The sequence below is a fragment of the Succiniclasticum ruminis DSM 9236 genome, assembly GCF_900112895.1.
GTDB lineage: Bacteria > Bacillota > Negativicutes > Acidaminococcales > Acidaminococcaceae > Succiniclasticum > Succiniclasticum ruminis.
Genome location: NZ_FONL01000008.1, coordinates 1 through 57671, shown reverse-complemented (window position 1 = coordinate 57671; position 57671 = coordinate 1). Strand labels below are relative to the sequence as shown.

The 57671-nt window shown below is 50.3% G+C and carries 59 protein-coding genes and 1 tRNA gene (1 of these 60 running past the window's edge); 7 read left to right on the top strand and 53 right to left on the bottom strand.

The features are described 5' to 3' along the window. The 10 genes from BM159_RS06985 to BM159_RS06940 all read right to left on the bottom strand — a co-directional run. Window positions 1-318: the 5' portion of a hypothetical protein gene (locus BM159_RS06985; protein WP_177205951.1), read on the bottom strand. 210 nt of this gene lie to the left of the window's left edge; only the first 318 of its 528 coding nucleotides appear in the window; its start codon is at window positions 316-318; its stop codon lies off the left edge, out of view. After that, the gene (locus BM159_RS06980; RefSeq protein WP_093913533.1) at window positions 296-517 is read right to left on the bottom strand and encodes a hypothetical protein; all 222 of its coding nucleotides are present in this window, start codon (window positions 515-517) and stop codon (window positions 296-298) included. The genes BM159_RS06985 and BM159_RS06980 overlap by 23 nt, the downstream gene beginning before the upstream one ends. A 54-nt stretch (window positions 518-571) precedes the next feature. Continuing rightward, window positions 572-790, bottom strand: a complete 219-nt coding sequence (locus BM159_RS06975) for a hypothetical protein (RefSeq protein ID WP_093913532.1) — start codon at window positions 788-790, stop codon at window positions 572-574. 132 nt (window positions 791-922) lie between these two features. Next, a complete protein-coding gene (locus tag BM159_RS06970) occupies window positions 923-1498 on the bottom strand; it encodes a hypothetical protein (protein ID WP_093913531.1) in 576 nt (191 codons plus the stop codon). Between the two features lies 1 nt (window position 1499). Beyond that, a complete protein-coding gene (locus BM159_RS06965; protein WP_093913530.1) occupies window positions 1500-1835 on the bottom strand; it encodes a hypothetical protein in 336 nt (111 codons plus the stop codon). A gap of 224 nt (window positions 1836-2059) precedes the next feature. Next, window positions 2060-2212: a hypothetical protein gene (locus BM159_RS11965; protein WP_177205950.1), complete on the bottom strand. Its 153-nt coding sequence runs from the start codon at window positions 2210-2212 to the stop codon at window positions 2060-2062. A 35-nt stretch (window positions 2213-2247) separates the two neighbouring features. Next, on the bottom strand, window positions 2248-2535 hold the full coding sequence (locus BM159_RS06960; RefSeq protein WP_093913529.1) for a hypothetical protein: 288 nt from the start codon (window positions 2533-2535) through the stop codon (window positions 2248-2250). Between the two features lie 923 nt (window positions 2536-3458). Beyond that, window positions 3459-3716 (bottom strand): hypothetical protein, encoded by a 258-nt coding sequence (locus BM159_RS06950; RefSeq protein WP_093913527.1) that lies wholly within the window; start codon window positions 3714-3716, stop codon window positions 3459-3461. Then, the gene (locus BM159_RS06945) at window positions 3713-3961 is read right to left on the bottom strand and encodes a hypothetical protein (protein WP_093913526.1); all 249 of its coding nucleotides are present in this window, start codon (window positions 3959-3961) and stop codon (window positions 3713-3715) included. Before BM159_RS06945 ends, BM159_RS06950 begins: the two co-directional genes overlap by 4 nt. Window positions 3962-3979: 18 nt before the next feature. Then, complete coding sequence (locus BM159_RS06940) at window positions 3980-4174, bottom strand: hypothetical protein (protein WP_093913525.1); 195 nt, start codon at window positions 4172-4174, stop codon at window positions 3980-3982. Between the two features lie 151 nt (window positions 4175-4325). Here BM159_RS06940 and BM159_RS06935 point away from each other — a divergent pair, with 151 nt between their 5' ends. After that, window positions 4326-4859, top strand: coding sequence for a helix-turn-helix domain-containing protein (locus tag BM159_RS06935; protein ID WP_093913524.1), 534 nt, complete (start codon window positions 4326-4328; stop codon window positions 4857-4859). A gap of 382 nt (window positions 4860-5241) precedes the next feature. On the opposite strand, the gene BM159_RS06930 is transcribed toward BM159_RS06935, so the two are convergent. From BM159_RS06930 to BM159_RS06910, 5 genes are all read right to left on the bottom strand, one after another. After that, entirely contained in the window at window positions 5242-5520 is a 279-nt protein-coding gene (locus BM159_RS06930; RefSeq protein ID WP_093913523.1) for a hypothetical protein, read from the bottom strand. Between the two features lie 24 nt (window positions 5521-5544). After that, window positions 5545-6108: a hypothetical protein gene (locus tag BM159_RS06925; protein WP_093913522.1), complete on the bottom strand. Its 564-nt coding sequence runs from the start codon at window positions 6106-6108 to the stop codon at window positions 5545-5547. Window positions 6109-6348: 240 nt separating this feature from the next. Further along, the gene (locus tag BM159_RS06920) at window positions 6349-9180 is read right to left on the bottom strand and encodes a DUF927 domain-containing protein (RefSeq protein ID WP_093913521.1); all 2832 of its coding nucleotides are present in this window, start codon (window positions 9178-9180) and stop codon (window positions 6349-6351) included. Between the two features lie 107 nt (window positions 9181-9287). Then, complete coding sequence (locus tag BM159_RS06915) at window positions 9288-9536, bottom strand: hypothetical protein (RefSeq protein WP_093913520.1); 249 nt, start codon at window positions 9534-9536, stop codon at window positions 9288-9290. 21 nt (window positions 9537-9557) lie between these two features. Continuing rightward, on the bottom strand, window positions 9558-9752 hold the full coding sequence (locus BM159_RS06910) for a helix-turn-helix domain-containing protein (RefSeq protein ID WP_093913519.1): 195 nt from the start codon (window positions 9750-9752) through the stop codon (window positions 9558-9560). A gap of 189 nt (window positions 9753-9941) precedes the next feature. Here BM159_RS06910 and BM159_RS06905 point away from each other — a divergent pair, with 189 nt between their 5' ends. Continuing rightward, window positions 9942-10703, top strand: a complete 762-nt coding sequence (locus tag BM159_RS06905; protein WP_093913518.1) for a helix-turn-helix domain-containing protein — start codon at window positions 9942-9944, stop codon at window positions 10701-10703. Between the two features lie 23 nt (window positions 10704-10726). Continuing rightward, window positions 10727-11920 carry a tyrosine-type recombinase/integrase gene (locus BM159_RS06900; RefSeq protein ID WP_177205949.1) on the top strand — a complete coding sequence of 398 codons (1194 nt, stop codon included), beginning with the start codon at window positions 10727-10729 and terminating at the stop codon, window positions 11918-11920. Between the two features lie 204 nt (window positions 11921-12124). Here the strand turns inward: BM159_RS06900 and BM159_RS06895 are convergent. Further along, window positions 12125-12199 (bottom strand) — tRNA-Arg (locus BM159_RS06895). Window positions 12200-12427: 228 nt separating this feature from the next. Between BM159_RS06895 and hydG the strand changes: the two genes are divergently transcribed. The 3 genes from hydG (at window position 12428) to BM159_RS06880 (ending at window position 17600) form a co-directional block, all read left to right on the top strand. Further along, complete coding sequence (hydG, locus tag BM159_RS06890) at window positions 12428-13867, top strand: [FeFe] hydrogenase H-cluster radical SAM maturase HydG (protein ID WP_177205948.1); 1440 nt, start codon at window positions 12428-12430, stop codon at window positions 13865-13867. 75 nt (window positions 13868-13942) lie between these two features. After that, window positions 13943-15793, top strand: a complete 1851-nt coding sequence (locus tag BM159_RS06885) for an ABC transporter ATP-binding protein (RefSeq protein WP_093913516.1) — start codon at window positions 13943-13945, stop codon at window positions 15791-15793. Beyond that, window positions 15786-17600 (top strand): ABC transporter ATP-binding protein, encoded by a 1815-nt coding sequence (locus BM159_RS06880; protein ID WP_093913515.1) that lies wholly within the window; start codon window positions 15786-15788, stop codon window positions 17598-17600. The genes BM159_RS06885 and BM159_RS06880 overlap by 8 nt, the downstream gene beginning before the upstream one ends. 160 nt (window positions 17601-17760) lie before the next feature. On the opposite strand, the gene BM159_RS06875 is transcribed toward BM159_RS06880, so the two are convergent. The 12 genes from BM159_RS06875 to BM159_RS06820 all read right to left on the bottom strand — a co-directional run bounded on the left by BM159_RS06875 (window position 17761) and on the right by BM159_RS06820 (window position 35903). Continuing rightward, window positions 17761-20091, bottom strand: a complete 2331-nt coding sequence (locus BM159_RS06875; RefSeq protein ID WP_093913514.1) for a DNA topoisomerase 3 — start codon at window positions 20089-20091, stop codon at window positions 17761-17763. A 150-nt stretch (window positions 20092-20241) separates the two neighbouring features. Then, on the bottom strand, window positions 20242-21066 hold the full coding sequence (gene mutM / locus BM159_RS06870; RefSeq protein ID WP_093913513.1) for a bifunctional DNA-formamidopyrimidine glycosylase/DNA-(apurinic or apyrimidinic site) lyase: 825 nt from the start codon (window positions 21064-21066) through the stop codon (window positions 20242-20244). Window positions 21067-21159: 93 nt separating this feature from the next. Next, window positions 21160-21627: a DUF805 domain-containing protein gene (locus BM159_RS06865; RefSeq protein WP_093913512.1), complete on the bottom strand. Its 468-nt coding sequence runs from the start codon at window positions 21625-21627 to the stop codon at window positions 21160-21162. Window positions 21628-21661: 34 nt separating this feature from the next. Beyond that, window positions 21662-23503, bottom strand: a complete 1842-nt coding sequence (locus tag BM159_RS06860) for an SPASM domain-containing protein (protein ID WP_093913511.1) — start codon at window positions 23501-23503, stop codon at window positions 21662-21664. A 25-nt stretch (window positions 23504-23528) separates the two neighbouring features. Beyond that, entirely contained in the window at window positions 23529-26249 is a 2721-nt protein-coding gene (locus BM159_RS06855) for an NHLP bacteriocin export ABC transporter permease/ATPase subunit (protein ID WP_093913510.1), read from the bottom strand. Window positions 26250-26288: 39 nt separating this feature from the next. Then, window positions 26289-28508: an NHLP family bacteriocin export ABC transporter peptidase/permease/ATPase subunit gene (locus tag BM159_RS06850; RefSeq protein WP_093913509.1), complete on the bottom strand. Its 2220-nt coding sequence runs from the start codon at window positions 28506-28508 to the stop codon at window positions 26289-26291. Window positions 28509-28512: 4 nt separating this feature from the next. After that, complete coding sequence (locus BM159_RS06845; RefSeq protein ID WP_093913508.1) at window positions 28513-29469, bottom strand: NHLP bacteriocin system secretion protein; 957 nt, start codon at window positions 29467-29469, stop codon at window positions 28513-28515. After that, complete coding sequence (locus BM159_RS06840) at window positions 29466-30635, bottom strand: efflux RND transporter periplasmic adaptor subunit (RefSeq protein WP_093913507.1); 1170 nt, start codon at window positions 30633-30635, stop codon at window positions 29466-29468. Before BM159_RS06840 ends, BM159_RS06845 begins: the two co-directional genes overlap by 4 nt. 293 nt (window positions 30636-30928) lie before the next feature. Next, window positions 30929-32866 (bottom strand): RiPP maturation radical SAM C-methyltransferase, encoded by a 1938-nt coding sequence (locus tag BM159_RS06835; RefSeq protein ID WP_093913506.1) that lies wholly within the window; start codon window positions 32864-32866, stop codon window positions 30929-30931. A gap of 67 nt (window positions 32867-32933) precedes the next feature. Continuing rightward, window positions 32934-33188, bottom strand: coding sequence for a DUF2624 family protein (locus tag BM159_RS06830; RefSeq protein ID WP_093913505.1), 255 nt, complete (start codon window positions 33186-33188; stop codon window positions 32934-32936). Between the two features lie 106 nt (window positions 33189-33294). Continuing rightward, window positions 33295-34905 carry a radical SAM/SPASM domain-containing protein gene (locus tag BM159_RS06825; protein ID WP_093913504.1) on the bottom strand — a complete coding sequence of 537 codons (1611 nt, stop codon included), beginning with the start codon at window positions 34903-34905 and terminating at the stop codon, window positions 33295-33297. Between the two features lie 107 nt (window positions 34906-35012). Beyond that, on the bottom strand, window positions 35013-35903 hold the full coding sequence (locus tag BM159_RS06820; protein WP_093913503.1) for a DUF7005 family protein: 891 nt from the start codon (window positions 35901-35903) through the stop codon (window positions 35013-35015). Window positions 35904-36085: 182 nt separating this feature from the next. On the opposite strand from BM159_RS06820, the gene BM159_RS06815 reads away from it, so the two are divergent. Continuing rightward, the gene (locus BM159_RS06815; RefSeq protein ID WP_093913502.1) at window positions 36086-36352 is read left to right on the top strand and encodes a hypothetical protein; all 267 of its coding nucleotides are present in this window, start codon (window positions 36086-36088) and stop codon (window positions 36350-36352) included. A gap of 69 nt (window positions 36353-36421) precedes the next feature. Here BM159_RS06815 and BM159_RS06810 read toward each other — a convergent pair whose 3' ends face one another. The 25 genes from BM159_RS06810 to BM159_RS06690 all read right to left on the bottom strand — a co-directional run. Further along, window positions 36422-36640, bottom strand: coding sequence for an RNA-binding S4 domain-containing protein (locus tag BM159_RS06810; RefSeq protein ID WP_093913501.1), 219 nt, complete (start codon window positions 36638-36640; stop codon window positions 36422-36424). A gap of 22 nt (window positions 36641-36662) precedes the next feature. Next, entirely contained in the window at window positions 36663-37562 is a 900-nt protein-coding gene (locus BM159_RS06805; RefSeq protein ID WP_245763669.1) for an amidohydrolase family protein, read from the bottom strand. A 31-nt stretch (window positions 37563-37593) separates the two neighbouring features. Next, entirely contained in the window at window positions 37594-37995 is a 402-nt protein-coding gene (locus BM159_RS06800) for a hypothetical protein (protein WP_093913500.1), read from the bottom strand. Window positions 37996-38098: 103 nt separating this feature from the next. After that, window positions 38099-38539: a hypothetical protein gene (locus BM159_RS06795; RefSeq protein ID WP_093913499.1), complete on the bottom strand. Its 441-nt coding sequence runs from the start codon at window positions 38537-38539 to the stop codon at window positions 38099-38101. Between the two features lie 30 nt (window positions 38540-38569). Next, window positions 38570-39082 (bottom strand): nitroreductase family protein, encoded by a 513-nt coding sequence (locus tag BM159_RS06790; RefSeq protein ID WP_093913498.1) that lies wholly within the window; start codon window positions 39080-39082, stop codon window positions 38570-38572. Window positions 39083-39234: 152 nt separating this feature from the next. Beyond that, window positions 39235-40752 carry a YifB family Mg chelatase-like AAA ATPase gene (locus BM159_RS06785; protein WP_093913497.1) on the bottom strand — a complete coding sequence of 506 codons (1518 nt, stop codon included), beginning with the start codon at window positions 40750-40752 and terminating at the stop codon, window positions 39235-39237. Window positions 40753-40770: 18 nt separating this feature from the next. Continuing rightward, entirely contained in the window at window positions 40771-41127 is a 357-nt protein-coding gene (locus BM159_RS06780; protein WP_245763668.1) for a YraN family protein, read from the bottom strand. A gap of 81 nt (window positions 41128-41208) precedes the next feature. Then, the gene (locus tag BM159_RS06775) at window positions 41209-42063 is read right to left on the bottom strand and encodes a ribonuclease HII (RefSeq protein ID WP_093913495.1); all 855 of its coding nucleotides are present in this window, start codon (window positions 42061-42063) and stop codon (window positions 41209-41211) included. 195 nt (window positions 42064-42258) lie between these two features. Continuing rightward, on the bottom strand, window positions 42259-43122 hold the full coding sequence (ylqF, locus tag BM159_RS06770; RefSeq protein ID WP_093913494.1) for a ribosome biogenesis GTPase YlqF: 864 nt from the start codon (window positions 43120-43122) through the stop codon (window positions 42259-42261). A gap of 7 nt (window positions 43123-43129) precedes the next feature. Then, window positions 43130-43681, bottom strand: coding sequence for a signal peptidase I (lepB, locus tag BM159_RS06765; RefSeq protein WP_093913493.1), 552 nt, complete (start codon window positions 43679-43681; stop codon window positions 43130-43132). An 86-nt stretch (window positions 43682-43767) separates the two neighbouring features. Further along, the gene (gene rplS, locus BM159_RS06760) at window positions 43768-44109 is read right to left on the bottom strand and encodes a 50S ribosomal protein L19 (protein WP_093730005.1); all 342 of its coding nucleotides are present in this window, start codon (window positions 44107-44109) and stop codon (window positions 43768-43770) included. A gap of 145 nt (window positions 44110-44254) precedes the next feature. After that, window positions 44255-44983, bottom strand: coding sequence for a tRNA (guanosine(37)-N1)-methyltransferase TrmD (gene trmD / locus BM159_RS06755; protein ID WP_093913492.1), 729 nt, complete (start codon window positions 44981-44983; stop codon window positions 44255-44257). A gap of 52 nt (window positions 44984-45035) precedes the next feature. Further along, a complete protein-coding gene (gene rimM / locus BM159_RS06750; protein WP_245763667.1) occupies window positions 45036-45554 on the bottom strand; it encodes a ribosome maturation factor RimM in 519 nt (172 codons plus the stop codon). Then, the gene (locus BM159_RS06745; RefSeq protein ID WP_093913490.1) at window positions 45551-45961 is read right to left on the bottom strand and encodes a YlqD family protein; all 411 of its coding nucleotides are present in this window, start codon (window positions 45959-45961) and stop codon (window positions 45551-45553) included. The genes rimM and BM159_RS06745 overlap by 4 nt, the downstream gene beginning before the upstream one ends. Before the next feature lie 33 nt (window positions 45962-45994). Beyond that, window positions 45995-46225 (bottom strand): KH domain-containing protein, encoded by a 231-nt coding sequence (locus BM159_RS06740; protein ID WP_093913489.1) that lies wholly within the window; start codon window positions 46223-46225, stop codon window positions 45995-45997. Between the two features lie 19 nt (window positions 46226-46244). After that, the gene (gene rpsP, locus BM159_RS06735) at window positions 46245-46517 is read right to left on the bottom strand and encodes a 30S ribosomal protein S16 (protein WP_093913488.1); all 273 of its coding nucleotides are present in this window, start codon (window positions 46515-46517) and stop codon (window positions 46245-46247) included. Window positions 46518-46631: 114 nt separating this feature from the next. After that, a complete protein-coding gene (ffh, locus tag BM159_RS06730) occupies window positions 46632-47981 on the bottom strand; it encodes a signal recognition particle protein (RefSeq protein ID WP_093913487.1) in 1350 nt (449 codons plus the stop codon). Between the two features lie 4 nt (window positions 47982-47985). Then, a complete protein-coding gene (ylxM, locus tag BM159_RS06725; protein WP_093913486.1) occupies window positions 47986-48348 on the bottom strand; it encodes a YlxM family DNA-binding protein in 363 nt (120 codons plus the stop codon). A 164-nt stretch (window positions 48349-48512) separates the two neighbouring features. After that, on the bottom strand, window positions 48513-48986 hold the full coding sequence (locus tag BM159_RS06720) for a hypothetical protein (protein ID WP_093913485.1): 474 nt from the start codon (window positions 48984-48986) through the stop codon (window positions 48513-48515). A gap of 133 nt (window positions 48987-49119) precedes the next feature. After that, window positions 49120-49815: a DUF554 domain-containing protein gene (locus BM159_RS06715; protein WP_093913484.1), complete on the bottom strand. Its 696-nt coding sequence runs from the start codon at window positions 49813-49815 to the stop codon at window positions 49120-49122. Between the two features lie 31 nt (window positions 49816-49846). Beyond that, entirely contained in the window at window positions 49847-50773 is a 927-nt protein-coding gene (ftsY, locus tag BM159_RS06710; RefSeq protein ID WP_093913483.1) for a signal recognition particle-docking protein FtsY, read from the bottom strand. A gap of 48 nt (window positions 50774-50821) precedes the next feature. Further along, a complete protein-coding gene (gene smc, locus BM159_RS06705) occupies window positions 50822-54409 on the bottom strand; it encodes a chromosome segregation protein SMC (RefSeq protein ID WP_093913482.1) in 3588 nt (1195 codons plus the stop codon). 23 nt (window positions 54410-54432) lie between these two features. Then, the gene (locus tag BM159_RS06700; RefSeq protein ID WP_093913481.1) at window positions 54433-55761 is read right to left on the bottom strand and encodes a DEAD/DEAH box helicase; all 1329 of its coding nucleotides are present in this window, start codon (window positions 55759-55761) and stop codon (window positions 54433-54435) included. 46 nt (window positions 55762-55807) lie between these two features. After that, window positions 55808-56434 (bottom strand): DNA-3-methyladenine glycosylase family protein, encoded by a 627-nt coding sequence (locus tag BM159_RS06695; protein WP_093913480.1) that lies wholly within the window; start codon window positions 56432-56434, stop codon window positions 55808-55810. Between the two features lie 346 nt (window positions 56435-56780). Continuing rightward, window positions 56781-57671, bottom strand: an 891-nt coding sequence (locus BM159_RS06690) for an autotransporter outer membrane beta-barrel domain-containing protein (protein ID WP_143089407.1), incomplete at its 5' end; no start/stop codon positions are given.

Below are 57671 nucleotides of genomic sequence, written 5' to 3'. Positions count from 1 at the left end.
GCATACTGTGATCAGGTTATCAATATTCCAGAAATAGTCGGGCATATCGTCTCTTTCCGCGATATGGTGAACGATGACTTCCTCGTTGCTCATGACGTACGTCTGGCCTACACCCAGGAGCCAGATATCGTAGTTCATATACCGCAGCATGACGTTCCGTCTGCACTTCTGCCATAAATACAGATGATAGTTCTGTTTGTGGCTCTCCTGCTCCTTCAGCCTCTTCCTATACTTTGCATCGCGCTTCCTGCTGCACTCCGGGCATTTCTTCCCGGTATAAAGCTGATGGCAAGTGTTACAACGTCTGTATATTGGCATCCTGATTCTCCTCTCTTTTCTGTTCCGGTTCAAAGGGATACTGTTCCACCAGGCGCTTCAGCGCTTTGTCATGAACCTTAAACACACCGGCCCACGAATAATGAGTTTTTTCGGCAACCTCTTCCCATTTATACAGATGCACATATCTGTATTCCATGACGATCCGCTGATTGTAATCTTCCAGACAATTTGTGATCACAGCCTGGATGCGCTCTTTCCTATCAAGCAGCTCCTTTATCTCTTTCTGAATCTTCTACTCATATTCAACCATCCGGATCGCAGCGCTGCCCATCCGGTCATACGGCCCACCGGAGACATGGGCATGAGAATAGCTTGCCGTACATTTTTCTGCCAGAGAACGCAGCTCCTGCGTTTCGTTAATATAAGCATCGATTTTCCGCTGACAATACTCTGCAGCCGTCAACCAATACTTTACCTTTGTGAGCTTCTGTTTATAACTTAGTTCCACCATTCGCCTTCATCCGTCATAAAGCCGATAGTAAAAAATGGCAGAAAAACATATCACTCTTTCTGCCATCGTAACAATGCGCTGCATCCGCGCTGCGCCTGCTAAGGATTAAATTAATGTCCAGGTATCGTCTTATTATTCCGGATAATCAATGTGATCGCGCAGGCCAAGCTGCAGCTCCATGCTCTGCACCCGGAAGGCTTCCGTCTTTTCAAACTCTTTGCGCTTCCGGTCATCCTCTTTTTTGAATGCCAGGTAACGCTGGAATGCGCGCTTGCCTGCTCTTTCTTTAGCGAGACCGAAACCGGCAGCCAGCCGTTCAATGAAATTAGATTTCAATGCCAGCATCAGTACAGCAGCATAAATAACCATTCTGTCCGGTGAATTAGGATTGATATATCTCCTAATGAAAGCTTCTGCTCTATCCGGATAATAGCTAAAGCCGTTTCCATCTTTTTCGGGAAGATGCTTCAGAACATCATTCAGCAACGGCAGCAGCGGTTCGGCAGCTTCCCTGATTTTAGCAGCCATTTCCCGGAATTCTTCATCGGAATAGAATTGCTTCATCTCAGGATCACCGCCCAGAGCGCCTTCAATATACGGTCTCATTCTTTTGTTTGTATAATCGGCATCCAATACGGAATAGAGCTGTTCTTTGGTTTGCAGCTTATCCCAATCTTCTTTGGTATAGCTTGATTTATATTCGTACATTTCACTCTTCCTTTCTGTTCACCCAATAATTAATTATGCTGTCCGTGATCGTCTTTACTTCCGTATCCGGAATACTAATACAATCGGTCTTTCCGTTCTTCAGCATAACCTTGATGCATTTCTTTCCGTTATCGTCCGAAGCTAATTTTATCATTCGGATGTTCTTCCCGGATTTCGTTGCCTGCAGCGTTTTTGTCATAAATTGGCAAGCTTTGATACCGGTTCTGTTCTCTATCGCGGAATTCAGCAGAAACTTATCCGCGCTATGCTTCACGGCCCAATATTGGTCTTTGTTCCTCAGCATTCCCATAATAATCTTTTCTTTGTTAGGTGCCATACAACTTTACTCCTTCAGATCTTGCTCAGCACTTCTTTAATCATGGTAATCTCATTACCACCTTTTATCCGTATCGGTTTGATATGTCCGCTTGTGTAAGTAATGAAAACGTACTGACTCCCGGATGTAATGGATGCGATCTGCTTCCCTTCATCCGTTGCCTGGATCGCCTTACACAGATAATAACAGACTTCCTGCCTGCTGCTAATGCTCTCACTCCTCTCTCACTTCTTTCTTCCGGTCTTATGCTTCTGGCGCTCCCTGGCTGGGTTCGGGCCAGAATATTTCTGCCGGGTTTTATACATATCCTCTTTAAACTTTTGCATATTGCCAACCTTGTAAGTCAGCTTCCTATTCCGTTCTTTAACAAATGGCATGATGCTTCACGTCTCCTCTTCTCTGCCTGATCCGTTTATCTGAACCGGTACCGTCTGCTCCACGTTTCACCCGGTGCCAGGTTCTCCCGATCGGGTGCCTGGGCGCTGCCATCTATCTGCGTATGTATCACCGGAACCGAGTCAGATGAAGCTGCTGCCTGATGTTTCCCTATGTTCTGCCAACTATATGCACCATCTCCCAGGCTCAGAAAAGCTTCCAGCTCCTCTTCCTGCAGCCGTCTCCGTTCCTGGTCACGCTTCCACCGGATAACGCAAATAACCGCGGTCAGCAGCACCGTTGTGGCAATTACCTTGGCAAGCATTCCTTCACCTTCTTCCGTACATTTTCCCTTTGATATATATTATACACTATATGCTTATGATGTACAATATAGTATATACTATATTTCGTATATAATTGACATATTGCACCGCATGGAATATAATTAATTAGAGGCACCTTCCATGCTTTTGATGCTCTCTCCTTCTTACCGTCCTGCAACGGCTTTCACTCCTTTAGCTGCTGCAGGGCGCTCTCTCCTACAATCACACATAATAACAGTGTTACCCAACCTGCAGCGCCTGATCTGGACTCAGTTCCACCGGGCGCTTTTGTTATTATCCGCAGAGACGGCTCCAGCGCCTTCGCTGGCGCATCCTAATTATTAGCGCGACAAATTACTCGCGTGGGCATTCAAACCGCGTTCTACGGTCATTTTACGCGGTCGGTTTTTCGGGAAGCTCTCCAAGATCCAGCGAATGAGCGGTTTCTGCAGCGGTTACCGCGTAAAAATGAAAAATACCCCCATACCCCTGTTTAGGAATTTCCGAACACCCCCGGTCAAAATCGAGGGTAGCCTTTGCGTTTTTTCTTAACTCAATTTTTGACCAGCTAATAAAAATAACAAAAACCCCATTGTTATGGGATTTCATATTAAAAAGCACTATAAAAAAACCAGAAAAAATATAGAAAAACCGAAGAAAACTCACTATAATTTTAGTAAAAAGTTAAAATTATCAGAAAATGATAAAAATCCGACTCTTTTTTTAAAGGATAGGCCCCCTTCGGTTTCGGCCCGGGTACCTCCAAAATTCCTAAACAGTCCCCCCCCCTATTCTGGCGCTCATCCGGATCAGGTTCAACGTTGCCGGGAAGGAAAATAAAAACAAGGCCCACCGGAATGGTGAACCTTTTCTGCCGTGATAAATGAATAAAGCTGCCAGCGCGGAACCGGCAGCCTTATTGTTACTTCTTCGCTTTTCTCTTTCTGGACTCTCTCTCCTGCCGAATTCCATGCATCCTTCCAAGCTCGTACATAGAGAACAGCAAGTCATTCGCAAAATGAACAGCCACTTTATAAGGCTGGCAATACGGTTCGGGAATGTTCAGGAACGTTTCCCTTACGGTCATAACATCATTGTCGAAAAAATAATCAAGCTTCTGTTCGCCTATCTTCCGCATTATGCTGTTTGCGTTCCATACAAAGGTGCTGTCTGGTTTCATGCTGTCACCGCCTTTGCTCCGGGAACCGGATGTCTGGCTGCGATCAGGCGCAAGGCCTCAGCCATTTTCTTGCCACCTTCTAAGGTTTCAGTAAATTTAATTACCTCTTCCTTACCGTCTGGAGACAGTTCCTCAAAGATATGCAGCAGCTCCAGGCACTGTTTTACGTTCTCTCTCTCCGCAGGATCACTTGCCAGCCTCTGCTCTATTTCTTCCATCGTCATGTCCACATAATTTTTAGTCATGATGCTCTCCCTTTCAATTCACTCCTTAATCAATTTTACAACATCAACACCCACAGCCTGGGCCAACTTGCCAGCCGTCTTGATCCTGACCGGTTTCCCGATCTTGATCCGCTGCAACGTTACTGTCGATATGTGCGCCTGCTTCAATACCTCGGTCATACTGTAACACCGTCTGGCGCACTCCGTCTGCAGCTTATTGTAATCAATCAGCATTGTTCCGCATCACTCCTTTCATAATGTTGTCTTTTCATCACATAAAGCGGTCTTTATGTTCTATACAAACTATTTTATACTTTGCTTTGCGTAATGTCAATTACTCTTTACAAAAATAGCTGTTTGCTTTATATTTATCATGGGTGATACTATGATAATTAATAAGCTTTCGGAGATTCTGGGAAGGAAAAAATTAAAGATCGTCGATGTTATCAATGAGACCGGAGTCACGCGTCCTACGCTTACCAGCTTATATTACGGTAATGGTAAGGGTATCAGCTTTGATGTACTGAATAAGCTCTGCGGTTATCTGTCAGTTACTCCCGGAGAACTGTTCGCATATTATGACATTGACGTTGTGGAGACCGTGATTGATTTTGAAAGTATAGATGCTGTGAGTATGAAGGAATATTCACCCTTTACCGGAAGGATCGCATTCGCACAAAGCAAATACCCTTCATTCACCTTTGAAGGCCACCTGGATGACGATCGCCATAAGCACGAATACGATTTAGCGCTGTATATTGATTTGCCCAGAGACAAATATCTGCATATGTTCCCGGACGACGTTATCGAGGATCATATCGAAAATCTATTATTTGAAAGAATTATAAACGAGCTTTCCAAATATGATGATCAGGCCGAGCTGGGTTCCGTCACCTTCTTTTATTCAGATGACAAATAGCAACTACGGCCCGGACCGAAGGTTCCGCTGCAGGTCATCGACTGCATGAGAGAGTAGTTAAAAGATGCGGAACCGTACTCTTATATATAATATATATTAGCATTTCACCTATTTAGCTCTCAAAAAGAGTCTTTAAACGCAGGCGGGATGCGGGATAGAATGGTCTGCAGGAGACTGTACAAAAATGTCGAAAATTCCTCCAAAAATGGCAGTTCCACCCCCCACCCCACTCCTGAAAAACACCCCGGTATGGTTCATGATACCGGCCCCGACAACTGTATGTAATTTTTCTTAACTTTGGGCGCGGCTGCCTGGTTACCGTTACAAAAAAAAAGATTCACCCAGACAATGATCTGCCTGGGTGATTTTTTGTTTCCAGATTCTATTTCAGTATAGCTTCACAGTAATCTTTGATGGAGTGGCCTTCAGAGTAAATCTTCATCAGTTCCCGGCCTTCCTTAGTGTTCATCTGAATGAAAATCCCTTCGCTAAAGGCCATCACTTCAACTTCAGGTTCGTTGCCAACCGGATTAATTTCGTTATTATCAAACACATCCATAATTTCTTCGATTATCTCCGACACATATACGCGGATGCCTCTTTTAAAATTGTTTTCGGTTCTTTTGCGCTGATCCATCATTTCTTTAATATCTCTTAACATGACCTTATCTCCTTCCGTAGTTCACTAATTAACGAATTGCCCACCGGCCCATTGTCTCCAGGAACCGTTCAGAACAAATTGCTGGCCTACTTCTATGCGGTACCGTTTTCCGTCCAGCGCGAATGTGTCCCATTCACCGGTATAGTCGAATTTACCGTTCAGCTCCGGACATTCACCTTCAACCGGGATATCGCTGCTCCTGGTCTCTTCCAGCAGCAGCTTCTCCCAATCTATAACTTTAAAATAGAACTTGTTCCTGCGAATAAAGTCATGCGGATCGACTTGGCTGTAATGTTTTCTACACCACTCTACAACCAGCTCCCCGGAAGGCCCAGCACCGCGATTACAAAAGATTCTCAACAGCCTTCTGTTTGCAATACCGTTCATCCGGAACATCAGGCCGTCGGGAGTAACGTCCACATTGATGTCGTCCGTATCAAAACCGGCTGCTTCCAGGGCACTCTGCATTTTTTGCAGCGCCTCATACAAGGCTTCCTGCATAGTTTCCTTGATTCTTTCATCAATCTCTCTGCGCTGATCCATCAGATCAGTTACTTTCATTACGTTGCTGCTCAACTGAATACTCATAATTTCATCTCTCCTTTTTCTTAAAAAACTTAGAAACATAGTTTATTTACCGCGATAATCCCATATATATAAATCATGTGTATTACCATCCGTCATTATGCCTGATTCTGAATAACAACTTCTCCATACATAGGGTATCTTGGTAAATATATGTTTCTATGTAAAAACGTCTCAAATCCGCGCCTGCTGTGGATTTCAGCTTACCCATATTTTTAAAACGAATCTAAGCTACCTATGTTTTTACTCTGGCATATTAACCATATAAACATACTCCACACGCGTTCCATGCTCATTACGCTGGTGAAAATATAGGCCCTGGCTGTTTTTCTGCAGATATCCTTTATCGGCCCAGGCCTTCTTTACCGCGTTAAATTGGAATCCGATGTCCTGCAGCTCACGTTCCAGGATTCCTTTGTTTACCGCATATATGCTGCTCTGCCCATATTTTTCATCAATGAATTTTCCCCAGATTTCGCCTATCGGCTCATGATGGTATTCCGCATCCTGGGTTTCCGTCTTTGACATGAACCGGTTCCGATTGGCAGCGAATCTGTTCATCAGCGCGGTATACGCGCGTTCCGCTGGATCAACCGTCAGCTCCGTTTTCAGGTATGGGATAATATCACCCGGATGCAGCGGTTCCACCTTGTCGCAGAAAATCAATGTGCTGATAACCTGGCTCGCGGTCAGTATTGCTGCAGCAGACAGCGCCTGCTTAGCGCTGAGTTTCTCTGCTGTCAGTGTTTTACAGTGTTCGTTATACATGGCCCGGATCGTATCGGGTTCCAGCGCCTTAATGTGGTTTACCAATTCTGGCCCGGCAGCACCGTAGTGATCCCGGCAGAAATTCGCGACTTCGTTTCCCAGGCTTCCGGGAAACAACGGTTCCGCTGCATCCAGCTCCACTTCGATAACACGGTTCACAGCACCGGCTCCGGATCGGATGCTGACAATCGGTTCCTCTCCGGAACAAATAAAGATACAGTTCCACTCCTGCAACGGCCTCAGGCTGCTGTCAGAATTGAGACGGCTCCGTTCCACACCTTCCGAAACTCGCATAATGAATTTATCATAATTGCCTTCTTTGTCGCGTACCGTCTGCATCTCATCAGCTATAACCGGAAGATTACGCAGGAAGCCTGCTATCCTCATTATCGCATTCGTTGTGGCATCCATGCTGCGGAGATAAGCGCCTGGCGCTGGGTTTCCCCAGACGGATGCTGCTGCCATCAAGCCGACCGTTTTGCCGGTTCCGGTCTTTCCCCAGAAATGAAGAATGAATGGCAGCGCACCCACGAGCCGAAGGATTACGCTTCCGAAGCTGGCAGCCATGACAATGTGAAAACGTTTGTCTGCCATATGCGGAGCCATGAAGGTCACCCACTCTTCCAGGGTTCCTTTGCTTTTAATGCTCTGAAATACGGTATTGTTTTCGGTTATGTTGTCGATAATAAGTTCCGGATCATATGGAGAAAATTTGTTGTTGTTATGCCAGCCCAGAGATGAGACTGATTCATCATGCGGAATGAGATCATCGTTCTTTGCAGCGATCACCGACAAATATTCCACCACATCCAAGGCATTTGTGCTGTCAACCGGAAGGCCTCTGCTCGCCAGCATCAGAATTTTACTTCTATCTGCCAGAATCCGGTTCTCAACGATCTCCTCATGCGCTGGTCTGTTTTCATGTTTCCACCATAACCGCGTTCTTACGGTACCGGTTTCAACGTTGGTCAGTATCGACACCGGCAGCACCGGAACCGAAATAACATCAATGATAATAATTTCTTCCTTTTTTTCAACTTCTTTAATGATTCCTTTTGCGCTTATAGTATATGCACCGGTTCTGAGGCTTCCTGCTTCTACCAAAGGAATCAACTTGCTTTTCTTCTTTGCTATTTCGGAAGCATTGATCTGTTTATCTCTGGCCTTCTCGTATTCTGTCCAAAGCTTAGCCATTCCGACAACCTTCAGCTCTCTGGCGCGGTCTTTGAAAACTTCCAGAAGGAAAGAATCTTTATTTAGGTAAATGTGATCAAAAAGCGCATTGAGTTTTTCACGGTTCCGGAAGTCCTCTCGCTGCCACTCGCCCGGATCCAGCTCCTCTTCCATCTCCGGAGTCGGCAGCGAAACCGTCAGGGCCACCTCTTTACCGGATGACTCACCGCCTTCCAGATCAATGGGATTATCGAAGGAATACACCTTATTCCACTCTTCTGCATACGGATTTGCCTTTGACTCATAAGGAACCGGTTCCATCTGCATCAGTTCAGCAACGTTGCCACCGTCCGCGATCCAATCGGCAATATCGTACTTTGCCGGTGCTTCCGGTTTTAAGCGCTTCACGTCTATCACCTGGAGCTTCGGAACATATTTGCTCCATGCTTCCGCATAATACCAGCCAGGTTCATCATTGTCCGGTATGATAATTATCCTGGTATGACGGTTTACAAGTTCCTGCTCTCTCGCGGTCAGCTTCACCGTATCGGCTCCGACTTTAGCTCCAGCCTTTGTGGTTATAGCCAGCACTCCGTTCTTCATCAGGGCATCCGCGCACTTTTCACCTTCTACGATATAAAGCATTCCTGGCTCGGCTTGTGCAGCTTCGTACAGATTATAAATGTGCAACGTATCTTTACACGTTTTCGGCTGGCCCTTCTTTAGCTTATCAGCATGATAATACGGAGTCATCTTTCCGCGTTTCCGCGTACCATCCGGATAATTGTCATAGTATTCCATGCGTTTTTTATAGAAGCCAATGTCACCTGACTCGGTTTTATATGGGTACCATACTGCGCCAGGCGACCATTCCCTTATGGGATCGTCAGATGTAAAAACCAGCGCAGGCTTATGACCGTCTCTGGCCCAGGCAGCAAAGATATCCTTCCCTTTGGCATTACACTTTTGACAGTAGGCTACAACGTCTACATCATCACCTTGTTTTATAAAAAGATGATGATCATCACCGCATACCGGACAGTAGCCAACCAGCTGCTCGCCACGTTTTTCTATTTTTCCGTAACTTTTTAGGATGCTAACTGCATCCGGATATAAATATTTAATATTACTCATAGACTTACACCCAACTTCTGAATATAATATGAGTGAGGAATATGCACTTCGCCAGAATCTGCATTTTCTCTCCTGCAGCGCTCAGACGGCCATCTGGGTGCTGCTTTTTATTTTTGCTTCCGGTAATCATAGTGTTTCACCCCCGGAACAACCGCGCTGCCAGCTCTGGATGACTTCACCGGCATTTTTATCCTGGTATCACGCAGCGCTGCCAGCACCTTCATGGCCTCTTCTTCATCCAGAAGATACTGTGAGCCGGTGTTCCAATTCGGGATCAGGTTCTGCCGGCAGAGTCTCCGGATGTACTTCAGCGGAAAATTTGTTTTTTCGCAAAATTCCCTTGCGTTTAAAATCATATGATACTCTCTCCTCTCTTCTTACTCTTTGAAAAAATCTGCTGGGTTCCGGTTCAAAGCTTTTGCCAACTTTCCTACCGTTGCCAATGACGGATTCCTCTTTCCGCTTAAGATCAGGCATATTGTAGTCAGCGTTACGTTTGACTTCTCAGCCAGCGCCTTCATTGACAAACATTCTGCTACCATCGCGTTCCGCAGGAATTGCTTATCGAACATTTTCTCACCACCTTTTATAAGAATCCGCGCCTGACGTACTGTCTTTCGCTAATTAAAGTTTATACAAACAACGTAAATAAGTAAAGATATGGTTAAATTTTTTGTTGACTTATATACCAAAATTTGGTAAACTATAAAAAATAAATATTTTACCTCTGGCAACCAAGTCATTTTAAAGGAGTGAACACCATGGAAAATGCCGTCGATATGAAAAAAGTATTTTCAAACAATCTGAAAAAAGCTCGTCGGGAAGCAGGCTATCGTTCCGCGAAAGAATTCCAGATGCTGTTCTCGGACAAAATCAAATTAACCACTTATGTGGGTTATGAAAACAAAGGAGTCTGGCCCCCACCGGAAAACCTGATGCTAATAGCAGACATCCTGGATGTGACAATCGACTCTCTCCTCGGCAGGAAGAGAACGTCGAAAATTGAAAAAGCAATTTACACTTTAAAAGCAAATGGCTTTTATGTTACCGACATACCGGAGCAACAAATGGTTTGTATCGGCAAACCCTTCCTTTTCCGCAAGACGAACAAAAGAACCGGTAAGAGAATCACGAAAGAGGAAAAAGAAGAAGTTTTAAAATATTATGAAGAATGGCCCGATCTTTCTGAACTTTTTGTTCCTTATGATGAAATTATCAGCGCTGTCACCGAAGCAAACAAAGAAACCGAAAGAGCTAAATTTAACAGCGACAGATTTGCTAAGAACAAGGAAAATGAAAAGCGCTGCTTCCAGGGATTTGTGGCCCATATCATAGTTAAACCGCGGTTAGAGCAGCTTGAAAAAGAACGCAACGAATTTCTTCTTTACCACAAACCGTTAAGTGAAGAATATCGTACCGGAATTCGAACAACCTATTTCTGGGCAACCTTCGTTGCAAACGATATTGCACTTCATAAAATACCGATTCCAAACCCTGAATTTTATGATAACTATCTGGAATAAGCGCAGCAGAAAGGAGAATGAAAATGGAAAAAGGTAAAAAGATGAAAGGCCTGAAAGGTGACGGTTCCGTATTCAAAGACAAGCGCTTTGGCGGTTATATTTACCAATACATTGACAATGCCGGTAAGAAGCATCAGAAAAAATTTGCTGATACTCCGGAAGGCAAGCGTGAAATGAATGAGTTCATTAAAAACACCCGGAGCCAGATCAGTGATGGATACATGGTCGAATGCATCACCCTGGGAGAATGGATCAGTCAGTTCATAGAGATTTATAAGAAACCGAAGCTGCGCGAATCAAGCTATATCCGGATGAAACAATCTGCAGATAAGATTCCCGACTCGCTCTGGAATACTCCGCTGGATCAGGTTCAGCCGGTTATGATCCAAAACACTTATAACGCGCTCCTGGAAGAATTATCCAGCAGCAGCGTAAGCAAAATTCATAAGCTCATGGGCAGCGCCTTCGCCAAGGCAGCAGCTTCAAAGATGATAAAATATAATCCCATGTCCGCTGTGGAAAGTGTTAAGGTAAAAACGAAAGATATTGAAATCTTCACTTTCGCAGAAATACTGAATCTGTTCCGGGCCATCAAACGGATTGAAAATGATCCCAGATGTGCCAAGCTGCAGCGCGATTATCACACCTTATTCATGCTGCTGCTGACAACCGGAATGCGCGCTGGTGAGCTTCTGGCGCTGAGATGGGAAGATGTGGACTTCACCAAGCGCGAAATTCATGTTCATGCAAGCAACGGTCACTCCGGAAGAACATCCGTGATCACAGAAACAAAGACCGCAGCCGGGAACCGTCTTATCCCTATCCTCTCGGATGCCTGCTACAACAGACTAAACCGGCTCCGGAAGGCAGATGGAGTGCTTCATATCAAAGGGTACATATTCGCCACCAGCACCGGCAAGGCCCTGAGCTACGGAAACCTCTTCAGGGTATATCAGCACATTCAGGCAGAAGCCGGTATCACAAAGACGATCCATTGTTTCCGTCACACCTTCGCGACAACGTTGCTGGCTAAAGGAGTTCCAATTCTGGAAACATCTCGCATCCTGGGCCATACAGAAGCCAGCACCACGCTGAATCTGTACGGACACAGCATCCCATCGTACAATACGAAGCTGATTGAACAGTTCTCCAGATCGCAGAAAAAGACCGTTGCAGAAAGCAAAAAAATCATTAAGGTAGTAAAACAAGCAAAATAAAAATAACTAACCCGGTTCGGAACCACTCCAAACCGGGTATTTTTCTGGCTTAGAACCACAAGCTTATCACAAGCATTCAACAAGCATTCGTAGTAAAAACAAGTCGATTTTAGTCGATTTTCCTTTCACAAACTAAAGTCAAAATCTGGCATTAAAAAACCTCTGAAACCAGCGTGGTTGCTGACTTCAGAGGCTATTTTTTATTGGTGCGCCTGAGAGGAATCGAACCTCCGCACCCGGTTCCGGAGACCGGTGCTCTATCCACTGAGCTACAGGCGCAATTCATAAATTGTACGAGAAATATTGTAGCACAGTTTACGTTTTTTCGCAAATTTTTTTCAAATTTATCAGGAAACCCGATTTAATCCTTGTTTCCTTTACATTCAGGTTTTTTAAGAGTAAAATGTAATATAAGCTTTTTAAATATGGTTTAAAAGGCATATGTTATGTTTTTCAAATATATTAATTATAGAATATTACCGACTGCAAGAAAGAAGGAATCCTATCATGTACAATCCCAAGTCATTACTGGCCGACGAGTTTATCGACCACCAGGAAATCCTGGATACGCTGGCCTATGCCGACGCTAACAAAGATAACAAAGAATTGATTGAAAGCCTTTTGGAAAAGGCCCGCCCCCGCTGGATTAACGGACAGTTGAACTGTACCGGCCTTACCCATCGGGAAGCTTCCGTCCTGCTGGCCTGTGAAGACCCCGCATTAAACGAAAAGATGTTCAAACTGGCGGAAGAAATCAAGAAGGCGTTTTACGGCAACCGCATCGTTCTTTTCGCCCCGCTGTACCTTTCCAATTACTGCATTAACGGCTGCGTATACTGCCCGTACCACAGCATCAACAAGAACATTCCCCGTAAAAAGCTGAACCAGGAAGAAGTAAAACGGCAGGTAATCGCATTGCAGGATATGGGACACAAGCGCCTTGCACTGGAAGCCGGTGAAGATCCGTTCCATAACCCCATCGAATACATTCTGGAATGTATCAAAACGATATATTCCATCAAACACAAAAACGGGGCTATCCGCCGCGTCAATGTGAATATTGCGGCCACCACCGTGGAGAATTACCGCAAACTGAAGGAAGCCGGCATCGGTACGTACATCCTGTTCCAGGAAACATATCACAAGGAAAGCTACCTGAAGCTCCATCCCTTCGGCCCCAAGCATGATTACAACTACCATACGGAAGCCATGGATCGGGCCATGGAGGGCGGCATCGACGACGTCGGGCTGGGTGTATTGTTCGGACTGGAACTGTACCGTTATGAATTTGCAGGTCTGCTGATGCACGCGGAACATCTGGAAGCAGTGCACGGCGTAGGTCCCCACACCATCAGCGTGCCGCGCATCAAAAAGGCGGACGACATTGACCCCTCCGTATTTGACAACGGCATTTCCGACGATATTTTTGCCAAGCTCATCGCCCTGATCCGCATCAGCGTCCCCTATACCGGCATGATCATTTCCACCCGGGAAAGCCAGGAAGTCCGCGCCAGGGCATTGCATCTGGGCATTTCCCAGATTTCCGGTGCGTCCCGGACTTCCGTAGGCGGTTACGACGAGCCGGAGCGTCCCCACGATACGGAACAGTTCGACGTATCCGACCAGCGCACGCTGGATGAAGTCATCGCCTGGCTCATGGACATGGGCTTTATTCCTTCCTTCTGCACCGCCTGTTACCGGGCGGGCCGTACCGGCGACCGTTTCATGAGCCTGTGCAAGACGGGGCAGATCCAGAATTGTTGCCATCCCAATGCGCTGATGACACTGAAAGAGTTTTTGGTGGACTACGCTTCGGAACAAACACGCAAAAAAGGCGACGCTATGATTGCCAGGGAAATCCCTACCATCCCTAATGAAAAAGTCCGTTCCGCCCTGGTAAAATATCTGGAACGCATCGAAGGCGGCGAACGGGATTTCAGGTTCTGACTCTGTTCTATATTATTTTATACCCGGTCACGTACTTCTTCGCGACCGGGTTATTTGTAACTTAAAGGAATTGTCATGTGGCAGTACATTAAGCGCTATGCGCACTTCGCGATTATCGCCGCGCTGTTCATGGGCGGCGAGGTACTGATGGATTTAATACAGCCGGGTCTGATGCGCCGCATCGTGGACGACGGTGTGCTGGGCCTGAACAATAACGGCGTGGGTAACATGGAACTGGTCTGGCATCTGGGCGTCCGGATGATCGGCATGGTACTCATCGGCTGCTGTTTCGGTTCCCTGAACAATGTGTTCGTCAACATGGTCAGCCAGAACATGGGCAACGACCTGCGCAAGGATACGTTCCGGAAGATCATGACCTTTTCCTTTCCCCAGATTGAAAGCTTTGGCGCCGGTTCCCTCATCACCCGCATCACCAACGACGTGACCCAGGTGGAACGCCTCATCGCCCAGTTTGTACGGGGCATGGTCCGCACGGTGCTGATGACCATCGGCAGCCTGTACTTTATGTACACCCTCAGTCCGGATTTTGCCTTTATCGTGCTGTGCGCCCTGCCTTTCATCATCGGCACCATGGCGTTCTGCCTGCGCAAGGTGAACCCGTTATTTGCCCTGCAGCAGGAAAAGCTGGACGGTGTGAATGATGTGCTGCAGGAAGACATTTCCGCTATCCGCATCATCAAGGCCTGTGTGCGGGAAACCTACGAAAAACTCCGTTTCGGCAAGGCCAATGGCGATCTGATCAAGACCCAGCTGAAGGTCCTGCTGACCCTTGCCTTTATGGGCCCAGTGGTCAACATGCTGATGAACCTGACTATCGCGGCCATCCTCTGGTATGGCGCCAGGGATGTTTTGGAAGGAACCGCTTCCCCCGGCAGCATCATGGCGGCTATCACCTACACGACACAGCTGTTAATGGGCATTATGATGCTGATGATGCTGTTCCAGAATATCTCCCGGGGTTTCATTTCCTGGAAACGGCTGGCGTCGGTACTGCATCTGAAGCCGGAAATTCAGGACGGGGAATATGCAGACAGCACAGCCGGAAACGGCCTTATCGAATTCCGAGATGTTTCCTTTGCCTATCCCGGCAGCAACAAAAATGTTCTGGAACATATTAACCTCACCATTAAACCCGGTGAGACCGTCGCCATCATGGGTTCCACCGGCAGCGGCAAGACCACGCTGATCAATCTCATCCCCCGTTTTTATGATGTAACGGAAGGCAGCGTCTGCATCGACGGCATGGACGTGCGGGATTACAAAGTGAGCGCTCTCAGGAACAAGGTCGCTGTTGCGCTGCAGAAAAGCGAACTGTTCAGTACTTCAATCAAAGAAAACATTGCCTGGGGTAACCCGGACGCTGCAGATGAGAAAATCGAAAACGCAGCCCGTATCGCCCAGGCCCATGAGTTTATCGCGCCGCTGGAACAGGGTTATGATACTGTCGTGGCCGAACGGGGCATGAGCCTTTCCGGCGGGCAGAAGCAGCGTGTTGCCCTTGCCCGGGCCGTGCTGAAAGAATCTCCCATTATGATCTTCGACGACGCTACCAGCGCGCTGGATTTGAAAACAGAAGCCAGCTTTTACAACGACCTGGCAAAAACAAGCCCCCACAGCACAAAAATCATCGTGGCGCAACGGATTGCTTCCGTACGCCGCGCCAACCGAATTTTAATTCTGGAAAACGGAACAGTCATTGCGGAAGGAACGCATAAGGATCTGTTAAAGAACTGCGCTATTTATCAGGACATTTATCAATCACAGGTCGGCGATATCGCCCCGGATGAAAACAAAAGCGAAAATGAACTATTGACGCAGATAACACGCAATAATGCAGCACAGGAAAAAGAGAATACTGTAACGCAATCTTCCCGGACCGGAGAGGGGGTGAGCACGCATGAGTAAAGACGTAAAAGCCCAGGCCCCGCAGCAAGGCATCGGTCCCCGCCGCGGCAACCGCTTTGCGGAAACGGAATACGCCAAAGACATAGGCTGGACCTTAAAGCGCATCGCTTCCTACTTCGTGAAAGAAAAGAAACTGGTTTTCGGTATGCTGGCAGCAGTACTGGGCGGCACCCTTGCGGGTATCTATGCTCCCATGCTGCAAAGCAACGCGGTGGATATCATCGCCGGGCAACGTACCGGTGATTTGAGAACGACGCTGGTCTTCATGCTGGCGACCTACCTGGCGGTGAGCCTCATGCGGCTTGCCCAGGGTGTCTGCAGCGCGAATCTTAGCCTGCGCATCGTAAAACAGTTCCGGGAGGAACTGTTCGGCAAAGTCATTGATCTGCCTGTCAAATACACAGACACCCATTCACACGGCGATGTAATGAGCCGCATGACCAACGACGTGGAAAACATCTCCACCACCGTTTCCCAGGCCCTGCCCTCTTTGTTCAGCGGTGTGCTGACCATCATCGGCACGGCAGCCATCATGCTGTGGTACTGCTGGCAGCTGGCACTGTTAAGCTGCGGCACCATCTTCCTGACGGTCATCGTTACCCGTCTGTTATCTTCCTTTGTCCGTAAATACTCCAAAGAACGGCAGACCCTGCTGGGCAGTATGAACGGCACTGTGGAAGAAATCGTCAACGGTTACCGTACGGTCGTAGCCTATAACCGGCAGGACCAGTCCGCGGAAAAATTCTGCGACGTTTCCGACAGACTCACAAAAGCAGGCATCCGCACCGAAGTTTGCAGTGGGGTCATGGGGCCGGTTATGAACTGCATCGGCAACATCGGTTTTGTCATTATCGCTGCTTTCGGCGGCTACTTTGCCATCCACGGCATGATTTCCGTGGGTGTTATCTCCGCCTTCATCGTGTATGCCAAACAGTTCAGCCGTCCTATCAATGAAATTGCCCAGATCTACGGTCAGCTGCAGTCCGCCATCGCAGGCGCGGAGCGCGTCTTCCAGGTGCTGGATGAGACAAGCGAAGATCTGTACGGCCTGATTTGGGAAGATCAGGAGCATGTCTCCGTCCGTTTCGAAGATGTGGAATTCGGTTACGTGCAGGGCAAACCGGTGCTGAAGGATTTCAGTCTCACCATCCCCGCAGGCAAAAAGGTGGCGCTGGTGGGTTCTACCGGCAGCGGCAAGTCCACCGTAGTCAACCTTCTGATGCGCTACTACGATGCTGATAAGGGCGCTATCTGGATCAACGACCAGAACGTGGAAGAAATCACCCGGGACAGCCTGCGCAAGCATGTGGCCATCGTGCTGCAGGACACGGTCCTGTTCTCCGATACCATCCACCATAACCTGCAGTACGCCAACGAAAAAGCTACGGCAGAAGAAATCAAAAAGGCAGCGGAGATGAGCCGCTGCCACGAAATGATCGAACTGCTGCCACAGGGCTATGAAACCCTGCTGACTGGCGCCGGGGAAAACATCAGCCAGGGCCAGAGACAGCTGCTGGCAATCGCCCGGGCTTTTGTGGCCAATCCCCGCATCCTGATCCTGGACGAAGCCACATCCAACGTAGATACCCGTACGGAAAAGGCCATTCAGGACGCCATGCTGGAAGTCATGAAAGGACGCACCAGCATCGTCATTGCCCACCGCCTTTCCACCATTCGGGACGCAGACCTGATTGTGGTACTCGACCAGGGGCGTATTGTGGAACAGGGTAGCCACGACGAACTGCTGGCACGAAAGCAGAAATATTACGATTTGTACATGACGCAGTATGCAGGGTTTGCGACGTAACAGACGTTAATCTTTTCTTAATCCTGAATACTAAAAAATCCGGGTGTTTTTACACCCGGATTTTCTTTTTTAGAGAGATTTCCTGCGCCTAAATGAAAGACGTACCAGACGCGTTGACCGAAACTCCGATTGCCGTCCATGTCAGTCGTCGCATTCCTCATCAAATTTTCGGCCGTCCTTTGTTATCTTTATAAATTGTCTTACATTGGGGGCAGGCCCAGAAAAAGCCGTACCGGCTTTTCTTTTTTTCTAAGATAACATTGTCTTTCGGGCAGTATTCAATAACAGGATTCCCTGTTTTGTCCACTGCATAGAAGACGATTTTCTTCGTAACCGGCGATACACACTTTTTGTCGTCACAGACATAAAAATGCTGTTTTGTTTTGGCAGAATAATGGCAATTCAGCGTCTCTTTACCACACACGGGGCAGGTATACGTTTTCGCCGGAGCCGCCTCCTGCTGTTTCATCACTGGCTGCCCGTTTTTATCTACGTTATAGTAGACCGGCTTTCCGGTCACCGGGGACACGCAGGCCGGGTTGTCGCAGACAAAGAATGCTTTTTTCGTTTTCCTTGAAAAATGTTTTACAAGGCTGCCCGTTTTGCAGAGAGGACACTTAACCAACTCATAACCGGGAAACTGATGTCCTTCCGCGTATGTGATATTCCTGTCGATAGTATTGTAAATATCCTGTCTGAACTGTTCAACAGAGCCTCCCCCTGCCGCAATCTCCGCCAGGGCAAATTCCATTTCCGCCGTGGTGTCCGGTTTCGTCAGGGACAAGTCCACGTTATCAATGAGCTGGAAGCCCAGTTCCGTCGGTACCAGCTCTTTTTTTACCTTTTCCATGAAAGGCATCTGGGTCTGTTTGCTGCCGCGGATACCCTGCAGTTCGGAAATGATGGTATCGCGTGTAGCTGGCGTGCCGATTCCTTTTACTTCTTTTAGTTTTTCCCGGTTAGGATTTTTCGGATCCATGAACCGGTAAATGTTAGCCATGGCCGCCAGCAACGTACCTTCCGTAAACCGTTTGGGAGGTTTTGTTTCTTTTTCCAGCAGGTCCACTGCATCCGGTTTCCCCAGGTTTTCGCCTTTTACCAGGTTAGGCAGAGACAGGTTTTCCTCTTCCGAATCAGTGTCAGCAGTATCTTTCTTTTTACCCTGGGTCATAAACACCGCTTTGAAGCCCGGCTTCAGGATTACTTTGCCGCTGCCCTTGAACAATTCATCCGCCAGCAGAATTTCAAAGGTAATCGTTTCAAACTCGCAGGGCGGATAGAACTGCATCACATACCGTTCCGCAATCATAGTATAGATTTTCTCTTCTGTGGCGCTTAACTGTTGCGGGATTTCCCCTGTGGGGATAATGGCGTGGTGAGCCGTCACTTTTTTGTCGTTCCATGCCCTGGAATACAATTTTGGATCAGCCTGCTCCGCACCTCTCACATTACGCCCCGCCAGCTTTTTCAGAATGCGGAACGCCTCCTTATGCTGAGCTTTGGGAATGTAGTTGCAGTCCGAGCGCGGATAGGATACGAACTTTTTCTCATAAAGAGACTGCACCGTGGACAGCGCCAGCTTTGGAGAAATGCCAAAGCGGGCATTGGCTTCCACCTGCAGCGTGTCCAAGGAGTACGGCAGGGGCGGCGCTTCCGTCCCTTTTTTCCGCGTCACCTTCTGCACGATACCGTCGGCAGGCAACACCTTTTGCTGCACGGCTTCCGCAACCAGTTTGTCCAACAGACGGCCGTCTTCGTCTAACGCAATCTTCTTTTCATCAGGGTGCCATAACGCTGTGAACCGGATTCCTTCTTTTGTGAAAGCCGCTTTCAACTCATAATACTTATGGACCACGAAATTCCGTATTTCCTTTTCCCGGTTGACAACCAGCGCAAGCGTAGGAACCTTAACCCGTCCGATATTCCATACAGCCCCCGGCGAAAATTTCGACGCGTTCGTGGTATAACAACGGGTCAGGTTTATCCCTACCAGCCAGTCTGCCTGTTCCCGTGCCAGACCCGCCGCATACAGGTTTTCATATTTTGTGTTGTCCTCGATGTTTTCAAACGCCCGCTTCATGCTCACGTCATCCTTGGCGTTGATCAGAAGCCTCCGTACCCTGCCACAGTAATTACAGTAGTGCAAAATTTCCTCAATCAACAACTGCCCTTCCCGGTCCGGGTCACCGGCATGGATGACCTCGTCCGCAGTCCTTAAAAGGCCAGCCACCACCTTGAACTGGGCACTGGAACGGGCAATCACCTCATGCTGCCATACTGCCGGGAAAATGCGGTAATTGGTCCACCTGGCGTACCGTTTGTCGTAGGCTTCCGGCGTCGCCAGTTCCAGCAGATGCCCTACCGCCCAGGAAACAATGGTATCATCTTTCCGGTAAAAGCCCGTGCCTTTTTTATATCCTCCGGACGGCCAGAGGTAGTCTGCAATGGCTTTGGCAATGTCCGGTTTTTCTGCAATATAGAGTGTTTGCATAGGTTCTGGAACCTCTCTTAATATCCCATATTTTCATTAATCAAAACTACTTTCATCTCCATGTGATTCATCTTGCGCCAGTAACTGCTTTTGAATCATAATCCGGTTTATATCGTACCGGCGGTCAAACTTACAGCCGCATCATACTGATCATTTCTGACAGTGGGGACAGTACACGCTGCCCCGCCCGCCAACTTTAATTTGTTTTAACTCTGTGCCGCACTTTTGACAGGGCATCCCTTTCCTTCCGTACACCTGAAGAAACTCTTTGTTGTTTCCCATCTGCCCGTCCGCGTCCTGATAATTGCGGAAAGTGGTTCCGCGATGGCGCAGGCCCTGGGCAATTACCCGGTTGACCGCTTCATACAGCGCATGGATTTGTTGTAACGTCAGTTTATCCGTATATCGAGTCGGCCGGATTCCTGCTGCTGCCAGCGCTTCATCCGCATAAATATTGCCCATGCCGGCTATTTTATGCTGGTCCAGAAGGAAACACTTCACCATCTGATGGCTCTTTTTCAGTTTTTCTTTCAGATAGTCTTCCGTGAATTCCGGAGATAGTGGTTCCGGCCCTAAGCCGGCATAGCCCCTGTCTTTCCAGGAGTCGCTGCCGCCACACAGGCATACCGTTCCAAATGTCCGGATATCGGTAAACCATAAGTCCATCCCACCCGAAAGGAAAAATCGTAATTTTGCATAAGACGGCTCCGGTGCATCACCACGTAAGACCAGCAGGGCCCCGGTCATCCGCAAATGAGCCAGGATATAATGTCCGTCGTCCAGTAACAGCGTCAGGTATTTGCCTCTGCGCCGCACGTCTGTAATTGTCCGCCCCTCCACGCCCATAATAAAATCCGGCACTGCCGGATGGTGTATCATACGGGGCAGCCGGACTTCTGTTTTTAAAATTGTTTTGCCTTTTATATGGGGAAGCAGCGATACCCTCACCTGCTCCACTTCCGGCAGTTCCGGCATGACCTCGCCTCCTTATATCACAATATGCGGAACAGTCAATGTTTCTAATTATGAAACGCGTACATATCCATATAACATGTCTTCACCGCATCATTATTTCAGAGTCCCGTGTTTCTCCCGCAGGCTTTCCGCAATATCTTCCATCCTTTCATAATCATCACGGATGGGATCGTCGCCATACCGATTCGGTCCGACAGTCCCCCGCTTGCATGCCAGGTACAGCCCCCAGGCAATGTTGATGTAGGGAACGGCGCCTAACAGAAGCCACCAACCGCTTTTATCAAGGTCATGACACCGGCGTACCCCCAGCGAAAAGCCCATGAAAATAGCAAGTATAATCAACAGCGAATGCACAGTCACATGAAGCCAGAGCAGGTCTTTATGCAGATATTCCTGCCCCGGCTTTAACCCGCCCGCGAACAGATAAAACAATACGAAGGCAAGTATCACAGGCAGGAAAATCGCCACCAGGGAACGCATAATATACGGTTTACGGTTCAGCCTTCCGCTAAAGGTAAAAAAGGTTCTGTAGAGATAACTGAAAAAACCGGATTGACTCATATAATCGCTCCTTCTTCACCTGAAGGAATCATCATCACAGTGCATGGTACACCGGGCACGAGATATCCTTCCCCAAGGCCTGGCAATGCAGGCAACGGCGTTGGAAACAACAATTTGCGCATTCACTGATTCCTTCTCCGGAACAGCGCAATGTCCCGAGAACAGAAGATTTTTCCCAAAAGTCAACGATGTTTTCTGTATTACAGTAACCGGTCGACGGCGTTTCGGCATTCTTCTCCATGTACAGGCAGGGTGTAAAACTCCCGTCCGCTGCCACTGCAAAGAAAGACCGGCCAGCCTCACAGCCGCGCCCGATACCCTGATTGTCATTATACCTGGCATCTGTGCCGCCCATAAAGGCCCGAAACTGTGAGAAACAGGATTCCACCGTGAGATGCATCTTCTTATCCTGCAACAGTATGTCCTCTACCCCATTACTCCCTTCGTATTCCCTGATAAACGCAGCTGCCGCTTCCATCTGTGCCCAATCCGGAAGTTGCGCTTTCATTTTGTTTCCGTCCTGCGGTTTCGCCCCGGTAATGAGAAGTTCCTGTACTCCCAGCCCGGCTGCTGTTTCAACAACTGCCTTCAGCTCTTCTGTGTTGTCCCGATGCATATACCAGCGTGCCCGCACGTTACTGAATCGCAGTTTCTGCAACAATTGCAGCGTGGTCCGCGCTGCCACGTCCGCAGCACCTTCCATATCCACAAGGAAAGCGTCCGCTCCCGCGGCACCCGTGGCAGCAAGCCAGGATTCCTGCACGTGCCCCCTGATTACGATTTCTGTTGCCACGCCCTGTTTTTTGCTCTCCTGCAGCAAAATGGGCATATCTTTATATCCGGCAACGCCTCCTGTAAGCCGTACATGGCGCACCCTATTCTGTCCGCATTCCCGGATCAGGGCCAGCGCTTTTCCCACAGGAAGAATCTTCTGTCCGCCCGCAAGTTCCATATCCAGGCGCAGAGGCCGGTCGTATGCGTCAAAATAATGATGGTGGATGTAGGGAGACTGTTCCAGGTAGGCCTTTGCCTCCGTGATGCGCCCATCTTTATAATTCAGCTTAAAATAGGCAATCAGGGTCTGGATGAAGGGGGCCCCATCGGGCCGGATCCGTATCCAGCGCCGCAGTGCTTCCCCTTTGGAAGGAAGGCACAGCCCGGCTTCCTCCAGACGCGCTATGAATTTATCCATCAACAGCGGATGGCGCCAGTTGGAGCATACCTCTATGCCAATCTTGGGCAGCACTCCCGCTTCCCCAAGATCGATATTGACAGCTACGTTTTTTGTTTCTTTCCAGGGTTCCAGTGCTTCCCTCAGGGCTTCTGTACTTCCCTGCCAGCCGATAGCCTTCAGTCCGTCAAAGACGGATTCCCATACGGAAAAGATAATAACCAGGCGCATGATATCAAGTTCGCCCCGGCCGGACATGGTGCCAATCTGTTTAATAGAAGCGCCTTTTGGCAGGGCTGCTGTCACCCGGTTCAGGGGAGCCCGTAACCGGCGGGCCCTCCGTTCCCCCATAAACGGTGGCAGCATTTTGTCCCATAGTTCGGAATAGCTGTGTTCCGCAAGGGCCAGGTTGGTGAACAGGCAGGGCTCAATGGGTCCGCCTTTGGCAAACTCTGCATAATCAATTTCATACCAGAGGGAGGATACGAAGGGAATATGTTCCACATCGATGTTCATGATGTAATCCACATAACGGGCCTGCTCCCCCAACCGCACTTCCAGTCCGGCCCCGTGGGTAATCGTGTTGCCATACTGCGCTTCCACGTTAGCAACAGCCGCCAGACAGGCATCGTCCATAATTTCCGGTATGGGATGACGGCGCAGGTGAGCATAATACTCCCGCATAGGCAATTCCTGAACAATCATGCTTTCCTCCTGTTTTTCCAATCGGTCAAGCCATTTGCCGCTTCACCATGGCGGCAAAAAGGCCTCCCCGCTTCACCAGTTCCTCAAAGGTGCCGCTTTCGGCCACGCGTCCTTCATCCAGCACAATGATACGGTCTGCGTTCCGGATTGTGGAAAGGCGGTGAGCCACCACAATCCGGGTAGCCTTAAGCTGGTCAAGACTCTTTGTCACAATGGCCTGAGTCCGGTTATCCAGCGCGCTGGTCGCTTCGTCGCAGATAATGATGGACGGCTTCATGGCCAGAGCTCTGGCCATGAGGATACGCTGCCGCTGACCGCCGGAAATATTCGTACTGCCTTCGCTGACAACGGTCTGCATCTGCATGGGCATTTCCCGGATGTCATCCGCAATGCCTGCCGCTTCCGCCGCAGCCCAGGCGTCATCAAGGGTAAGGTCGTTGATGCCGATAATGTTCCGGTAAATGTCGCCTGTCATCAGCTGACCGTTCTGCAGCACCACGCCCAGCTGGGCACGGACGGAAGCGGCGTTTATCTCCGCCAGGTTCTGCCCGTCATAATACACCGCGCCGCCCAAAGGCTTTTCAAAGCCCAACAGCAGACGGACCAGGGTAGACTTCCCGCAACCGGATCTGCCAACAATAGCCACATGTTCCCCCGCTGCGATCCGAAAGCTGACCCCCTTTAATACTTCCGGTAAATCAGCATCATAAGCAAAACGGAGATCCCTGACTTCGATAGCTCCGGAAAGCACTTCGGCGTCAGGCCTCTCATCAGAACTTTCCGGTTCTGCGTCCAGAATGGGCCGGATGTTTTCCAGCAACGGTTTCACCATAGAGACAGACTCGGCCGCCGGTATCACCGCGTTCAGGGATGCATTAAAGGCGGTGTAAGCAGACTGGAACGCAATAAAGGTAGCTGCCGTCATGGCTTCGCCTGCTCCCAGAGCACTACTGATCACATTTCCCGTGCCCAGGGTCATGGTCTCGCCCAGTTCCCGAAACGCAAAATAATACAGGATGAGGGAAAGCAACACGGGCTGTACCGCCGTAATCACCGTATTATAGTTTTTCAGCCAGCGTGAACGATAATTCCATTTCCACTCTTCCGAGAACCGCTCGCCCCAAAGATGATAGGCCTGCTCTTCCGCGCCCCTGACACGGAACTTCACCAGGCCGGTAAAAATTTCCTGCAAAATACCCTGGGTGCGGTTCCTGGCAGTGGTCATTTTCCGCTGGGCCTGTACAAGACGACTCATAATCAGCCAGACAGCAAGGAGATAAATAAACCAGATAAGCACAGCGATACCCGTCAGCTTCACGCTGTAATAACACATCAGCGCCAGACTCCAGAAAGAAAAAAGAAAGCTGAAGATAACGCCGACGATTTCTTCGGAAATCAATTGTATCACCTGTTCCAGTCCCAGAATACGGCTGGCCAGTTCACCGGTCTGCAGGGTACGGAAAAACTTCACGGGAAGGCTTAATACGCGGCTGATAACAGCCGGTTTCACGTTCATGTCGGCAGCGGTGGAAAGACGCAGCAGCGCTACGGAACGCACCGTGTTAAGAGCCGCTGTAGTAAAGCCTGCTACCATGACAACCTGGGTCACCGTGGCCAGTCCTTTCCGGTCTAATATAGGAATAATGTCTTTGAAGATCGTTTCCGTTACAATCGGTGTAATCAGCGGAATCAGTCCCGCAGCCAGGCTTACGGCCAGAATCGTACGCCAGTCCTGTTTCCAGCACTGCCGCACCAGAAAACGCAAGAACTCATATATGGAAAGTTTACGATCCGGCAGCCCCGGATAACAAAGGAATGCATCCGCGTCTACCTCTTTGGCAATTTCTGCTGTTACTACAATTCCTTCCGAATGCTCCCGGGTCACCATACGGTACCGAACCGGTGTTTCCGGCACAAAGGCAGCCAGTTCTTTCTTTTCACCAAAGCAACCCAACAGGACTCCGCTGTCCCCGGAATACCAGTCCTGTTCCAGATGCACCAGACGCATCTGCATACCGCCTTTTTCCATCAGACGGCGCAACAAACCAAGCCGGTCCAGTTTCCGCACCATCTCCGGAGCCATCTGAATCCCGCCGTGTGGCATCTTCAGCGCCTGGGCAACGCAACGCACAATAAATACGGCATCTTCAAGCTCAGTATTGCCAGTGCCCGTTTCTTCTTCCGGAGCAACTGCTTCACCAAGCAGTTTGGAAATCGTATCGTCCACCAGGCGTGTTTTCTGCTTTGCCCGTTTTTCCATCTGCCGTGAAAGACGCTTGTCCTGGGCGTTGAAACGCACGCCCAACAACATGGCGAAAATGCCTTCGTTGTCCGCAAAATCCGCCAACAGGTTCTCTCTGTCCTGCTCATGGCCGGTCAGAACAGAGCCATCCGCCCATTTCCGCAGCACTTCGTCGCCCTTGTCTGCCAAAAGCCGCAGCCAAGGCAGCGAAACCAACGCAGCAAACCATTGCCTCATCAATGGCAGCAGTTCTTCCGGAGCAATTTCCAGCAGGGATGTTTCTGTCAGTTCGCTGTCTTCCACCGCATAAACCAGCACATCGATCTGTTCGAATTCGTCCATAGAAGGGAAAGCAGCCTGTCCCGGGGCAACTTCTGTCAGAAATATCTGCCGGAAAGACTGTTTTTTGCGCGTAACGGCATAAGCCTCCAATTTGCCGGAGACCAGTTTTATATATGTATTGTCATCATGCAGTCGGAAACGCTCACCCGCAATGAGTTTCATCAGCGTTCCTCCTTCTTTCTGATTTGTATAAGACTTGTCCTAATTCAGCGTTTCTTCATCCGCTTCCATCCGGTCCCGTTCTTCGATGAGACGGCGGTAAGGTCCGTCATGGGCTATCAGTTCCCGATGAGTGCCCCGTTCCGCTACTTTCCCCCGTTCCAGTACGATGATCTCATCCGCATCCCGGATGGTGGAAAGACGGTGGGCCACAATCAGGCAGGTGCAGCCCCTGCGCCGGATGTTTTCCAGACATTTCTGTTCCGTCATGGGATCGATGGCGCTGGTGGCTTCGTCAAGAATCAGCAGGGATGGGTTGCAGGCCAGCGCCCGGGCAATTTCCAGACGCTGCCGCTGACCGCCGCTGAAATTCAGGCCGCCTTCCGCCACTTCTGCCTCATAACCTCCCGGCAGCCTCATAATATCCTCATGGATACAGGCGTCCTGGGCAGCCTGTACGACGTCCGCCGAAGGAACGGATTTATCAAACATGGTAATATTTTCCCGTACTGTCCCGGTAATCTGGAACACATCCTGATCCACGGATGCCAGGGAATTCACAATGACGGGCCGCGGGATTTCCCGGCGCTTCACACCGTCAAACAGCACCTCTCCGGACCATTCCTCGTAAAGCCCCGCCACCAGTTTAGCCAGCGTGCTCTTGCCGCTGCCGGAAGATCCCACCACAGCAGCCCAGCGCCCCGGTTCCAGATGGAGATCAAAGTGCTCGATGAGGGGCGGGTCAAGGGGGCTGTAGCCAAAGTTTACGTCTTTCAGTGTCAGTTCGCCGGAAAGACGGTTGCCTTTAAACGATATCACCTGATCATCGCCGGGATAGTTCAGACTGTCTGTTTTATAACGCCGCACATCGTCAAGACGCCGCATCTGCATTTCCGTGTCCTGCAACACATTGCCCAGGGAAAGCAGCTTCTGTACCGGCTCATGGAATTTTACAATCAGGTTATTGAAAGCCATATAAATACCGGCAGTCATGATTCCTTCCATGATGGAAAATCCGCCCACCGTCATAATCAGGGCCGTATTCAGTCCACCAAGAAGCAACGGCAGCAATTTTACTTTCATGGCCCATAGTTTCATTTCCTGGGCAGCCACCGTGGCTTTAGCCGCATAGCCTGCCCACTTGGCAAACAGATCCCCTTCGCTGCCGTTGGCCTTGATGCTCTCCACCATCATAAGGCCGCTCATCAGCACGCCATAGGCCTTGGAAGCATCCTGCTGGATGCGCATAATCAGGTCGGTCTGGCGGCGCCGCATATATAAAAACACAAAAATATCCACGATACTGATGGATACGCCAATCAGAGTCAGGGGCACGCTGTACTGGAACAACAACAACAGGTAAAACAGCGCCACCAGCAAATCCAGCAACGCTGTAGCCGCCTGGTTGGACAGCACCGCTGCCGTGGATTCATTGAACTGGATACGGGAAGCAATGTCTGCCGCGTACCGTTGCTGGAAAAATGTCACCGGCAGCCGCAGAACATGCCAGAAAAAGCCGGATGAATCCGCAATAGTCAGTTTTTTCTGCCAGTATGTCAGCGCCGCAGCCCGCATGGCAGTCATGATGCCCAGCAGAATCATGGTCCCGAACATGGCATTTAACAGCTTTACAATCCAGTCCGCATGCTTAAGGGAGAAAACATCGTCAATGAAAATCTGCCCCATGACCGGAATCGCAAGCCCCGGAATGATCATGCAAAGACCCAGCACCATCAGAAAGATAAGCGCCCACTTATCCTCCCTGAGTTTGGCCGCCACCGTTTTCACGATGCTGTAAGGTTCCCCTTCGGGTTTGAAACTTTCACCCGGCGTAATCTTCATGTACACGCCAGTATAGGAAGTCAGAAATTCATCCCATGTTACGGTGCGCCGCCCCATGGCCGGGTCATTCAGGAACACGGTGTCCCCCTGAAAACCTTCCAGAACCAGAAAATGATTGAATTCCCAGAACAGGATCAGGGGGAATTCCTTTTTGCGCAGCACTTCGCTACGGCCCGCAAAGGCCTTGGCCACACAACCCTGACGGCGGGCAGCTTTCAGCAGATTATCCGCATTGCTGCCGTCCCGGGTCACACCGCACTCCTGCCGCAAAAACTCCAGCGGCAGCCAGCGCCCGTAATAGGCCAGCACCATAGCCAGAGACGCGGCGCCGCATTCCGTTGCTTCCATCTGCAGGACGGTCGGCACCTTCACGCGCTCTTTTCCGGCAAAGAACTGCCGGATCCGTTCTCTTGTATCCATATCCTCACCGGCTTCTCAGCCACTGGCTGATCTTATAGAACACTTTCTCGATGGGCGGCTGCCGTTCAATAACAACAGAACCGGTGCAATAACTGCCCGCCGTCACCGGTTTATGGCGTCCTACGACGGAGGTCCACAGATAACCGGACTCGGAATCTGCGTCCTTCACCAGTTCAAACCTCACTTCCACCGCCGCGCCGCCGTCCTTTTGCAATATGTATTGGGCCAGTTGGGAGTTGCCCAGACTTTTTTTCACTCCTTCAGCGGAAACAGGATATTGGGAAACGCTTTTCACCACACCGATCAGGCTGCCGGTCTTGGTAATATCCACCCCATTGGGAGCCAGCTGGATGGTCATGCCCGGTTCCACCCGTTTACCATTGTCCACGCTGATATAGAAGACACCCTGCAGCTCATTCCTGTCCTGGGTCAGACGCACCGTGCAGATGGGACTGCCGGCTTCCATGAGCTGTCCTTCCGCAGCCATCACTTCCCCCACGATACCTTCGTAATCGGAGTAAATATTTTCCCGGGCAGCCTGCTGGTACCGTTTTGCATCGTATTCGTACACGCGGCTCTGGACATCCCGGTCACTGGTCCCCAGCTCGGTTCCGTACTGGGCCATACGGGTATCCGCTGACTGCTCCGGCTGTTCCATGCGGGCGACCAAGTCGCCCTTCCGCACGCGGCTGCCGGTCTTCACATACACATCTGTCACCTTACCCGAGGCCGCATGGGTAATGTTCACCACGCCAGCGGAGTCAACAATCAGCCCGTAACCTTCCGCTTTTTCCGTAAAGGAGCCGTATATAGACCACAGCACAATGGCAAAACAAAGCAGGGACACCGCTGCCAGTCCCATCCAGCCCACAGGGCCGGTGATCCGGATCATACTGTCCAGTTTGTCAGGGGAACGGAGCTTTTCCAGGGCCTTGGGATTGAAGATATTATCGTTGCTCACTTCGTTCCACCTCCCTGTACTTTCACGGTCGCCCGCATCCCGTCCTTCAGGCCCTCCATGCCTGAAGTGACTACCACTTCGCCCTCCTTAAGGCCTTCCAGGACTTCGATGAACTGACCGTCGTTAGTGCCTGTCTTTACCGTTCTTTCTTCAATGGTATTATCTTCTTTCGCCACGTACACCCGGGTGTGGTTGCTGTCTACCATAGCGTCCAGAGGAACGGACAGCGCTTCACGGCCTGTACGGACCTGCATGGTCACGTGCCCGTAGGTCTGTGGTTCCAGCAGACCGGAGCGGTTATCCGCCTGCCACATCACATTGCGCAGGGCAGCCGGTTCCGACACAGGCGGCGTAATTTCCGCAACAGACGCAAGAAAGCATTGTTCGCTGCCCATGTTTCCTTTCTCATAATTCGTGCCATAGGCTTTCTGGAAATCCCTGTTGCTGAAAATCAGTTCAGCTTCCAGCCCCTGTACCAGGTGCCCTGCTATCTTATCGTCAACCGGCGTAGCAAAATAGAGCGTGCGGAAATCGCCAACCAGAGCCAGAGATGTTCCGCTCTGCACATAGGCACCCGGCTGCCGGTACAACCGCAGCACCTGACCATCCAATGGAGCGGTGACACGCTGCCGGGCTTCCTGGATACGCAGGCTTCCCAGCTTGGCCTCCGCCACATCAAGGGCCGCCACCGCAGCCCGGTATGCCGCTTCCGCATCGTCAAATTGCTGGGCAGAGATGGCGTCCTTCTGTTTCAGCAGCAAAAACCGCTTATACTGGTTTTCCTTGCCGTGTTTTTCTGCCTGCGCACTGAGAATGTTTGCCTCTGCCTGCTGGATCTGCAGCGGCAATTCTTCATTTTCAATCACAAACAAGGTGTCGCCTTTACGGACAAAACTGCCCTTCGGCGCAAGACAGGAAATGATGCGCCCATCCGACAACGCCACGGCATCCGCCATGTCTTTGGAATAAAAATTGATGGCGTTCAGCGTAACTCTGGGGCGGATAAAACGCACGGAAGCCTGGGAGCCCTGCAGTTCCATGCTGCGTTCGCTCATACGTTTGGCGATTTGAAACTCGCCCCGTTCATTAAGCCACGCGCCGTACAATATTATGGTCAGCGACAGAGCGAGCACAATACCCAGCCCTATCATAAAATACTTTTTCATAAGTACCCCCGAAATCCGTACGCATAATAAACAAAATAAACTTCAGAAAAATGTTGTCAATATACCCAAAAGGTTTGCGAATACCTGCATTCTCATCAGGCTACAATACATCAGTTTATTATAACATAAAATCACCGGAAGCAACAAACTGTCTCTGTCACATCCGGTAATTAACTTAATAAAAACAAAACACGCTATATGTATTTTTTATCAAATCGACAACTTTATTTGCAATTATATATGCAGTATTCTGTTACTATATATGCAATATCCTGTTACACGCAGCGATGCTTTTATACTCCTCTTCCAACTATTAACCGCTTCTGCTTTCCCGCGTCCCTGTCAATGGGCAAAGCGAGATATTCCGGCCCGATGTGGAGTAAAAGGTTTTCCTGTTCCAACCATGAAAGTGCTTCCCGGATTCTTGCTTCTTCATAATGATCCGCCAGCGCTTTCATCAGTTTTTCTTCCTTCATCACGTTCCGGCATGCCCGCAGTACCTCCACTTCGATGCCCTGCAGATAATACATGGGCCGGCGCGCTATCAAACGGGTATCCAGAATTTTTACCAATGCTCCTTTGTCCTTCATATAAAGAAGCTGGCGCGTCCTGTTCCATGCTTCGGACAGTTCGTACAGGGTTTCATAGGCAGGTCCCAACTGCCGGTAATCATAATACCGGGCCAGTTCTGCCTCATCCACCGGTGCGAACAGGTGGGCCGCACGGCGGATAAAGTCCTCATTGGGAAATACAAAATCGTAGCCCCGGTCCGGCCGCAGGGCCGGGACGGAATCGTCCGGATGCCGCATATAATCATTGTAACGGTGGAACATGACGTGGGTCACGGTATTAGGGGCGGACAGGTGCATGATCTTCGGCAGGACAGCGTTGACTTCACGGCAGAGTTCTTCCGTTTCTCCCGGCGTACCGGTCAAAATATACCACAGCACGTTTATCCCGTGGGCGTTGCAGTGTTTCAGGGTCTGCACCTGCCGGATGGCGGTAGCCCCCTTGCCCATCAGGCGCAGGATGCCATCGGAAAAGCTTTCGATACCCGCCTGCACCCAGAAGAAACCGGCTTCCGCCAGATGTTTTGCGTCTTCTTCCGTCATGTTGGACTTGATTTCCGTAAACAGTCTGAGCCCGTTATTTCGGTACGCTTCCCGTTGCAATAGCGCGGAAGGCAGTTCTTTCTGATGAGTTAAGCTCAGGATATTGTCGGTAAAATAACACTGGGCTCCGGGATAACGGCTGGCCAGTTCCGCCAGTTCATCCGCAAACCTGTCCGTACTTTTTGTCCGGTACAAATGGGCGGTACTGCCGTTCAGCCCGCAGAAGCGGCAGGGATGCCGGGCAGCCCACCAGCAGCCCCGGGAGCCTTCTGCCGTAACGATAAAATGCCCTTTCATCCGGGGCAGCAGCATGTCCCTCTCCCGGAAGTAGTCGCTGAAATCTGGCAGCGGCAATGCGTCCAGGTTTTGCGTGACCCTCGCCGGAGCACACTTCTGTCTGGTGCGGGATACCACGCCGTGAGGCAGCTCACTATCCGGCACAGTGCCGTCCTGTAACAGCCGTGTGCATAATGGCGCGATGATTTCGTCCGCCTCGCCGGTAAAAACGTAATCAAAGGCTTCGATATGTTCCGCCAGGGCCGCTCCCGCGTCTCCTTCGCAGTTGGCGCCGCCCGCTAATATCAGGGGGGCGTCTTTTTCCTTTTTCAGCCGGCGAGCCAGGGCAATCATGGCGTTGTGCTGTTGGAACATGGAAAGAAATGCCACAATCTTCGGTCGCTGCGCCATTATACGGGCGCAGGCTTCTTCCAGGCAGGCTTCTGCCATAGCGTGAGCTTCCTGGAACAGGGCCAGACTGTGCAGGGTTTCCTCCCGCTGCCTGACGGCAAAGACCTTCCCCGGAAGATGTTTTCCCTTCATCCAGCGGATGTAGTCGTCAAAAGAAGAAATGGTTTTACCATGGGCTGCTTCCGCAAAAACCGTCTCGCAGGCAAAATAATCATGACCGTAACCGATGGTGCATACCTGCATGATGCTTCTGTATTTCTCCAACCCGATGCGACTGGCATAATAGAGATACTCATGTTGCACACGGCTCTTAATCCCTGCCCGTGACAGCACCGACTTGAACAGGGCCAGGGTCAGGCAGGGCATATATTCGTCGCAGAAAGGCATGGCAACAAAAAGCACATCCACAGCGCCTTCCCGGTTTATTCCCATAATAACTCTCCTGCATTATTGATAGAAAAAACGCCTGCCGCGCAGGCAGGCGTAAGCAAACCATAACTCAGCAGTCTTTCAGAGTACCGCATTTGAAAGAGCAGCCATCAACCATGTAGCAGGTTTTGATGCCGCCGGCCACTTGTTTCAGCTCGTTTTCATCCAGTTCAAAGTCTGCCAGTTCCGCCATGTAGGCTTCGGCTTCTTCCTTTGTCAGTTCAATGCCACCGGTTTTGGCCAGAGCAATCAGTTCGTCGGCGCTCTTGCACTTCATGGCTGCCATGATCATTTCTTTTGTGATTTCTTTTCCGTTAATCGGCATGATGGCCCCTCCTAAAATAATATAAAAATACCAAAACAGCTTTTATTATATTGCGAAACTATTATATACGAAAAAAGCTAAAAAGTCCAACATTCTAACTGCATATTTAATTATTATCTCTGTCAGTCGCTGCAGGAAGAATGCCTGCGTCATTGATGAGATCGAACATAACCTTCTGGCTGGTGGTGGTCATAAGCGTTTCCCGCTCCGCCCCGGTGAACCGGGAAAGCGGACCCGCCAGCGAAACAGAAAGCTCGTCCTCGCCCGTTTCCTCCCACTTCTTGCCAATAATCCGGGGCGCCACATAGGCGAAGATTTCCTTTACCTCGCCGCAGTGTTCACTGAAATAGCTGCCGTGTTCCCGTTTTGCTTCCGGTGCGCAGCCGCCCCGGCAAATAAAGATATAAGGACATGTCTGACACGGTTTCATAAGGTCAGCAGTACGGGTACGCCATTTCGCCTTGCCAAAGTTGAAGAAGAAGCGGCCCGTCTTTACGTCCGTAAAGCCCACGGCCTGCTCTTCCATAGCCACCAGATCCCAGCATGGATAAATCAGCCCGTCAGGGCCGACACCGATCATCCCCTGTTCCGCGCCACAGTACGCCGGGGAAAAGCTTGGGTAATCTTCTTTCTTCATAGCGGCAATCAAACCCTGCAGGGGCATGGAATACTGACTTTGCCTCTCCATGGCATCAACAGGGGGAAAACCCGCCGCTAAAATGGCATCCAGCACCTGCTTCTCCGTAACCTTCGTCGGCGAGTTTTTATCTTCCGATACCGCCTTAAAATAATAGGAGAACAGTCCCTTTCGTTTGGGAACGGGTTTTCCGGCTTTGACTGCTTCCTGCCGTTCTCTCCCGACCTTCGCTCTTTCTTCCCGGCTGGTTTCATGCAGCCCACGGGCCGCCAGGTCGTCGATCAGTGCTTTGATACCGCCGATGTTATCCCCGTTCACGTTCACCCGCAGGCTGATGTCCACGCCGTGCTCAAGAGCCAGTGCCACGTTTTGCAGAATTCGGTCATAAGTAGGCACGCCGTCCCGGTGAAGGCGGCGCCGGTCATTCAGCCTGCCCACGCCGTCCACCGTAATCTGCAGCCTCTCAAACCCGAACTCTTCCAGCAGGCCGATGAAAGCATCCAGATCGTAGCCGTTGGTAATGGCGCTCAGTGACAGTCCCATGGCTTTCGCATGCTCGCAGATGTTCCGTACCGTAGCCATATTCTCCTTCAGCAGCGGTTCGCCGCCGTAAAGGGTGCAGTCTCCCACTTTGTAGCCCTGGTCTCGCTGTTTCTGGAGTGCGGTGAAGACCGCCTCCACCATTTCGGGCTTCATTTCATGACCCAGCCACTCCTGTCCCCTTGTCAGGCGGTGCCGTTCAAAGCAGTATGGGCAGCGGAAGTTGCAATCGTAAGTGGGCAGGATTACCGGTCCTCTGCCGCTGTGACCAATCAGTTTGTTCCAAATGCGACCGAGCAGCCGTGCGTCGGCCAGTTCCCCCGCCTCATCTTTCCGGGTGATATGACCGCGCTGGGCCAGCCGTTCCCGCATGACAAAAGGAATTGCCGCAAAATCTTCTTCGCGGATCTTTGCCGCAATCTCCGTGTCCACCACATCTATGGCGCCGTATAAACCGTTTATAAGCAGCGTTTTGCCTTCGATTTCCTTGTCATCCCTGCCAATCAGCGGCAAGATTATTTCATATGTACTGGTTCTCATGAAAATCCCCCTGCTTAAATCTTTACATATTATACGTGAATTTTACAAAAAAGGTACTACTGCCAAATATAAATAAACTCACAGCAGAAAAGTACCTTATGTCTGTTTTAATTCCGCCTGTTACCGGTCTTTTCCGCAATGCTTGTTCCGGAAAGCAAGGCAAGCAGTTCATATTTTACTTTTTTGTGTGACAGAATATCGCTAAAATCAGATAACGCGCCCTTTGTTGCAGGAGGTTCTGCTTTCCCGGCCAGGAAACGTGTTAATTCAGCTTCGATTAAATCAAGCACCATATCCACAGACCGGTACACTTTCTCCCTTTCCCATGGCAGTACACCCCGGCAATAAAAGGAAAGCCTCCCGGTGCAGCGGCCAGTACCCTTCCCGAGCCCGAAAAATAACCTCTGCCGCTCCGCACTAAAATTACCAAATGCCACAATCTGACCTATCGCATCCGCAACAATTTCGTCAAGGGCGTGATTCTGCATATCCCCAAACAGCCGCAGCGTTTCATAATGGACGCATTCATGAGCAAGCCGCAGTCGGAAAGAACGTTCCAGCCACAACTCTTCTTCCAGACCAAGCTGTTGGGACGGAACATTGCTGTAAGGTGCTCGTCCCAGAAGAATCACACGATGGCCACTGATTTTATCCGCCCGGGCCGGCAAAGTAAAAGCGTTTACCGTAACCGGTATACCAGATAAAACATCCCGGCCGTTCAGCATCGCTTCCACGCTCAGGAAATCCCCGTGATTCCCTGTGACAATAACCGGAAGAGGACCTCCCAGGGTTTCTTTTAGAAAAATGCGAAGTGCGTCTTTATCTTTTAAAGGAAATACCCTATTACTACTGCCGGAAATTTCCACCAGAAAATCCAACGCCTCTTTTCCTGCCGCCTCTTTCCAGCTTTCAACAAACGTTTCCGCAGGCAAAGGGAGAGCCGGCGGAATTTCCGGTATTGAATAGCAGTGGGACAGGTATTCTTCAACTGTTTTCATTCTTCACCTTTTCTTTCCCTGATACCCTTGTGAAAATCCACTCCTCAATGGGTAACCTGAAAATCATGCTGCTGAGAACTTGCTCATACTCTGCTATGACAAATAAAAGTACCTTTTATGTCATAGTTTTGAGCGATTTTTACGTTATAGTATTACCAACAAAAATAAAGGAGGTTGATATTATGAAGAAAATACTGGGAGGATTATTGGCCGTTACCGTTCTGACCGGCATCATGGGGTTGCACAGCGCTGAAGCTGCCCCTCATCTTAAAAATCCGCCACCTCATATGATCAGAATTGAACATCACCAACCGGTTCACAGGTTCAGCCGTCATCATGGCTATGTTCTTGTAAGGGTACACAAGTGGCTTGACCATCGCGGCCACAGACACATGGACAGAATATGGCGCGACCGACACGGCCACCGGCACCTGGAACACGTTTTCTAAATCAACAATCAGCTAATCTGAAGTTAAACCTTGGATTAGCTGTTTTTTTGTTGTGCTTAAGATACTGCATTAACCGGTTACATGAATCGCGTATTCATGATTCAGAACCACAGTGCTTCCCGGTCTTACCTTTTTGCGTTTTTCTTTTAAAACGACTCCGTCCATGGTCACATGCCCCTGCTCTATCTCATAAGAAGCCTGACCGCCACTTTCCACAACGCCAGCCAGTTTCAACAGCGAAACAGCCGGAATATATTCTGTGTCAATTTCTATTGTTATTTTTTTCATATTATTTTCCTCACACCAACCATCAACTACCTGTCACAGTCTTTATTATTTTAATCCTGCTGTACACCCGGAGCGCATTATCATAATAAAACTCGCCCCAGTGTTCTTCCGGAACAATCTTGCCCAGGTTGCGGATATTATCCGGGATATTGACAAGGGGCCAGTCACTTCCGTACATGATCTTGTCCCATATTCCGTGATAAGTCAGCCACATGCGTACATACTTCTGAAAGTCCTCAATTTCACGCTCTCTCTCCGGCGTCAGCCGGTGTTCCCACAAACCGGAAAAATCCATGAAAACGTTCTCATTTTTACTCGCCACTTCAAAAGCATCCACAATCCATGGATTACCCATGTGACAAATAACAAAACGTACATCCGGGTGCCGGCAAGCCGCTTCGTCTACCGTCAGCGGATGGGAATAACGCAGCCTGCCGTGGTGATTTGCGGTTTCCCCACTGTGCATGGCCACGGGCACATCGTAGGATTTCGCCAGTTCAAACAGCGGTTCATGACGCGGGTCATACAGGTGTACGTTCTGGTAACCCATATAAAACTTTATGCCCAGGCAATGGGGGTCACGTTGCAAATAATACTCAAACTCCATAGCGGTCCTTTCGGCGTTGCCCGGGGTTATCTCTTCGCTTTGCACCCCCAGGCAGTATCCCACGTTGTCAGGCTGATTATAAGGCTGTACGCAAAAAGGTTCCCCCCCAAGGTTTATAAGCCGGGGCGTAACTCCTCCAAATCGGCAGGGCGCATCGTAACTGTTCCCCATGGCGACAGAAAAAGCGATATGGTTTGTTTCGCAAATATCCTGCCAGCCCCGGCGGGAATTTTCATGGTCCGCCAGCCTGGCAAGTTCGTCAAAACCCTCAACATTGAAATAATGCATATGCGCGTCAATAATCATTTCTATCATGCTTTCTACAGCCTGCCTGTTCTTCTGTTTTCTAGTTGTTGCTTCCCGAAATGAAGCACAAGGTATACTCCCCATATTCGCAGAACATCATATCAAAAACAAAGAAGAAGGGAGCAAGTCCGTCGGGGCCTTCCAATTCCTCCTTCAGCTTTGTATCATCGTCAAAGACTGTCACACGAAGCGGTAAACCAAACAGGCTTTTCGTCTTTTCAGCAATAGCCTCCCATCGGTACTCACCGCTTACGTTTTTTAATGTTTCCTCAAAACCTTCTTCTGCCGGAACCAGTTTTGCCTTTCTGTTTTTAATTTCATAGAAATCATAGAACTCTTTCAAGTAGTCTTTTTCATACAGCGGTTTGATGCCTACCTCGTTCTGCATCGCAAGGTCATTGAGCCGTTTCAGGTTCGCTTCCCATTCCTTATCAGTAATCATAGTGGAATCTCTCCTCTGATATGTAAGCAAAGCAACAGTGAATAAACGGAAAAATGATGCCCCATTGAAATTACCGGTTTACACGATCGTTTATCGAAATTGCTCAGTATAAAGGCGGCGAAATTTTCTCCGGTCTTAATCCGGTGTGGGGATCCACATAATATTCCAGGGTAGTATCACGATTACCCATACAAATTCTGTTGATGATTTCGTCCACATTGTCTTTATTTTCCACAACCAGTACAACCGGATTTTTTACGCCGTAATCCAGCCGGATTTTAAAAACCGGAAGCCCGATACCGCAGCCGCCTCCCCGTATACGGATAGCGGAAGGTTGACTGCGGATACTTTTTATCTGTGAAAACGGCAGGTAGCGCCCTTCAAAATAAACAGCTTTTTCTGAAAAATCATAGCCTTCAATTATAACGGAACTTTCACGATCCTTTTTTACGTCATCAATCTCGCTTCCCGCGACAACACATTTCCATGTATGACCGCTATCAATTGCATCAAAGAATTTCTTAAGTCCAGACAACGTAATCATGATACTTCATCCTTATTAAATGCAAGGTTTTTACATAAAACTCACAGTCTGGTCCAGGCGTTTCCGGTCCGTATGTTTGGGAAGCGGACCAATGCCTTCCGCTGCGTATCCCAGATCCATCAGCATCAGGATTTCTTCGTTCTCCGGCAAACCGAGCGTTTCCGCCAGTTTTTCCGGATCAAAAAAATTCAGCCAGCAGCTGTCCACTCCTTCATTAGCAGCAGCAAGAATCATATGCGTCGCTACAATCGTTGCGTCTTCTGCACCGGAATTACATTTGCCACCCGGATAGGTGAACACATTGTTCTTATCATAAGCGACGACAAGTACTGTCGGCGCGCCATACCGGCACGGCGTTGCCGTGTCAATTCTGGCAAGAACCTCATCGGACTGAATCACATAGATACGCTGCTCCTGTAGATTTTTTGCGGTCGGAGCCAGCCTCCCCGCTTCCAGAATTGCTTTCAGCTTATCACTTTCCACCTGCCTGCCGTTGAATTTTTTGCAGGAATAACGGTTTTTAACTACTTCCTTAAATTCCATTTTTAACGCTCCTGTACAATATAACATTACGATTTCATTAACCTGGACTTTATAGTATTATACCAAAAAAAGAGGTGACCTTGCCAGCCACCTCTGATTTAATTCTTCATTTACAGAAAACATCTTATGAAAAGCCCTTTAAGACATACCATTCACTGATTCACCTGTGTCCGTAGCTGAATGGCTTCCGCAATATGTGACGGAAAAATGATGTCGCTTGTTTCTAAGTCCGCAATAGTGCGGGCTACTTTCAGGATCCGGTCATAACTGCGGGCGCTGAGCCCCAGCTTGCAGAAGGCGTTTTCCATCAACGTATTGCAAGCCGCATCCAGTTTACAGAACCGTTCCACCTGCCGGTGATTCATGCCGGCATTGCAGTAAACACCATATCGTTTTAGCCGCTTCAGTTGAATATTGCGGGCCGCGCAGACACGCTCACGAATCTGCGCTGATGTTTCTTCCGCTTCCGTTGCGTGCAGATCTTCATATTTTACCCTTGGCACGTACACCTGCAGGTCAATACGATCGGAAATAGGTCCGGAAATCTTACGTTGATAGCGCTCAATATCAGCGGGACGACAGATGCATTCGTGAACCGGATCCCCGGCGAATCCACAATAACAGGGATTCTGCGCACAACACAGAAGGAATGAAGCGGGAAAAATATAAGAGCCATGCACCCGGTTAATTGTTACAATGTGATCTTCCAGCGGCTGGCGCAACACCTCAAGCACCGCCTTGGAAAATTCAGGGAACTCGTCCAGAAACAGAACACCGTTATGACTCAGCGTCACTTCCCCCGGAACAGGAACCGAGCCGCCGCCAATCAGCGCGCTTAAGGTAATCGTGTGGTGGGGACTGCGGAACGGCCGTTGGTTTATCAAGTTCGATTTGTTATTCAGCAGACCCGCAATACTGTAGATTTTCGTAACCTCCAGCACCTCTTCTTTGGTCATTGGCGGCAAAATAGTAGGCAGTCTGCGGGCCAGCATGGTCTTTCCGCTGCCGGGAGAACCTGTCAGCAGGATATTATGGCCGCCTGCCGCCGCAATTTCCAATGCCCGCTTTACCACCCTCTGCCCGTGAACATCGGAAAAATCAATGTCGACATTCTCCGGTTCTGAAAGTTCCAATTCCTTATGTTGCAACAATTCCAGACAGGGACACAGCAAATGGGTCACCAGCTGCTTTAAATGTACCGGCGTGTAAATTGCGATACCATCTATCAGCCGCCCTTCTTCCCCGTTTCCCTGAGGAATGAAAACCTCAGGCATATGCTGACGACGGGCGTCCAACACCATGGGAAGCACCCCGTTTACTTCTCTGATTGCTCCCTCAAGGGAAAGTTCCCCGATAAACACCTTGTCTTGAACTTTATCCTGAGGCAGCACTCCGAGAGAGACCAGAATTCCAACTGCGATAGGAAGGTCCAGCCCGCTGCCGTCCTTTCGCAAATTGGCCGGTGCCAGATTCACCGTAATCCGGTTCTGCGGGAAAGGAAATCCTGAATTCTTCAGCGCTGTCCGTACCCGCTCCCTGGATTCGCGAATCGCCATATCCGGCAGGCCTACGATTTCAAAAGCAGGCAGACCCCGTTCAATGTCCACCTCCACCACCACGCCAGCGCCGTTTAATCCAGCCGGCGTCTCACCTGACACTCTTGCGTACAAATACCATCACACTCCTTTTCAAAAACAACGTTGCAACCATCGGATTTTAGCTGCTTTCCCCACAACCCAAACTTCAATGACATCAAAACACAAATCAGAATAATACTGTTCCTGCTCCTGTAGCCAAATCAGCGCGGTTTTGCGTAACTTCTGCTGTTTCGTACAGGTGACCGCGGCACCGGGAGTACCATAGCCCGTTCCGGTCCTGGTTTTCACTTCCACAAAATGCACGCTGGCTCCCCGCTGTGCCTGCGCAACATTGCTTATTTTCTGAAGTGCATCATCATAATTCACTTCACTCTCAAAATATTCCGGATCGGATTTTATCGCAATCAAATCCAACTCTCCCCAGCGACTGCGATAATTCCGCTCCACAACCTGCAGTCCTTTACGTTCCAGAAACTCTGCGGCAATCTCTTCGCCCCGACTGCCAATTTCCTTTTTGCTTAAAATAATTCACGCCTCCAAATCTTCCAGCAACTCTTGCAATCCTGCGTCTTCCCTTCCGTTTTCCGGTTCGAACAGGTAATTATCCCGGGCTTCCACCGGTGGAAGGTTCATGCTTCGGACAGGTTCGTAACTGCGGCGATGGATTTTCGTGGCGCCGAACTTCCGGATTGCGTCCATATGCAGCTGACTGCCGTACCCTTTATTCTGTGCCAGCCCGTACTGGGGATAAACCTGATCCAGTTTCTGCATGAGGCGGTCACGGGTTACCTTTGCCACAACAGAAGCCGCAGCAATAGAGGCGCTCAGAGCATCGCCGTGGATGATGGGAACGGTCTCAACACCTTCCACGTGAGGGTGCATGGCATCCACCAGCGCCACCTGGGGGCGCACCCGCAACTGACGCAAAATCTGTTCCATGCCTTCCTGGGTTGCGTGGTAAATATTCTCCTTGTCAATATTGGATATGCTGACAACATTGACCAGCACGGCAACCGCTTTCTCCAGAATCTCCGGATACAGTGCCTCCCGCTTTGCTTCGCTCAACTTTTTGCTGTCGTTCAAGCCGGCGATAAACACATCTTCCGGCAAAATGACCCCCGCAATGACCAGCGGACCTGCCAGCGGGCCCCGGCCTGCTTCATCCACGCCGGCAATATATTGAATGCCGGGTAATGCCATGTATTCTTTTTCATAGTTCAGCATGTTGGCAAAACGCTGGCGTTCCATCTTTTCTTTTTCCCGTTTTTTATCGTACGCCGCCAGCAGTTTCTGTACACCGCTGCGTTCGTCCTTTTTCAATTCAACCAGTTGCTCTTCTGTCGGGGTACCAGCTAATATTGTTTTGATTTCTGCTAATTTCATTTGTATATCCTCCCCGGATGAAACTCATGTACGTTACTCCATCCTACTATTTTTTCAGGTAAGAATAATTATCTTTTTAAATTGTACCGCCTGCCCTGCCTTTTTGGCAACCTCATTTCCGCTAATAAAAAAGCCGGCTCTAAGCCGGCAGTTTTAATTTGGTTTTTGCAGATTATTCTCTGCTACCTGTAACGTTTATATCGGTTCGTCCAAGGTGAAGCGCCCCATCTTCGCGGTTTTAAATTCATAAAGGACCATCTGCTCCACTTTGTTCATATCCAGAACTCCGCCGGCTTTCACACAACCCCGGGCGGCGCCGATTTTTTCCATAACGGTTTCCGCTGTATCTTCCGGTTCCAGTGTGATATGGTAAAACATAGCCAGCTGCTGCGGATATTTTTTCAGCATTTCCTGAAGCAACAGGACCAGCGCGTCCCTGCGGTCATAGATGTCATCTTTTACCGCTCCGGTCAGAGCCAGATGCAGTCCTGTTTCCGGATCCTCAAACTTAGGCCACAACACCCCGGGGGTGTCCAGCAACTGCAATCCCCTGGCGATGTTCACCCACTGCTTTTGTTTCGTCACACCGGGACGGTCGGAAGCGATGGCTTTCACCTGCCCCGCCAGCCGGTTGATCAGTGTGGATTTCCCCACATTGGGCACACCCACGATCATGAGCCGGACGTCACGGTTCTTTACGCCTTTTTTCAGCCATTTCTCCGTAATGGGTCTTGCGGCTTCCTTTACCAGACTGATCATCTGCTTGACACCTTTGCCTGTATGACAGTCAATGGAACAGACCGGTACGCCCCCCTGTTTCAGTTTCAGCAGCCAGGCTTCTGTCTTGACCGGGTCGGCCATATCCATTTTGTTCAGCGCAATGACACGGGGCTTGTTCCCTGCCATCTGCCGCAGCATGGGGTTAATGCTGGAACCGGGAATACGGGCATCCAGCAACTCCACAACCACGTCCACCAGGCGTAACTGCCCCTCCATCATCCGCCGGGCTTTGGTCATATGCCCCGGGAACCATTGAATCTTAAAATCCTTTACATCCATAACGACCTCACGGCAGTTTACGGAACCTTTCAAAAGGCCAGAACACAACAGCAGCCTTGCCTTTTACCAGACGCAGCGGCACAAAGTCCACATCCGCGAAGCGGCTGTCTTCCGAATTGTTGCGGTTATCGCCCAGCACGAAAATGTGATCCTTGGGCACCAGGCTCTTGCGGTAATTGGAATGGTTCAGCCCTTTCGGGTCTTCCTTCCAGGTGTAGGGCTCGTCGATTTTCTTCCCGTTAATCAGCACGGCACCGTCACGCATTTCCACCGTGTCACCGCCTACCGCGATGACACGTTTGATAAAATCGCGGCTCTCGTCTTTCGGATAACGGAACACGACGATTTCATTACGTTTCGGATCATCCAGGAAATAGCCGAATTTGTTTACGATCAGCCTTTCCTGGTTGAACAGCGTCGGATACATGGAAGTGCCTTCCACTTTATAAGGTTCAAAAATAAAAGTTCGGATACAAAAGGCCAGCGCTACCGCGACGATGATAGACACGAGCCAGTCATTCAGCGAATCCTGAAAGGATCCTCCGGATTTATCGCTCATACAGTTTACCCCTCTCACTATGCAAATCTGTATCTTCAGGCTAACAAAAAAGAGGACTGCCTTTGCAGCCCCCTTTATGCACCAGATTAGCGGCGTTCACGGATACGAGCAGCTTTACCGGTAAGGTTACGCAGATAGTACAGTTTCGCTCTGCGAACAACACCCTTGCGCGCTACTACGATCTTCTCCAGACGCGGGCTGTGTACCGGGAACGTTCTTTCTACGCCTACACCGTAGGAGATACGGCGGACGGTGAACATTTCGCGGACACCGGAACCACTCCGGGAAATTACAACGCCTTCAAATAACTGTACGCGTTCACGTGTACCTTCAACAACCTTAACATAAACTTTAACGGTGTCGCCGGCACGGAACTCGGGGATATCAGAACGTAACTGTTCTTTATCCAGTGCTTCAATGATGTTCATGTTTTCCTCCTAAATCATAGACGTTCATGCGACTTACGAATGCTGCACAGCGGACCGTCCGTTTTACACGTGTAGTATTTTACCACACAAGTAATTACGTTGCAAGCTTTTTTTATAAAACTTACAACTATTTCTTACAATAAAATTATACTTCGTCCTTAATTTCTTCCAGCAGTTTCTTATCCTGCTTATCCAATTCTTCCGGCAGCATGTCCGGACGCAGCAGATAAGTAACCTTCAACGCCTGTTTCCGCCGCCACCGGGCAATCAGTTTATGATTACCGCTGCGCAGCACTTCCGGCACTTCCATGCCTTCAAACACCACCGGGCGGGTGTACTGGGGATATTCCAGCAACCCGCTGGAAAAGGAATCCTCTTCCGCGCTGGCCAGCTTGCCCAGCACGCCGGGCACAAACCGGCTTACCGCGTCCATAATCATCAGGGCGGGCAGTTCGCCCCCTGTCAGGACGAAATCGCCGATGCTAATCTTCAAATCCACCCAATGATAGATGCGTTCGTCAAAGCCTTCATAATGCCCACAGAGAAAAATCAGGCCTTTTTCGTTTTTCGCCCACTCTTCCGCCAGTAACTGTTTAAAAGTACATCCTCCCGGGCTCATGGCAATGACAGGGGCTCCCGGTGCTTTGGCCCTGGCAACCCTGATGGCTTCTACCACGGGCTCTGGTTTCAGCACCATGCCCACGCCACCTCCAAAAGGTGCGTCGTCCACCGAATGATGCCGGTTCAGTGAAAAATCCCGCGGGTTGACGCATTCCATCTGAAGGATGCCCGTATCCATGGCGCGCTTCAGCATGCTGTGGTCTGCCGCGGCTTCAATCTGTTCCGGGAACAGGGTGACAAAGATAAATTTCATCGTATCTCTTCCTCATTGCTGCTGCCCCGCGCGGGCATTTCACAAAGAACATTCAGCGTATTTCTTCCTCGTCCCATTCCGGCAGGCGGACAACAATTCGTCGGTTTTGCAGGTCAATTTCCCGGATGTTTTCGGGAATGTTGACTACCAGGATATCCCTGCCTTCCGGAGGCTGGATCACATACACATCCTTACTGCCGGTTTGCAGCACATCCTTGAATATGCCGATCTGCTTGCCCTCTTCATCCACTACCGGCAGACCGATCAGGTCGCCCACATAGTAACGCCCTTCAGGAAGTTCCGGCATGTCTTCCCGGTACACGGAAACCTTCTGGCCCCGCAGTTTTTCCGCCTCCTCTATGGAGGTAATCTCTTTCACGGTAACCAGCATGATGTTTTTATGGGGCCGGGCCTTTACAATCTGCAGCCGCCGTTCATTGGGCAGCAGCAGATAGTCCATGTCCAGGAACAGCTGCGTGTTGGATGTTAACGGCATAATACGTAAATCGCCCCGCACACCGTGCGGAGCGACTATCTGGCCTAATACAACTTTTTGCATTGCGTTTCTCACATACGGAAAGCGATGATCTTCCCGTCTTCCGTTAAAATTTCCGCACCCATCAGTGCCTGCAGGTTGTCGCCGATTTTGACTTCAACCATGCGTTCCATCGGGGTTCCATATCCGATTTCCGCGCCAAGCTGCAGATTGTTCGCCTGCTTTAGCTGTTCTTCCGCTTCCGCTTTCGCATCGGTGCGTTTTTTGCGTTCCACTTCAATCTGCTCGCGCAGACGGGGAGCTGCGGAAAGATCGTTGGCAGCCTGATTCATTACCTGTTTCGCCTGGAAATCAAACTGATTCAGGTCTGCTTCCATTTGTTTTATCGTGTTTTGGAGATCTCCAATTATTTTCAGTTTCAAATCTTCTGTAACTTTTGCCTTAATTGCAACGGGAACACGAATCCACATAGAATCTGCCATAATTTACCACCTTTACGTACCAGTTATAAATCTTTACTCAACGATCTCTACGATAACTTTCACATTCTCACGGGTTGCAACCGCCTTCATAACGGAGCGGATCGCTTTCGCTATGCGGCCCTGTTTGCCAATTACCTTACCCATATCATCAGGGGCAACATGGAGGCGGAGTACAGTTGTTGTACCGGTCGTTTCCTCCTCCACTGTCACTGCCGACGGATTGCTAACCAGAGATTTGGCCATAACTTCTACCAATTCCTTCATGCAAATCACGCCCCCTTAATTACTTCGCGTTTTTAGCTTCCGCAAATTTCTTCATGATGCCCTGTTTGCTGAACAGGTTCTTCACGGTATCGGTCGGCTGTGCGCCATTGCCCAGCCATTCCAGAGCTTTTTCCTCGTCAATCTTTACATTTGCAGGAGTCGCAACGGGATCGTAATAGCCGATGCTTTCGATGAACTTGCCGTCACGCGGGGAACGCGCGTCAGCTACAACTACACGGTAGAACGGAACTTTCTTAGCGCCCATACGTTTTAAACGAATCTTTACTGCCATTTCAGTTTCACCTCCTTATCATGGGATTCATACTTCTGACTAATTACCTGGTATAATGGAAGACCGTTCCTATCAGCCTTCCCTCAGGCTTCGGAACCGTACAGCTCCTTTTGCCTATTTATGCATAAAGGGAAGCATTTTGCCACCCTTTGAAGCAAACTTGGCCATGCCCTGCATCTTCTTCATCAGCTTCTTGCTGTCGTCGAAGTTCTTCAGCAGGCGGTTCACATCCTGAACCTTCATGCCGCTGCCGGCAGCAATACGCTTGCGGCGGCTGCCGTTGATAATCTCCGGTTTCTGCCGTTCCTTCGGTGTCATGGAGCGGATAATCGCTTCTACTCTGGCGAATTCTTTTTCATCCACGTTGGCTTCCTTCAGCTTCTGGCTGATGCCGCCCATGCCGGGAATCATACCCAGGATAGTATCCAGGGAACCTAGCTTCTTGATCTGCTGCATTTGCTCCAGGAACTGCTCAAGGGTAAACTCGTCTTTCTTGATCTTCTTTTCCGCCTCCAGCACTTTGGCCAGGTCGGTGGTATCTTTGATCTTATCGATCAGGGACAGGATATCGCCCATACCCAGGATACGGGAAGCCATACGGTCCGGATAAAACGGTTCCAGCGCGTCCAGCTTTTCACCCATACCTACGAATTTTACCGGACAACCGGTCACTTCCCGTACGGAAAGCACCGCGCCGCCCCGGGCGTCGCCGTCCAGCTTGGTTACCACCAGGCCCGTCAGGCCCAGGTCTTTATTAAAGGTATCCGCCACGGTCACGGCGTCCTGGCCGGTCATGGCATCCACTGTCAGCAGAATCTCATGGGGATTTACCGTCGCTTTGATATCCTGCAGTTCTTCCATCAGCTTCTCATCGATGTGCAGACGGCCGGCGGTATCGATAATAATCGTATCGCAGGCCAAATGGGCCGCTTTGTCCAGCGACTGCCGGGCAATTTCCACCGGTGAAATTTCGTTCCCCAGGGAAAACACCGGTACCCCAACCTGTTCGCCCAGCACCTGCAGCTGGGTGATAGCAGCCGGTCGATATACGTCAGCGGCCACCAGCAACGGGCTTTTCTTTTTCTTCTTCAGATTGTAGGCCAGCTTACCCACCGTAGTGGTTTTACCGGTGCCCTGCAGACCAACCAGCATGATAATGGTGGGAGGCTTATCCGCCACCGTCAGTTTGGCCTGGGTTCCACCCAAAAGCGCAGTCAGCTCTTCGTCAACGATTTTGATGATCTGCTGGCTGGGGCTCAGGTTCTGTTGAATTTCCGCGCCTAAGGCGCGCTCTTTGATTTTTGCGACAAAATTTTTCGCGACTTTGAAATTTACGTCAGCCTCCAACAGCGCCATGCGTACCTGGCGCAGCGGTTCCTTCAGGTCTTCTTCGGTTATTTCTTTCGTGCCGCGGAACATCTTGATCGCGTTCTGCAACCGCTCGGACAAGCTCTCAAAAGCCATTCAGTTACCTGCTTTCATCGTTCAATTCTTCCAGGATTTCCCTCAAGCGGGAAAACTCTGTATCTTTACGTTTTTTTGCCTCGCTGTCCAGAATCGCCGCCGCTTCTTCGGTCAGCCTTCTGGTATTCTCCATGCGCTGTAAAAAACCCAACATCGTTTCGTAATGCTCCAGCGTCTGTTCCACGCGCCTCAGCAAATCGTGGATTGCCTGCCGGGACACCTGCATCTCTTCGGCGACTTCTGCCAGGGAATAATCTTCACAGAAGTACAGCTCCAGGCACTGCCGTTGCTTTTCCGTCAGCAGGGCACCGTAGATTTCATACAGGCTGCCGAAACGGATCCGGTCATCAAACGCATTTGCTGCCATTCTGTCAACCTCATTCCCTTTTACTCAACATGAGCATTATACACGGACAAAGAAAAGCTGTCAAGTATTTTTGCTTGACAGCTTTAAAAAATAATTTCGTCACAGTAATTATTGTTGCTGCGTTATCGTGATACCTTCACCAAAACATACTGTGTTCTGACAGATCAGTCAAATTTAACGCCTTTTACATCTGGATTTTTCGTGGTCGTCAGCGTATGGCTGCTGGGAAGAACAACATTCCGCAGGAGAATCGGCTCAAACCCGACCTTGAAAATTACAATGTTGCAGCCCTGCTTGGGATACTCAACTTCCACAATGCCCTTATCGCTGGTCATGCCGCCCATACTGCTTTTATTGATGACATGGCATTTCCCGTCTTCCAGGCGATATTCAATGCCTGGTCCGATATAAGCACTTGCATATTGAAGCGGTGCGCCATCACAAGTTACAGTAATAGTTGCTTTCCCTCCTTGTTTCACCGGTGCGGCAGGATTTACTTTTCCGGCAGAAGGTTTTTCGGTTTTCGCAGTTGGTTTTCCTTTTAGTACGTTGCCAATATTAAAACCCGCGTCTGCGGACATTGGCAGAGATATCGCCATGGCACAGAGAACAGCAGCCAGCACAGACAGTTTTTTCATACTTTTCATCTCCTTTTCCGTTAAAGTAATTCACTTCTAGCGGGTAACATTTACCCAGTGGCAGGAAGAAATCTCCCTACAATTACAAACATATTATATCATCCAGTGCTATTCCTGTACAGAAAAAACGATACTAAAGCCCCAGCGCCTGCATCAGCTTCAGCGCTAATGGAACAACCAGCAGACCCGGCAGGTAGTTCAGCACTTTCAATTTGGTAAGTTCCAGCATGTTCAGGCCGATGGCCAGAATCATCAGACTGCCGGTGCAAATCAGTTCCTTTATCAGCGTTTCGGATAAATAGGGCGCGATGTATTCTGCCAACAGGACGATACCGCCCTGGAAGACCAGCGTAAAAAGTGCGGAGCCCATTACACCCACGCCCATGGCCGCCGCCATGGGGATGCCGGAAATCAGATCCAGCAGCGACTTGGTATACAGCATACTGAAATTACCCCGCAACCCCGCGTCCAGAGATCCCACGATGGTCATGGCTCCAACATTCATAATCAGGCAGGAGGTCACAAAAGCCTGGGCAATCTTCGCCCCTTCGCCTTTCCCTGTAAAGCGGGATGTCAGGCTTTCCGCAGCCCGGTTTATTCGCCCGTCCACATCCAGCCATTCACCGATGACGATACCGATAATAGTTGATAAAATCAAAACCAGGATATTCTCTTCCTCAATCATCCCCTGAATGCCGATAACGATCGTGCAAAGGCCAAGGCCTTTCATCATGGCATCGGAAATGGATTCGGGCAATCCTTTGCGAAGCAGGAGCCCGACGGAGGCGCCGATGAGTATGGTAATAGTATTTACAATAACCGCAAACATAAAACTGTTGTCCCCTCAATGCGTCGCATTTCTACTCCTCCGGTTCGTCCGTGGCAAACAGCGCGTCGACAAACTTATCCGGTTCAAAGGGCCGGAAGTCCATGATTCCTTCCCCGATACCGATCCATTTTACCGGCAGGCCCAGTTCTTCGCGGATGGCCACAACCACGCCGCCTTTAGCAGTCCCGTCCAGCTTGGTCAGCACAATGCCTGTAATCTTGGTAGTTTCCGTGAACACCTTGGCCTGCGTAATGGCATTCTGTCCGGTTGTAGCGTCCAACACCAGGAACACTTCGTGAGGTGCTTCCGGAATCTCACGTTTGATTATTCGGTCAATTTTACCCAGCTCGTTCATCAGGTTCACCTTGTTTTGCAAGCGCCCTGCCGTATCAATGAACAGCACGTCAATGCCGCGAGCCTTGGCCGCTTTCAGTGCGTCAAATACCACCGCAGCCGGATCTGCCCCCTCTCCATGGGCAATCACATCGCACTGGGCCCGCTCGCCCCAGATTTTCAGTTGGGCAGAGGCCGCGGCACGGAAGGTATCCCCCGCCGCCATCATCACTTTGTAATTAAACAGACGGAAGTAGTTGGACAGCTTGCCGATGGTGGTTGTCTTACCCACGCCGTTGACACCTACCACCAGAATTACAGTGGGACGCGCGCCGATACGGGTCCGCACTCCGTCGTCCTTCAGCATGGCTGCAATCTGTTTTTTCAAGAACGGAAGCACGTCCTCCGTACCTTTGATTTCTTTTTTCTTAGCAGCCTGACGCACGTTCTCAATCAGTTTTTCCGTAGTCTTCACGCCTACGTCGGCCGTTAGCAGAATCATCTCCAGTTCTTCCAGAAAATCCTCATCCACTTTGGCAGACATGCCCACCAGTTCCGAAATCCGGTCGGTAAAGTTCTGACGCGTCTTGGTCAGCCCCGATTTCAGTTTCTCAAAAAAGCCCATGGCTCTTCTTCCTTTCTATACGTAAAATATATACTTATAAAAATAGTACTATACACTATCCTTAATCAGTTTATCACTCATCTTCACGGAAATAATTTTGGACACACCGGATTCCTCCATGGTTACCCCGTACATGACATTAGCTGCTTCCATGGTTCCTTTCCGGTGGGTAATGACGATAAACTGGGTTTGCATGGCGTAGCCTTCCAGGAACTTGGAGAAGCGCCCTATATTCGCATCGTCCAGCGGTGCGTCAATCTCATCCAGAATACAGAATGGCGACGGATGGTAACTCAACAGCGCAAACAGCAGCGCGATGACCGTCAGCGCCCTTTCCCCGCCGGAAAGGAGAAACAGGCTCTGGAGTTTCTTCCCCGGAGGCTGGGCTTCAATATCAATGCCGGACTCCAGAATGTTTTCCGGGTCCGAAAGTTTCAGCACCGCGGTGCCGCCGCCAAAGAGCTGCACATAGGTATTCTGGAAAAAGCCGTTGATCTTGCCGAAGGCTTCCTTAAACCGTTTCGTCATACCCGAATTGATTTCCGCTATAACAGACTGGAGCTTGTCCCTTGCCTCGCAGAGATCGTTGTACTGCTTCTGCAAAAACTCATAGCGTTCGCTGACCGCTTTGTACTCTTCAATGGCACCGGGATTCACCGGTCCCAGTTCTTCAATCTGCCGTTGCAGGGAAACCTGCATCCGGCGCAGAGCCGTCTCACTCTTGTCCTCCAGCACACCTTCCGCTTTCGCCTCTTCTTTGGCTTCCGCCAGGTTCACCTTGTATTCAGAGGTCAGCTGCTCCAGCGCGTTCTGGTAATCGCTTTCCAGCTTTGCGTTATCGATCTCGTTCTGATGCACTTTGCTTTCCGCTTTCGCCAGTTCGCCCCGCAGGTTTTTCAGTTTTTCTCCGGCAGCCCCCTGCTTCTGGATCAGCTCCAGCCGCTGCTCCGAAAAATCGTGCTGACCGGTGAGGATATCCTGCAGCTCGTGCATCAGGGTTTTCGTCTGTTCCGCCAGTTCAGTCTTCTTTGTTTTGCTGGCTTCAACTACGCCCGCCAGTCTTTCACTTTCTTCCTCGTTAACGTTAAAATCGCCCTGCAACCGTCCCAAATCACTGTCCAACTGCTGCATACGTTCGTTTTTCAGCTGCCGCTGGGTGTTGGCGGTTTCCGACTGAACCCGTGCATCCTGCAACCGTAACGCCAGCGTTTCCAACGCGCTCTTGTCGGACGATATCTTTTTCTGCAACGCGTCCAGCGTATTCTTCGCTTCTTCGTTGGCCGCTTCCATTTCCTGCAGGGGTTTCTGTTTCTCCGCCAGCAGTTTCCGTACCGAAAGGTACTCATTGCCCAGCTGGCTGCGGGTATCCATGGCCAGCTCCAGCGCCTCATTCTCCCGTTTCAGTTCATCGGAAAGGCGTTGCTCTTCCGCTTTCATTTCCGTCAGGCGGATATTTTTCTGCTGCACGGTATCCCGTAATACGGAGAGCCGTTTTTCCCGCTCTGCCAGTTCGTCTTCCAGAACTTCTTTTTCTTCCTGGATAGACAACAGGTTTTTATTGAATTTCCGTAACGCCGCTTCCTGTGCTTTCACATCCCGTTCCCGGGTCAGATAACCGGACTCTTTCTTCTGGCGGCTGCCGCCGGTGAGGGAACCGCCCGTGTTCACCACGTCACCGTCCAGCGTTACCACCCGGAGCCGGAAGTTGCTCTTTTTTGCCGCGGCCAGGGCATGATCCATGGTTTCCGCCACCAGCACCCTGCCCACGAGGAACCGGACAGCCGGTTTCACTTTTTCCTCACATTGCAGCAGGTCCGCCGCAAATCCCCGGATCCCCGGCAGTTTTACCAGGGCTTTCTCGTCCGACTTCAACACCGGTTCTTTTATGGTATCCAGGGGCAGGAACGTCGCCCTGCCTTCTTTATGCTCCTTCAGATAGCGGATGGCACGTTTCGCCGCCTCCGCCGACTGAATCACAATGTTCTGGGCCCCGGCGCCCAGGGCCGTTTCCACAGCGGTCACATATTCTGGTTCCACAGAGATCAGCGCCGCGGCTGGCCCGATTAAGTCCTCATGCCAGTCCTCCCGGCTCTGCATGACTGCTTTTACACCGAAGCCAAAGCCTTCCAGGGACTGCTGCATCTCACGCAACAGGTGCAGACGGGATTCTGCTGCTGCAATCTGCGTCTGGCATTCATTGTATTTACGTTCTATCGTCTGGAACAGTTCCCGGCGTTCCGCCGCTGTGCCTGCCAGTTCGTTTCCTTCTTTTATGTAGCGGGACACATCCTGTTCCAGCTCACCCTTGCGGGAAATCAGATTCCGCTGTTCTTCTGTTAATTCCGCGACCCGCTGTTCCGCAGCGTCCACGTCGTCCTTCAACCGGTTGCGGCGGTTCATGCGCTGTTCCTGCTCCGTTTCCAGCTGGCGGATCTCATTGCGCAATTCTACCATCTTGCGCATATCTTCAAAATTGCTGTCTGTCAGTTCCTGAATCTTTGCCTCGTTATCCTTCTGGGCCTGCAGGCGTTCCTGCTGCTGTTGTTCCAGATCCGTTACCAGTGCGGCAGCCTCGTCCCGTTTGGCTTCCAGTACGTCAAACTCTTTGGCCAGCGTTTCCATCTGGGCCGTCCATTGGCCGATCTGCTCCTGCAATTTTCCATTGCGTTTTGCAATATTCCCCTGCTGCCGGATACTCTGCTCAATGCGTTCATCCAGCACGGCGTCTTCACCCTTGATGGCTTCCAGGGCCTTTTCCTTTTCCGTGATGCCCGCCTGGATATGGGATACCTGATCGTTTAACGCGTCCAGTTCCTGCTGCAGTCCGGTCAGAAACGCTTCCTGTCCGCTCACTTCCGTGCTTTTTTCCAGAAAGACGCGGTTACAGTCCTCCTGCTCATGCTGGAGTTTGGCCCGGGCCTGTTCAATGGTTTCCACCCGCTGCACGAACTGGGTCAGCTTGCAGATTCGCAGCTTTCCGTTCAGCTCGTTGAAGCGCGTGGTCCGCTCCGACTCAATGCGCAAGGGCTCCACCCGGCTTTCCACTTCGCTTTTAATGTCGTTGATGCGGGTCAGGTTGTTGGCCGTATCATCCAGACGGCGCGTGGCTTCCTTCTTCCGCATGCGGAACCGGGCAATTCCTGCCGCCTCTTCAAAGATGGAGCGACGGTCCTCCGGCCGGCTGTTCAGTATCTCGTCGATTTTATTCTGCCCGATGAGGAACATGGCACCCTTTCCCATGCCCGTATCCGCCAGCAGATCCAGTATATCTTTTAATCTGCAGTTTTTCTTGTTGATAGCATAATCGCTGTCGCCGGAACGATACAGACGGCGGGTAATGCTCACCTCGTCAAAATCCAGCGGCAGCATATGGTCCCGGTTGTCGAAGACCAGCGTCACTTCTGCCACGCCCAAGGGACGGCGCCTGCTGGTACCCGAAAAGATAATATCTTCCATTTTGCTGCCACGGAGATATTTGGCGCTCTGTTCGCCCAACACCCAGCGCACCGCATCGGATATATTACTTTTTCCCGAACCGTTGGGTCCCACCACAGCGGTGATGCCCGCGCCGAATTCCAGGGCGGTGCGTTCCGCGAAAGATTTGAACCCGAAGGCTGTTACTGATTTTAAAAACAAAACGAATCACCTGTATACTGATATTATTTACGTTTCGCCGCTTTTTTTGCCTTTTCTTTCAGTGCCATGGAGGCTTCCCGGGCTGCCTGGCGGCTGATTTGCCGGCGGTTGGAACCGGTCTTCGGAGCATGGCGCTTGTCCGCTACGGAATTACGGCCACGAGATTTCGGGGCTTCCTTTTTCTGTTCCGCTTCCCGCCGCCGGGCCGTCGCGATACGGGTGCGGCGAACAATCTTCCGTCCGTTCACCGTCTGCTTTTCCAGCGTCACGCCCAGTTTTTTCTCTACATTATGAAGCCAGCGCAGCTCCTCCGGCGTGTACAGCGTAATGGCGATGCCGTCTTTGCCGGCCCGACCGGTACGGCCCACCCGGTGTACATACCAGTCCGCATCATGGGGCACATCGTAGTTGATGACATGGGTCACGCCTTCTACGTCCAGTCCCCGGGCTGCAATGTCACTGGCCGCCAGAATCTGAATTTTGGCGTCACGGAACTCTTTCATCACCGTTTTACGCTTTGCCGCACTCATATCACCTGTCAGCACGCCCACATTATAACCATGCCCACTCAAAAAAGCGTCTACTTCTTTCGCCCTCTCCTTGCTGATGCAGAACACCAGCATCAGATAAGGATTCAGTCGGTCGATGAGGTGCATCAGTGTCTCCGGCTTTTTTTCCTCCGTTGTACGGATGCAGATCTGCTGAATGGCTTTCACCACCGCCTCTTCCGGATCGATGTCAATGATCTGGCAGTTGGTGGTCAGTTTGCGCCCCAGTTTATTGATTTCTTCCGAAACCGTAGCGGAACACAGCATGGTCTGCCGTTCCGGCCCGGTCATGGCAATCAGCTCCAGCGCGTCATCCATAAATCCCTGAGCCAGCATCTCGTCAACTTCGTCCAGCACCAGGAATTTTACTCCGCCCAGATCCGTATTTCCTTTTTCAATATGGTCCAACAGGCGCCCCGGGGTACCGATCAGCACCTGGGCCTTGCCCGCCAGTTTGTTTTTCTGGGTTTCGAAATCACGGCCTCCGGTCACCGCCAATGTTGCGATCCCCAGCCCGTCAAGCACCTGCTTCATCACTTCGTTGACCTGCTGGGCTAGTTCCCGGGTCGGCGTAATCACCAGCGCCTGCACGTATTTCCTGCCCGGTTCGATCTTCTGGGCCAGCGGAATCAGAAATGCCAACGTCTTGCCCGTCCCTGTCTGGGCCCGGGCCAGCACGTCCCGTCCCTTCAGCAACGCAGGTATCGCCTGCCGTTGCACCGGCATAGGTGTTTTGATTCCCATTTTCTGCAAATTTTCCCTCACCTGGGAAAGCACGTTAACCTGTTCAAAAAAATCTATCATCAACATTCTCCTTTTTCTTTCTTCTTCTCTCTTAGCAACTTCCGTCTCAGCGTTTCCGGGTGTCCGCGCTGTGCTGCCATAAATACCAGACTGCCAGGCTCCGCCAGGGACGCCAGCCTTCCATCAGTTTGTTCAGCTGTCCCCGTTTGGGAACATCTTTCAGGCTAAACAATTGCTGCATTTCCTTTTTCAGGAGGAAATCATCTCCAGGCAGCACATCCGGCCGGCACAGGGAAAGCAGTAAAAACATTTCCACCGTCCACTGCCCCAAGCCGCGTACCGTTTTCAGCAGCTTAACAATCTGTGCGTCTGGCATATCCGCAAAAGCAGCAAAATCAATGGTACGGTCCAACACCAACCGGGCGAATTCCTTCATGTACGTTATCTTGATTGCCGAGAGGCCGCAGGTGGCAACGGTCTCGTCCGTAAGGGCCAGCAGCTTCTCCGGCATCACCGGGTTCCCCGCCAGATGCCGCAGCTGTTCCATGATCTTCGCGCTGGACTCCGGGGGCAGCTGTTGGGCCGCGATACCCGTCAGCAGCACCTCAAAATACCGCTCCATTCCATCCGGTTCCAGCGTACAGTGACCATATTTATTTATGAAAGGAAGCAACTCCGGCGCCTTATCCCGTAAATACGCCTCGCCGGCCAACCAGTCCGTGGTCTTTTGCATCGTCCTGCCCTCCCAAACAAATTAAACGCAAACTATCCCATGTTAATTGTTTAATTATATCATAAGTAATAAGGCGCATTCAACCAAAAACGAAAATTACAACTTTACGAAAAGCAAAGATTCTGAAACCGCACAAACAAGCCGGGAAACCGTTGTATCGGTTTCCCGGCTTGTTGCTTGGAGCTTTAGCACCAAGAAAAGACAGCCGCGGAAATTCCGCGGCTGTCCGACAAAAAGCAGATGTTACGGTCTGTTGTCTTCATTTCTGTTGACTGACATAACAGCTCGTTTTTCTCAAAAATTAACTGCCGTTTATACACTAATAATTAAACAAGCAATCATCCATTTACCACATTCTCTTCACCGTAACGCTGCAGGACCAGTCTTTGTCGTGACTGCCCCGCACAAAGCCGGCATCGCCGCCGATGCTCCAGCCTTTGCCAAGTTCCGTCTCACCGCCGATGGATAAAACAAAGTGAGTTCTGTCCTGCACGTTGCGCATATCGTAGCTGTTCGCCTGATCACCCATATAACTGTATCGCAGCCTCGGTTCCGCGCCGGCAAAGGCGTGACGGATGCCGGCCCGGACGGCATAATTCCCTCCGGTCAGGTACCGTTTGAACTCTACCCCGGCTCCTGCGCCGAAATAATCGTTGTGCTTGCTCTCCACGACCTGGTTGAATACACCGGCACCCGTTTCGCTGTAACCGTTCTGCCACAGCCTGGACAACTGTATGTTCACATAAGGCCGCACATGCCAGGGTACATCCTTCCGCGCCTGCAGGTCGTACAGATACTCGCCGCCCAGTTCCAGAATGCGGCTGTGATAATCCGCACCGGCAGTCATGCCCATAACGCCCCTGTGCAGTTTGTTGCGCATCCAGCCATAATTCAGGAACACCAGACCTTCCCGTCCGGCTTTGTTGTAACCGGCGTACAGGCCAATGCGTGTGTCTTTCAGCTCGTTGCCTGCCGTATTGTCCGCAAAACCCGTTTTACTGTAACCGGCATACGCACCGGCCCGCCAGTTGGGAGCAACAGCCTTGTCCCAGCCCAGCAACGTAGTGGAGCTGTGGTAATCGGCGCCGTCTTTCAAATCGCCCCAGTTCTTGCCAAACTTCAGCCAGATATCATTCTCCGCCGGTTCCAACAGTTTCAGGGAAACTTCCGGGCCCCCGCCGCTGCCTCCGTCTAACTTAGCCTCCGGCAGTTTTACCTTCACCGGTTCCGGTATAAA

Bases quoted from the DNA above. Each gene is read 5' to 3' on its own strand.
- BM159_RS06695 (WP_093913480.1), bottom strand. From the start codon at position 56,434: ATGCAAAAGACCACGGACTGGTTGGCCGGCGAGGCGTATTTACGGGAT.
- BM159_RS06855 (WP_093913510.1), bottom strand. From the start codon at position 26,249: ATGAAACTCATTGCGGGTGAGCGTTTCCGACTGCATGATGACAATACA.
- BM159_RS06960 (WP_093913529.1), bottom strand. From the start codon at position 2,535: ATGCTTGCCAAGGTAATTGCCACAACGGTGCTGCTGACCGCGGTTATT.
- ylxM (WP_093913486.1), bottom strand. From the start codon at position 48,348: ATGGCAGCAAATGCGTTTGATGACCGGATCCGTTTCGGCAGCCTGTAT.
- BM159_RS06790 (WP_093913498.1), bottom strand. From the start codon at position 39,082: ATGGAATTTAAGGAAGTAGTTAAAAACCGTTATTCCTGCAAAAAATTC.
- BM159_RS06795 (WP_093913499.1), bottom strand. From the start codon at position 38,539: ATGATTACGTTGTCTGGACTTAAGAAATTCTTTGATGCAATTGATAGC.
- BM159_RS06950 (WP_093913527.1), bottom strand. From the start codon at position 3,716: ATGAAACCAGACAGCACCTTTGTATGGAACGCAAACAGCATAATGCGG.
- BM159_RS06965 (WP_093913530.1), bottom strand. From the start codon at position 1,835: ATGGCACCTAACAAAGAAAAGATTATTATGGGAATGCTGAGGAACAAA.
- BM159_RS11965 (WP_177205950.1), bottom strand. From the start codon at position 2,212: ATGCCATTTGTTAAAGAACGGAATAGGAAGCTGACTTACAAGGTTGGC.
- mutM (WP_093913513.1), bottom strand. From the start codon at position 21,066: ATGCCGGAACTGCCGGAAGTGGAGCAGGTGAGGGTATCGCTGCTTCCC.
- BM159_RS06910 (WP_093913519.1), bottom strand. From the start codon at position 9,752: ATGTTCGATAAGCAATTCCTGCGGAACGCGATGGTAGCAGAATGTTTG.
- trmD (WP_093913492.1), bottom strand. From the start codon at position 44,983: ATGAAATTTATCTTTGTCACCCTGTTCCCGGAACAGATTGAAGCCGCG.
- BM159_RS06830 (WP_093913505.1), bottom strand. From the start codon at position 33,188: ATGCCGATTAACGGAAAAGAAATCACAAAAGAAATGATCATGGCAGCC.
- BM159_RS06865 (WP_093913512.1), bottom strand. From the start codon at position 21,627: ATGAGTCAATCCGGTTTTTTCAGTTATCTCTACAGAACCTTTTTTACC.
- BM159_RS06850 (WP_093913509.1), bottom strand. From the start codon at position 28,508: ATGGATACAAGAGAACGGATCCGGCAGTTCTTTGCCGGAAAAGAGCGC.
- BM159_RS06745 (WP_093913490.1), bottom strand. From the start codon at position 45,961: ATGGCAGATTCTATGTGGATTCGTGTTCCCGTTGCAATTAAGGCAAAA.
- BM159_RS06805 (WP_245763669.1), bottom strand. From the start codon at position 37,562: ATGATAGAAATGATTATTGACGCGCATATGCATTATTTCAATGTTGAG.
- BM159_RS06885 (WP_093913516.1), top strand. From the start codon at position 13,943: ATGTGGCAGTACATTAAGCGCTATGCGCACTTCGCGATTATCGCCGCG.
- BM159_RS06720 (WP_093913485.1), bottom strand. From the start codon at position 48,986: ATGAAAAAACTGTCTGTGCTGGCTGCTGTTCTCTGTGCCATGGCGATA.
- BM159_RS06840 (WP_093913507.1), bottom strand. From the start codon at position 30,635: ATGAAAAAGTATTTTATGATAGGGCTGGGTATTGTGCTCGCTCTGTCG.
- BM159_RS06715 (WP_093913484.1), bottom strand. From the start codon at position 49,815: ATGTTTGCGGTTATTGTAAATACTATTACCATACTCATCGGCGCCTCC.
- BM159_RS06920 (WP_093913521.1), bottom strand. From the start codon at position 9,180: ATGAGTAATATTAAATATTTATATCCGGATGCAGTTAGCATCCTAAAA.
- BM159_RS06900 (WP_177205949.1), top strand. From the start codon at position 10,727: ATGGAAAAAGGTAAAAAGATGAAAGGCCTGAAAGGTGACGGTTCCGTA.
- BM159_RS06835 (WP_093913506.1), bottom strand. From the start codon at position 32,866: ATGGGAATAAACCGGGAAGGCGCTGTGGATGTGCTTTTTGTTGCCATG.
- BM159_RS06925 (WP_093913522.1), bottom strand. From the start codon at position 6,108: ATGAGTATTCAGTTGAGCAGCAACGTAATGAAAGTAACTGATCTGATG.
- BM159_RS06860 (WP_093913511.1), bottom strand. From the start codon at position 23,503: ATGATTGTTCAGGAATTGCCTATGCGGGAGTATTATGCTCACCTGCGC.
- BM159_RS06935 (WP_093913524.1), top strand. From the start codon at position 4,326: ATGATAATTAATAAGCTTTCGGAGATTCTGGGAAGGAAAAAATTAAAG.
- rpsP (WP_093913488.1), bottom strand. From the start codon at position 46,517: ATGGCAGTAAAGATTCGTTTAAAACGTATGGGCGCTAAGAAAGTTCCG.
- BM159_RS06825 (WP_093913504.1), bottom strand. From the start codon at position 34,905: ATGAGAACCAGTACATATGAAATAATCTTGCCGCTGATTGGCAGGGAT.
- BM159_RS06945 (WP_093913526.1), bottom strand. From the start codon at position 3,961: ATGACTAAAAATTATGTGGACATGACGATGGAAGAAATAGAGCAGAGG.
- BM159_RS06975 (WP_093913532.1), bottom strand. From the start codon at position 790: ATGGTGGAACTAAGTTATAAACAGAAGCTCACAAAGGTAAAGTATTGG.
- BM159_RS06815 (WP_093913502.1), top strand. From the start codon at position 36,086: ATGAAGAAAATACTGGGAGGATTATTGGCCGTTACCGTTCTGACCGGC.
- ftsY (WP_093913483.1), bottom strand. From the start codon at position 50,773: ATGGGCTTTTTTGAGAAACTGAAATCGGGGCTGACCAAGACGCGTCAG.
- BM159_RS06775 (WP_093913495.1), bottom strand. From the start codon at position 42,063: ATGAAATTAGCAGAAATCAAAACAATATTAGCTGGTACCCCGACAGAA.
- ylqF (WP_093913494.1), bottom strand. From the start codon at position 43,122: ATGGATGTAAAGGATTTTAAGATTCAATGGTTCCCGGGGCATATGACC.
- BM159_RS06700 (WP_093913481.1), bottom strand. From the start codon at position 55,761: ATGATAGATTTTTTTGAACAGGTTAACGTGCTTTCCCAGGTGAGGGAA.
- BM159_RS06820 (WP_093913503.1), bottom strand. From the start codon at position 35,903: ATGAAAACAGTTGAAGAATACCTGTCCCACTGCTATTCAATACCGGAA.
- BM159_RS06880 (WP_093913515.1), top strand. From the start codon at position 15,786: ATGAGTAAAGACGTAAAAGCCCAGGCCCCGCAGCAAGGCATCGGTCCC.
- BM159_RS06940 (WP_093913525.1), bottom strand. From the start codon at position 4,174: ATGCTGATTGATTACAATAAGCTGCAGACGGAGTGCGCCAGACGGTGT.
- BM159_RS06800 (WP_093913500.1), bottom strand. From the start codon at position 37,995: ATGATTACTGATAAGGAATGGGAAGCGAACCTGAAACGGCTCAATGAC.
- ffh (WP_093913487.1), bottom strand. From the start codon at position 47,981: ATGGCTTTTGAGAGCTTGTCCGAGCGGTTGCAGAACGCGATCAAGATG.
- BM159_RS06970 (WP_093913531.1), bottom strand. From the start codon at position 1,498: ATGTACGAATATAAATCAAGCTATACCAAAGAAGATTGGGATAAGCTG.
- hydG (WP_177205948.1), top strand. From the start codon at position 12,428: ATGTACAATCCCAAGTCATTACTGGCCGACGAGTTTATCGACCACCAG.
- lepB (WP_093913493.1), bottom strand. From the start codon at position 43,681: ATGAGCGATAAATCCGGAGGATCCTTTCAGGATTCGCTGAATGACTGG.
- BM159_RS06905 (WP_093913518.1), top strand. From the start codon at position 9,942: ATGGAAAATGCCGTCGATATGAAAAAAGTATTTTCAAACAATCTGAAA.
- BM159_RS06915 (WP_093913520.1), bottom strand. From the start codon at position 9,536: ATGATTTTAAACGCAAGGGAATTTTGCGAAAAAACAAATTTTCCGCTG.
- BM159_RS06930 (WP_093913523.1), bottom strand. From the start codon at position 5,520: ATGTTAAGAGATATTAAAGAAATGATGGATCAGCGCAAAAGAACCGAA.
- BM159_RS06810 (WP_093913501.1), bottom strand. From the start codon at position 36,640: ATGAAAAAAATAACAATAGAAATTGACACAGAATATATTCCGGCTGTT.
- rplS (WP_093730005.1), bottom strand. From the start codon at position 44,109: ATGAACATCATTGAAGCACTGGATAAAGAACAGTTACGTTCTGATATC.
- BM159_RS06875 (WP_093913514.1), bottom strand. From the start codon at position 20,091: ATGCAAACACTCTATATTGCAGAAAAACCGGACATTGCCAAAGCCATT.
- BM159_RS06740 (WP_093913489.1), bottom strand. From the start codon at position 46,225: ATGAAGGAATTGGTAGAAGTTATGGCCAAATCTCTGGTTAGCAATCCG.